General features: G+C 46.8%; 58 protein-coding genes, 1 tRNA gene and 1 pseudogene (2 of these 60 running past the window's edge). 24 read left to right on the forward strand and 36 right to left on the reverse strand.

Annotated features, from left to right (window positions below; all coding sequences use genetic code 11):
• From CRO25_RS10265 to CRO25_RS10275, 3 genes are all read left to right on the forward strand, one after another.
• On the forward strand, positions 1-73 hold the end of the coding sequence (locus tag CRO25_RS10265) for a hypothetical protein (protein ID WP_170867818.1). 116 nt of this gene lie to the left of the window's left edge; only the last 73 of its 189 coding nucleotides appear in the window; the start codon falls outside the window, past its left edge; it ends in the stop codon at positions 71-73.
• A 161-nt stretch (positions 74-234) separates the two neighbouring features.
• Positions 235-1,416 carry a putative glycoside hydrolase gene (locus tag CRO25_RS10270; protein ID WP_079694852.1) on the forward strand — a complete coding sequence of 394 codons (1,182 nt, stop codon included), beginning with the start codon at positions 235-237 and terminating at the stop codon, positions 1,414-1,416.
• Between the two features lie 207 nt (positions 1,417-1,623).
• Positions 1,624-2,985 carry an MATE family efflux transporter gene (locus CRO25_RS10275; protein ID WP_079694943.1) on the forward strand — a complete coding sequence of 454 codons (1,362 nt, stop codon included), beginning with the start codon at positions 1,624-1,626 and terminating at the stop codon, positions 2,983-2,985.
• A gap of 81 nt (positions 2,986-3,066) precedes the next feature.
• Here CRO25_RS10275 and pfkA read toward each other — a convergent pair whose 3' ends face one another.
• Both pfkA and CRO25_RS10285 read right to left on the reverse strand, forming a co-directional pair.
• On the reverse strand, positions 3,067-4,038 hold the full coding sequence (gene pfkA, locus CRO25_RS10280) for a 6-phosphofructokinase (RefSeq protein ID WP_053783630.1): 972 nt from the start codon (positions 4,036-4,038) through the stop codon (positions 3,067-3,069).
• A 54-nt stretch (positions 4,039-4,092) separates the two neighbouring features.
• Positions 4,093-5,172 carry a tetraprenyl-beta-curcumene synthase family protein gene (locus CRO25_RS10285; RefSeq protein WP_179132126.1) on the reverse strand — a complete coding sequence of 360 codons (1,080 nt, stop codon included), beginning with the start codon at positions 5,170-5,172 and terminating at the stop codon, positions 4,093-4,095.
• 179 nt (positions 5,173-5,351) lie between these two features.
• Here CRO25_RS10285 and CRO25_RS10290 point away from each other — a divergent pair, with 179 nt between their 5' ends.
• Entirely contained in the window at positions 5,352-6,692 is a 1,341-nt protein-coding gene (locus CRO25_RS10290; protein ID WP_079694853.1) for a multi antimicrobial extrusion protein MatE, read from the forward strand.
• Positions 6,693-6,728: 36 nt separating this feature from the next.
• A complete protein-coding gene (locus tag CRO25_RS10295; RefSeq protein WP_063564874.1) occupies positions 6,729-7,898 on the forward strand; it encodes an MFS transporter in 1,170 nt (389 codons plus the stop codon).
• 147 nt (positions 7,899-8,045) lie between these two features.
• Here CRO25_RS10295 and CRO25_RS10300 read toward each other — a convergent pair whose 3' ends face one another.
• Positions 8,046-8,243 carry a cold shock domain-containing protein gene (locus CRO25_RS10300; protein WP_017689394.1) on the reverse strand — a complete coding sequence of 66 codons (198 nt, stop codon included), beginning with the start codon at positions 8,241-8,243 and terminating at the stop codon, positions 8,046-8,048.
• A gap of 163 nt (positions 8,244-8,406) precedes the next feature.
• Here CRO25_RS10300 and CRO25_RS10305 point away from each other — a divergent pair, with 163 nt between their 5' ends.
• The 5 genes from CRO25_RS10305 (at position 8,407) to CRO25_RS10325 (ending at position 12,503) form a co-directional block, all read left to right on the forward strand.
• The gene (locus CRO25_RS10305; protein WP_024629225.1) at positions 8,407-8,640 is read left to right on the forward strand and encodes a hypothetical protein; all 234 of its coding nucleotides are present in this window, start codon (positions 8,407-8,409) and stop codon (positions 8,638-8,640) included.
• A gap of 3 nt (positions 8,641-8,643) precedes the next feature.
• On the forward strand, positions 8,644-8,829 hold the full coding sequence (locus CRO25_RS10310) for a hypothetical protein (RefSeq protein ID WP_024629224.1): 186 nt from the start codon (positions 8,644-8,646) through the stop codon (positions 8,827-8,829).
• A 200-nt stretch (positions 8,830-9,029) separates the two neighbouring features.
• Positions 9,030-10,820, forward strand: a complete 1,791-nt coding sequence (pepF, locus tag CRO25_RS10315; RefSeq protein WP_063564875.1) for an oligoendopeptidase F — start codon at positions 9,030-9,032, stop codon at positions 10,818-10,820.
• A gap of 135 nt (positions 10,821-10,955) precedes the next feature.
• A complete protein-coding gene (locus CRO25_RS10320) occupies positions 10,956-11,345 on the forward strand; it encodes a lipopolysaccharide assembly LapA domain-containing protein (protein WP_063564876.1) in 390 nt (129 codons plus the stop codon).
• Between the two features lie 117 nt (positions 11,346-11,462).
• A complete protein-coding gene (locus CRO25_RS10325; protein ID WP_079694854.1) occupies positions 11,463-12,503 on the forward strand; it encodes a M42 family metallopeptidase in 1,041 nt (346 codons plus the stop codon).
• A 194-nt stretch (positions 12,504-12,697) separates the two neighbouring features.
• On the opposite strand, the gene CRO25_RS10330 is transcribed toward CRO25_RS10325, so the two are convergent.
• The 9 genes from CRO25_RS10330 to CRO25_RS10370 form a co-directional block, all read right to left on the reverse strand.
• Positions 12,698-13,636, reverse strand: a complete 939-nt coding sequence (locus CRO25_RS10330; RefSeq protein ID WP_079694855.1) for a hypothetical protein — start codon at positions 13,634-13,636, stop codon at positions 12,698-12,700.
• Positions 13,637-13,802: 166 nt separating this feature from the next.
• Entirely contained in the window at positions 13,803-15,737 is a 1,935-nt protein-coding gene (locus CRO25_RS10335; protein ID WP_079694856.1) for an ABC-F family ATP-binding cassette domain-containing protein, read from the reverse strand.
• Between the two features lie 80 nt (positions 15,738-15,817).
• Positions 15,818-16,396 (reverse strand): TetR/AcrR family transcriptional regulator, encoded by a 579-nt coding sequence (locus CRO25_RS10340; protein ID WP_063564880.1) that lies wholly within the window; start codon positions 16,394-16,396, stop codon positions 15,818-15,820.
• A 13-nt stretch (positions 16,397-16,409) separates the two neighbouring features.
• Positions 16,410-17,219: a DUF92 domain-containing protein gene (locus CRO25_RS10345; protein ID WP_079694945.1), complete on the reverse strand. Its 810-nt coding sequence runs from the start codon at positions 17,217-17,219 to the stop codon at positions 16,410-16,412.
• A 237-nt stretch (positions 17,220-17,456) separates the two neighbouring features.
• Entirely contained in the window at positions 17,457-18,230 is a 774-nt protein-coding gene (locus CRO25_RS10350) for an ABC transporter permease (protein WP_064639209.1), read from the reverse strand.
• 16 nt (positions 18,231-18,246) lie between these two features.
• Positions 18,247-19,023, reverse strand: coding sequence for an ABC transporter ATP-binding protein (locus CRO25_RS10355; RefSeq protein ID WP_079694857.1), 777 nt, complete (start codon positions 19,021-19,023; stop codon positions 18,247-18,249).
• A gap of 27 nt (positions 19,024-19,050) precedes the next feature.
• Positions 19,051-20,106 (reverse strand): ABC transporter substrate-binding protein, encoded by a 1,056-nt coding sequence (locus tag CRO25_RS10360; protein WP_097115755.1) that lies wholly within the window; start codon positions 20,104-20,106, stop codon positions 19,051-19,053.
• A 21-nt stretch (positions 20,107-20,127) separates the two neighbouring features.
• Positions 20,128-21,567 carry an aryl-sulfate sulfotransferase gene (locus CRO25_RS10365; protein WP_079694858.1) on the reverse strand — a complete coding sequence of 480 codons (1,440 nt, stop codon included), beginning with the start codon at positions 21,565-21,567 and terminating at the stop codon, positions 20,128-20,130.
• Positions 21,568-21,613: 46 nt separating this feature from the next.
• Positions 21,614-22,171, reverse strand: a complete 558-nt coding sequence (locus tag CRO25_RS10370; protein ID WP_072732297.1) for a MarR family winged helix-turn-helix transcriptional regulator — start codon at positions 22,169-22,171, stop codon at positions 21,614-21,616.
• Positions 22,172-22,534: 363 nt separating this feature from the next.
• Between CRO25_RS10370 and CRO25_RS10375 the strand changes: the two genes are divergently transcribed.
• Positions 22,535-22,936 carry a hypothetical protein gene (locus CRO25_RS10375; RefSeq protein ID WP_257018559.1) on the forward strand — a complete coding sequence of 134 codons (402 nt, stop codon included), beginning with the start codon at positions 22,535-22,537 and terminating at the stop codon, positions 22,934-22,936.
• A 119-nt stretch (positions 22,937-23,055) separates the two neighbouring features.
• Here the strand turns inward: CRO25_RS10375 and CRO25_RS10380 are convergent, their stop codons facing one another.
• The 6 genes from CRO25_RS10380 to hemE all read right to left on the reverse strand — a co-directional run bounded on the left by CRO25_RS10380 (position 23,056) and on the right by hemE (position 29,600).
• Positions 23,056-23,691, reverse strand: coding sequence for a fumarylacetoacetate hydrolase family protein (locus tag CRO25_RS10380; RefSeq protein ID WP_072732295.1), 636 nt, complete (start codon positions 23,689-23,691; stop codon positions 23,056-23,058).
• Positions 23,692-23,795: 104 nt separating this feature from the next.
• Positions 23,796-24,548, reverse strand: a complete 753-nt coding sequence (locus CRO25_RS10385; RefSeq protein ID WP_079694859.1) for a glycerophosphodiester phosphodiesterase family protein — start codon at positions 24,546-24,548, stop codon at positions 23,796-23,798.
• Between the two features lie 27 nt (positions 24,549-24,575).
• Complete coding sequence (locus CRO25_RS10390) at positions 24,576-25,985, reverse strand: CapA family protein (protein WP_079694860.1); 1,410 nt, start codon at positions 25,983-25,985, stop codon at positions 24,576-24,578.
• 183 nt (positions 25,986-26,168) lie between these two features.
• Positions 26,169-27,593: a protoporphyrinogen oxidase gene (gene hemY / locus CRO25_RS10395; protein ID WP_063564889.1), complete on the reverse strand. Its 1,425-nt coding sequence runs from the start codon at positions 27,591-27,593 to the stop codon at positions 26,169-26,171.
• On the reverse strand, positions 27,593-28,543 hold the full coding sequence (hemH, locus tag CRO25_RS10400; RefSeq protein ID WP_079694861.1) for a ferrochelatase: 951 nt from the start codon (positions 28,541-28,543) through the stop codon (positions 27,593-27,595). Before hemH ends, hemY begins: the two co-directional genes overlap by 1 nt.
• Complete coding sequence (hemE, locus tag CRO25_RS10405; RefSeq protein ID WP_079694862.1) at positions 28,536-29,600, reverse strand: uroporphyrinogen decarboxylase; 1,065 nt, start codon at positions 29,598-29,600, stop codon at positions 28,536-28,538. The genes hemH and hemE overlap by 8 nt, the downstream gene beginning before the upstream one ends.
• A gap of 204 nt (positions 29,601-29,804) precedes the next feature.
• Between hemE and CRO25_RS10410 the strand changes: the two genes are divergently transcribed.
• Positions 29,805-31,016, forward strand: a complete 1,212-nt coding sequence (locus tag CRO25_RS10410) for an MFS transporter (protein ID WP_063564892.1) — start codon at positions 29,805-29,807, stop codon at positions 31,014-31,016.
• 114 nt (positions 31,017-31,130) lie between these two features.
• On the opposite strand, the gene CRO25_RS10415 is transcribed toward CRO25_RS10410, so the two are convergent.
• Positions 31,131-32,333 (reverse strand): cytochrome P450, encoded by a 1,203-nt coding sequence (locus CRO25_RS10415; RefSeq protein ID WP_079694863.1) that lies wholly within the window; start codon positions 32,331-32,333, stop codon positions 31,131-31,133.
• Between the two features lie 507 nt (positions 32,334-32,840).
• On the opposite strand from CRO25_RS10415, the gene CRO25_RS10420 reads away from it, so the two are divergent.
• Positions 32,841-34,052: an asparaginase gene (locus tag CRO25_RS10420; RefSeq protein ID WP_079694864.1), complete on the forward strand. Its 1,212-nt coding sequence runs from the start codon at positions 32,841-32,843 to the stop codon at positions 34,050-34,052.
• Between the two features lie 130 nt (positions 34,053-34,182).
• On the opposite strand, the gene CRO25_RS10425 is transcribed toward CRO25_RS10420, so the two are convergent.
• Positions 34,183-34,815 (reverse strand): O-methyltransferase, encoded by a 633-nt coding sequence (locus tag CRO25_RS10425; RefSeq protein ID WP_079694865.1) that lies wholly within the window; start codon positions 34,813-34,815, stop codon positions 34,183-34,185.
• A 241-nt stretch (positions 34,816-35,056) separates the two neighbouring features.
• On the opposite strand from CRO25_RS10425, the gene CRO25_RS10430 reads away from it, so the two are divergent.
• The 4 genes from CRO25_RS10430 to CRO25_RS10445 all read left to right on the forward strand — a co-directional run bounded on the left by CRO25_RS10430 (position 35,057) and on the right by CRO25_RS10445 (position 39,825).
• On the forward strand, positions 35,057-36,208 hold the full coding sequence (locus CRO25_RS10430) for a class I SAM-dependent RNA methyltransferase (protein ID WP_063564896.1): 1,152 nt from the start codon (positions 35,057-35,059) through the stop codon (positions 36,206-36,208).
• Between the two features lie 213 nt (positions 36,209-36,421).
• A complete protein-coding gene (locus CRO25_RS10435; protein WP_079694866.1) occupies positions 36,422-38,419 on the forward strand; it encodes an LTA synthase family protein in 1,998 nt (665 codons plus the stop codon).
• An 89-nt stretch (positions 38,420-38,508) separates the two neighbouring features.
• On the forward strand, positions 38,509-38,934 hold the full coding sequence (locus CRO25_RS10440; RefSeq protein WP_063564955.1) for a cytidine deaminase: 426 nt from the start codon (positions 38,509-38,511) through the stop codon (positions 38,932-38,934).
• Between the two features lie 156 nt (positions 38,935-39,090).
• A complete protein-coding gene (locus tag CRO25_RS10445; protein WP_079694867.1) occupies positions 39,091-39,825 on the forward strand; it encodes a DsbA family oxidoreductase in 735 nt (244 codons plus the stop codon).
• Between the two features lie 379 nt (positions 39,826-40,204).
• On the opposite strand, the gene CRO25_RS10450 is transcribed toward CRO25_RS10445, so the two are convergent.
• Positions 40,205-41,035 (reverse strand): aldo/keto reductase, encoded by an 831-nt coding sequence (locus CRO25_RS10450; protein ID WP_063564899.1) that lies wholly within the window; start codon positions 41,033-41,035, stop codon positions 40,205-40,207.
• A 175-nt stretch (positions 41,036-41,210) separates the two neighbouring features.
• Positions 41,211-41,492, reverse strand: coding sequence for a hypothetical protein (locus CRO25_RS10455; RefSeq protein WP_063564900.1), 282 nt, complete (start codon positions 41,490-41,492; stop codon positions 41,211-41,213).
• Between the two features lie 203 nt (positions 41,493-41,695).
• Between CRO25_RS10455 and CRO25_RS10460 the strand changes: the two genes are divergently transcribed.
• Positions 41,696-42,094 (forward strand): hypothetical protein, encoded by a 399-nt coding sequence (locus CRO25_RS10460; RefSeq protein WP_079694868.1) that lies wholly within the window; start codon positions 41,696-41,698, stop codon positions 42,092-42,094.
• A 92-nt stretch (positions 42,095-42,186) separates the two neighbouring features.
• On the opposite strand, the gene CRO25_RS10465 is transcribed toward CRO25_RS10460, so the two are convergent.
• The 10 genes and pseudogenes from CRO25_RS10465 to CRO25_RS10510 form a co-directional block, all read right to left on the reverse strand.
• Positions 42,187-42,408 (reverse strand): DUF1450 domain-containing protein, encoded by a 222-nt coding sequence (locus CRO25_RS10465; RefSeq protein WP_024629198.1) that lies wholly within the window; start codon positions 42,406-42,408, stop codon positions 42,187-42,189.
• A gap of 21 nt (positions 42,409-42,429) precedes the next feature.
• Positions 42,430-42,732 (reverse strand): hypothetical protein, encoded by a 303-nt coding sequence (locus CRO25_RS10470; protein WP_063564902.1) that lies wholly within the window; start codon positions 42,730-42,732, stop codon positions 42,430-42,432.
• A gap of 143 nt (positions 42,733-42,875) precedes the next feature.
• Positions 42,876-43,133, reverse strand: coding sequence for a hypothetical protein (locus CRO25_RS10475; protein ID WP_062322197.1), 258 nt, complete (start codon positions 43,131-43,133; stop codon positions 42,876-42,878).
• Between the two features lie 231 nt (positions 43,134-43,364).
• On the reverse strand, positions 43,365-44,579 hold the full coding sequence (locus tag CRO25_RS10480; protein WP_372828760.1) for a M14 family metallopeptidase: 1,215 nt from the start codon (positions 44,577-44,579) through the stop codon (positions 43,365-43,367).
• Positions 44,580-44,819: 240 nt separating this feature from the next.
• Positions 44,820-45,629, reverse strand: a complete 810-nt coding sequence (gene racE / locus CRO25_RS10485) for a glutamate racemase (protein ID WP_063564957.1) — start codon at positions 45,627-45,629, stop codon at positions 44,820-44,822.
• Between the two features lie 225 nt (positions 45,630-45,854).
• Entirely contained in the window at positions 45,855-46,241 is a 387-nt protein-coding gene (locus CRO25_RS10490; protein WP_063564903.1) for a YtxH domain-containing protein, read from the reverse strand.
• A 186-nt stretch (positions 46,242-46,427) separates the two neighbouring features.
• Complete coding sequence (locus CRO25_RS10495; protein ID WP_063564904.1) at positions 46,428-47,333, reverse strand: DUF4261 domain-containing protein; 906 nt, start codon at positions 47,331-47,333, stop codon at positions 46,428-46,430.
• Between the two features lie 11 nt (positions 47,334-47,344).
• Entirely contained in the window at positions 47,345-47,806 is a 462-nt protein-coding gene (locus tag CRO25_RS10500; protein ID WP_063564905.1) for a DUF86 domain-containing protein, read from the reverse strand.
• A gap of 173 nt (positions 47,807-47,979) precedes the next feature.
• The gene (locus CRO25_RS10505; protein WP_063564906.1) at positions 47,980-48,267 is read right to left on the reverse strand and encodes a Dabb family protein; all 288 of its coding nucleotides are present in this window, start codon (positions 48,265-48,267) and stop codon (positions 47,980-47,982) included.
• 285 nt (positions 48,268-48,552) lie between these two features.
• Positions 48,553-48,945, reverse strand: a pseudogene (locus tag CRO25_RS10510) (holin family protein); the annotation flags it as partial.
• A 438-nt stretch (positions 48,946-49,383) separates the two neighbouring features.
• On the opposite strand from CRO25_RS10510, the gene CRO25_RS10515 reads away from it, so the two are divergent.
• Complete coding sequence (locus CRO25_RS10515; RefSeq protein ID WP_024629188.1) at positions 49,384-49,980, forward strand: helix-turn-helix transcriptional regulator; 597 nt, start codon at positions 49,384-49,386, stop codon at positions 49,978-49,980.
• A gap of 674 nt (positions 49,981-50,654) precedes the next feature.
• Here the strand turns inward: CRO25_RS10515 and CRO25_RS10520 are convergent.
• Positions 50,655-51,809 carry a sn-glycerol-1-phosphate dehydrogenase gene (locus CRO25_RS10520; RefSeq protein WP_079694870.1) on the reverse strand — a complete coding sequence of 385 codons (1,155 nt, stop codon included), beginning with the start codon at positions 51,807-51,809 and terminating at the stop codon, positions 50,655-50,657.
• Positions 51,810-51,968: 159 nt separating this feature from the next.
• Here CRO25_RS10520 and CRO25_RS10525 point away from each other — a divergent pair, with 159 nt between their 5' ends.
• Entirely contained in the window at positions 51,969-52,148 is a 180-nt protein-coding gene (locus CRO25_RS10525; RefSeq protein WP_063564909.1) for a hypothetical protein, read from the forward strand.
• 59 nt (positions 52,149-52,207) lie between these two features.
• Here the strand turns inward: CRO25_RS10525 and CRO25_RS10530 are convergent.
• A tRNA-Leu gene (locus CRO25_RS10530) sits at positions 52,208-52,291 on the reverse strand.
• Between the two features lie 234 nt (positions 52,292-52,525).
• Here CRO25_RS10530 and CRO25_RS10535 point away from each other — a divergent pair.
• From CRO25_RS10535 to CRO25_RS10550, 4 genes are all read left to right on the forward strand, one after another.
• Positions 52,526-53,713, forward strand: a complete 1,188-nt coding sequence (locus tag CRO25_RS10535; RefSeq protein ID WP_079694871.1) for an adenosylhomocysteinase — start codon at positions 52,526-52,528, stop codon at positions 53,711-53,713.
• 40 nt (positions 53,714-53,753) lie between these two features.
• Positions 53,754-54,746: a Gfo/Idh/MocA family protein gene (locus CRO25_RS10540; RefSeq protein ID WP_079694872.1), complete on the forward strand. Its 993-nt coding sequence runs from the start codon at positions 53,754-53,756 to the stop codon at positions 54,744-54,746.
• A gap of 57 nt (positions 54,747-54,803) precedes the next feature.
• Complete coding sequence (locus tag CRO25_RS10545) at positions 54,804-55,199, forward strand: DoxX family protein (RefSeq protein ID WP_079694873.1); 396 nt, start codon at positions 54,804-54,806, stop codon at positions 55,197-55,199.
• A 207-nt stretch (positions 55,200-55,406) separates the two neighbouring features.
• Positions 55,407-55,766, forward strand: a complete 360-nt coding sequence (locus tag CRO25_RS10550) for a helix-turn-helix domain-containing protein (protein WP_064639235.1) — start codon at positions 55,407-55,409, stop codon at positions 55,764-55,766.
• A gap of 77 nt (positions 55,767-55,843) precedes the next feature.
• Here the strand turns inward: CRO25_RS10550 and CRO25_RS10555 are convergent, their stop codons facing one another.
• Complete coding sequence (locus tag CRO25_RS10555) at positions 55,844-57,460, reverse strand: sensor domain-containing diguanylate cyclase (protein WP_079694874.1); 1,617 nt, start codon at positions 57,458-57,460, stop codon at positions 55,844-55,846.
• Between the two features lie 180 nt (positions 57,461-57,640).
• Positions 57,641-57,671, reverse strand: partial view of a spermidine synthase gene (locus tag CRO25_RS10560; protein WP_256863615.1) — the 3' portion only. 719 nt of this gene lie beyond the right edge of the window; the window shows 31 of its 750 coding nt (coding positions 720-750); its start codon lies beyond the right edge, outside the window; it ends in the stop codon at positions 57,641-57,643.

Here is a 57,671-nt window from a genome sequence, read left to right on the forward strand (position 1 = left end):
GGAACAGGGAGACGCAATGGAAATCATTCAGTACAGTATTTGTGAGCATCAAAATGAGATCTACATTCAATAATTTTTTTAGATTGATCACGCCGCTTCTTGTGGGGGTTACCCCTCAACAGGAAGCGGTTTTCATTTTCCCCATGTGTTTCATCACTTGAATAATATGGTTAAAAGCCCAGAGGCTTTATTGTATAATTCAAACATGGAATGCACATAGGGGAGTGGAAATGAATGAACATGTTTTGGGCTTTACTGGCTATGGCCTGGGGAACCTTCAGTGGTACACCAGCTACAGCTGATCAAGGGAATCAACCCTTTCAATCATTAACAAACAGTTTCAACACCGCCATCATTCAATCTCAAAAAGATCAAGTCGTTATTGATGCGGATAACCCACCTGCCAAAATTGACCCACAACCCGATGCACCCGTTGTCAAAGGCATCTATGTGACGGCTTACAGCGCCGGTGGTGCACGGATGACATCATTACTCGATCTGATGGATAACACAGAGCTCAATTCCATGGTCATTGATATCAAGGACGATCTCGGATACATAACTTACCCTACGGAGAACAAGACGTTACAGGAAATGGGCAAATCTCAGCCTTTTATCCGTGATATTGATGCCTTGATGAAACGTCTGCAAAAACACGATGTTTACCCGATCGCACGAGTGGTAGTTTTCAAGGATACGATTCTCGCCAAGAAAAATCCGGAGCTCTCTTTCCGCAATAAGGACGGTTCTGTATGGGCCAATGGTAAAGGCGACAGCTTCGTGAATCCCTACAGCAAGGAAGTATGGGATTACAATATAGAGATTGCCAAGGAAGCTGCTAAATTGGGATTTAAGGAAATCCAGTTCGACTATGTTCGTTTTCCGGAAGGTTTTGAAACGCGTGCAGACGCATTGAAATACACCAAGTCTGACAAGTCCCGGGTCGACATTGTAGCCGAATTCGTGCAGTATGCACGCAAGGAGCTCGCACCGCTGGGTGTTCGAGTCTCGGTTGATATATTCGGTTACGCCGCCTCTGTTCCAGCAGCCGAGGGTATTGGACAGGATTTTGTGAAGATATCTGAAAACGTGGATGTCATCTCACCGATGGTTTACCCGAGTCATTACTCCACCGGCTGGTACGGTGTGAAGGACCCTGACAAAGATCCCTATACAACCATCAAAGGCTCCATGAAAGATACACATAAGAAACTGGATCCAACCAAGGAACTGAAACCCGTTATCCGCCCATGGATTCAGGACTTTACAGCAAGCTGGTTAGGCAGTGGACATTACATCAAATACGGCAAAAAACAGGTAGAGGACCAAATTCGCGCGATGAAAGACATGGATGTGGATGAGTACCTGCTCTGGAATGCCTCCAATCGATATACACCAGATGTAAACTATAAATAATGCACTCTTTTTTTGTTCACTTTACTCCAATAACCTCGTTCCATATTCTCTGGAGCGAGGTTTTTTACTATGCTCTCAACCTTACCTTCCACATAACCACGTTCCCCCTCCCTATTCAAATCGGGCAAAATCCACTACAATAAATAGCTGTCCGTACATGACAGTTTAGTGATAACTCTTAAGAATAGTGAGGCACTGCCAGTGAACATGACCACCACCAGCTTTTCTCAAAAAGTAAAGCAATTCCTGATTATATTTCTACCCATCTTCACCACACAAATTGCCCTCTCTGCCATGTCGTTTTTCGATACCAATATGTCAGGCAAGTTCTCCCCTGCTGATCTCGCGGGTGTCGCCATTGGCACAAGTCTGTGGTTGCCGGTGCAGACAGGACTAAGTGGAATTCTGATTGGCATTACACCTGTCGTTTCCCACCTGCTCGGTTCGAAGCGTAATGACAAGATTGGTCATAGCGTCATTCAAGCCTTATATCTCGGTGTGGCGGTCGGAATCGTCGTTCTTGCAGCAGGCACATTGCTGCTCAGTCCGATTCTAAACGGAATGCCTTTGGAGCCCCGAGTTGCCCAAGTCGCCTTCTATTTCCTGTGTGCTTTGGCTTTTGGGGTCATCCCCCTTTTCGGCTACACTGTGCTGCGGAGTTTTATGGATGCACTGGGACAGACACGGATCACCATGATGATTACGCTGGTTTCGCTGCCAGTAAACATCTTCCTGAACTATTTACTTATCTTCGGACGTTGGGGCTTCCCACAACTGGGAGGTGTTGGAGCAGGTGTGGCTACAGCAAGTACATACTGGCTCATTTTTCTCCTCAGCCTCTTTTTCGTACACCGGATTGAGCCATTTGCCCAATATGGTATCTTTCGGAAAATGCCCAAAATTTCATTGACCAAATGGAAAGAGCTGCTCAAGATCGGCGTTCCCATCGGTTTCGCTACTTTTTTTGAAACTTCCATCTTTGCAGCAGTCACATTATTAATGAGCCGGTTCGACACCATTACGATTGCTGCCCACCAGGCAGCCCTGAATTTCGCTTCTACGCTGTATATGCTGCCTGTGAGTATATGTATGGCCCTTACAATTCTTGTGGGCTATGAGGCGGGTGCAGGGCGTGTGAGAGACGCAAAGCAATATAGTCTCCTGGGTATCGGAGGTGCCATTGGGCTCTCTCTGTTAACAGCTGTGGTATTACTGGTATTCGGGGAACAAATTGCAGGCTTGTACTCGAATGATCACGAGGTTATTGCTTTGACACGGCATTTCCTAATTTACGCCATCTTCTTTCAAATCTCTGATGCCATTGCCACCCCAACGCAGGGAGCACTTCGGGGCTACAAGGACGTGAATCCTGCATTGATCATAACGTTTGTCGCGTACTGGATCATCGGTCTACCTGTCGGCTACATCACGGCTACGTATACTTCACTCGGTGCCTTTGGATACTGGGTTGGACTCATTGCCGGCCTCGCCGTTGGAGCAACGGCGCTTCTCTGGAGATTGTTCCTTGTGCAGAAGCAAGCCTCGGTTCGTATGGCTGAAAATAAATAATGGAAATATAACAAAAAGAGCACAGCCCGCTGTAAATCGGGACTGTGCTCTTTTTGTTTTGAACTTTTGATGATAACTGGATTATTGGGACAAACGCTGTGCAAGCTCGTAAGTCACCATATCGAAGTCTTTTTTCGTATTAACAACTTTATCAATATCGGTCAGGGTCAGTTCTCCCTTGATAATACCGCAACCTTTGTCTGTCTCACCTGCAATCAGACTGCGAACAGCGAAATCTCCCAGACGACTGGCAAGGTTACGGTCAAACGGAGTTGGCGTACCTCCACGCTGAATGTGACCCAAAACAGTTACACGTGGCTCATATGTTGGGCAGCGTTCCATCAGTTCTTTTGCTACATCCTCACCTTTGCCCACGCCTTCAGCAACGATGATGATACTGTGGCGTTTGCCATGTGCAAAGTTGGCTTTCATGCGATCTGCCACTTCGTCCATGTCAAACGGAACTTCCGGTACAAGAATGGTTTCTGCACCCGATGCGAGTCCTGCATGTAAAGCGATATCGCCACAGTGACGACCCATTACTTCAACGATGGAAGAACGTTCGTGTGAAGACATGGTATCGCGCAATTTGTTAACTGCATCTACTACTACGCTTACTGCTGTATCGAATCCGATCGTGTAATCGGTGAAAGAAACGTCATTATCAATCGTTCCCGGAAGACCCATCGTGTTGATGCCCAGCTTGCTCAGTTTGTTGGCGCCGTTGTATGAACCGTCCCCACCAATAACAACCAGCCCGTCAATGCCGCGTGCACGCAGAATGTCTGCACCTTTTTGCTGACCTTCAGCGGTATAGAATTCCTTGCAGCGTGCCGATTGCAGAACCGTTCCCCCACGCTGGATGATATCCCCTACACTCCGCAAGTCCATTGGGAAAATATCGTTATTCAAAAGACCCTGGTATCCACGTTGAACCCCGTACACTTCGAGACCGTGAAACAGTCCGCTGCGAACAACCGCACGAACAGCCGCGTTCATCCCTTGTGAATCACCACCGCTCGTTAAAACTGCGATTTTCTTTACTGCTGTCATGATGTTTCTTCCTCCTCTAGTTTCACTTCAGGCTCCCACCACAATACGCCTGACTTACATATGCTTACGAATCCAGCGGCTAAAGATAAAGAAAAATACTCTTGTCATCGGACTATTCTTCATCAAACGCTTGGAAACGACGCGAACTTCCTGTTGTTCGCTGACTTTGGGATCAGACAGGTAAATGGCAAGCAGTCCTTCGATAATCATCCGGTGGAACGAACTTCCCGGAATCTTCTGCACATCACTGCGGGCCATCTCCACAATAAAAGCAATTCGGTCCAGCATTGTCTCCACATTCTCATAATAATTGCAGAAGTTGAGATCTCCTCCGATGCGATCTTCATCCTGATCGATTAAATAATCGAGCATAATGTGCAATGCGCATACATGAGGAAAATAGGCAGTGTGGATCGAAGCCGCCTGCTCTTCTGTCAGCTGATCATCACTCGCAGCCAGAAACAGCATGAATACGCCCAGCGTAGAGCCGGTAGCGGCGGCAAATTCGTTCCAACGGAACTGAGGTGTGCGGTGACGATGTTCCGACCACCATTCCAGCAATGCCGTTTCTCTCAGTTCCGACTTGATGTGCTTATATACCTGCAGGTCCGTGTATAGGCCTGCCAGATCCTGAATTTGAGGCTTGGCGGATGCATAGCCTGGCAGCTGACGGGTCAGCTCCTGACATGAGGTCACCAGATTCCTTAGGTATCCACCATCATCCTGCTCCTCACGGAGCGCGTAATAATTGACAGGGGTTGCTTCGGGATCTACCGCATCAAGCATTGATTGATGGAGAAGCCGAAAGTCATTCGGGTCCATCGATGTACTGCGATCACACAGATTGTCCAAATAATCACTAATAGTCTGATATGAAACGATCAGTGGAATCAGAATGTGCCTGTTCGGCAAATCAGGTAAAGCATAAACGGTCCCGCCTTCACAGTGGAACTGCTTGTCCCTGAGACTGGCCAGTGCCTGATTGCGCAATTCCTCATTCGGAATTTTCTCAGCCTGGGCACGCCATCCATCCAATTCCTTCCGCGTTTCCGGAATGGTGTATTTGTACACGCCTCTCATCAATGCCAACGGTCCACGCGGATATTGATGACGATTTCGATTTGATTGGCTCAAAATAAATGTGCCTCCACTTGGTTGAATACGTATTAGAGCGATTTTTAACCAATCCTATTATAATATGATCCCCTTAATTGTACAAATGATCTCCCGCATATTCCGCACAAAAAATCGCATCCGCTTCCAAGTCTTTGTGATATACTAGGCATATTTCATCCATCAAAGGAGTCGTTGACATGACGTCAAGTGAACCACTTTCGTGGAGACGGTTATTTGCATTTTTTGTGCCGCTTGGCATATCCGCCTCTCTCGTTACCATCTCGCACGTGATCATTAACAGCACACTCGCACGTTCCGCTCATCCCGAGACGGTCATTGCCAGCTACGCTATCGCCGGTAGCCTGCTAACTCTCACCGAGCGCCCTTCAACCCTGCTGCGTCAAACCTGTTCGGCGCTGGTTCGGGACCGCCTTTCCTTTCAGGCCCTCACGTTTGTGACCAAAATATTTCTCGCTTGTGTACTTCTGATCGGATTTCTCATCGTATATTCTCCCATTGGAACAGGTGTATTCAAATATCTGTTCGGCGTAAGCCCGGAACTGTTATCCAAAGTGATCGACGTCTACGAGATTCTCATGTATGTCAGCATCTTTTCGGTCATCCGTAACATCTATCAGGGCATCATTATTACGAATAACCGTACGAAATGGCTGACAATCGGCATGTTATTCCGTCTTGCCGGCATGTATGGCCTGTCCTTGTATTTCATATATACAGACAGCATTGACAGTGGACGTGTAGGCGCTATCATTTTCGCCGCGGGTATGATGATTGAGGCTTTGGTCAGTTTTCTTGAAGGTAACAGCATCAAACGCAAGATGCCAGCCAAGTTGGAGGATCATCCCGTTGAAAACAAGGCAGACGTCTTTCGCTTTTACAAGCCGCTGTTATTATCCAGTTTCGTGGCCCTGTTTATCGGACCCGTTATTAATATCGTACTTGGCAAAACGACCGGGATAGCCTTGGCCATCTCTTCCTTTGCCGTTGCGAGTAGCCTGATGCAGCTGATGCTAAGCTTTTTTACATACATCCACCAAATCGTGCTGAATTTCTATCTTGTTGATGCCAAACTGGTGAAGAAGTTCGCACTGGTCACCGGATTTGTTCCTTTTGCCATGACCATATCGATTGCTTACACCCCGATTGGACCGTGGGTATTGGAAAATGTAATGAGCGTTCAGGGCAATCTGCTACAGCAAAGTTTGTGGACGCTGCGTGCGTTTGTACTGTTTCCGCTGATTTCACCTTTTCTCGACTTCAGCAATGGTTTGATTCTGCTGCGCGGACAGACCAAAACGATGTTCCGCTCCCAGACGGCCAATGCCATATGTACGGTGATCGTCCTGCTCATTCTGGTCAGTATATTCCCTGCGTGGAACGGCATGATCGGTGCAGTGGCTCAATCCCTCGGACTGCTTGCCGAGCTTGTCATTGTCTGGCTTGTCATCCGGCGTACACAGAAGGAACCTACCATGTCTGTACCCTCATCCGGAAAATCATCTTCCCTCAAGGGATAATAAATTTGAACTGTAATCAAGAATGGAGCTTTCATCATGAAATCAAGTCATACCGCCCGGCCAGATCAAAACTGGCTGCGGGCACTTATGTTCACCATCTTCGGTTCCACTGTACTGGTGGTATCGTATTTCCAGCTTTACTTCAGTCATCTAGGATTCAGTCGGGCCGAAATCGGTTACCTCTACGGAATCGGTCCTCTCGTCTCCGTATTCTCCAACATGTTCTGGAGTATGGCCAGTGACCGCTACAAAACTGTACGCAAAGTGATGATCATCTTGCTTGCCGGGCAACTGATCACAGGTGTCATGCTTGCCAATGCCACAACCTTTGGTCAGGTGTTTGTACTGGTGGCCCTGTTTTACTTTTTCTACTACCCGGTTTATCCACTTTCCGATACGATGGCGATTACAACCGCGAGCAAATATGGACGTAATTTCACTTCCATTCGTGTATTTGGCTCGATCGGATATGCGTTCTTTGCGTTAAGCATTGGATATTTTCTCGGATCTTTCGGACCGGGATGGACGATGTGGGTATGTATCGCCCTGGCCGCGACTACTCTTCTGATCGGTTTTCGATTAAAAGAGCAGCCTTCGGGCAGCAGCACTAAAATGGATCTTTCGGGTCTGTGGTCCATCTTGAAACGAAGGGATGTCCTCACCTTTTTCGGTTGCGTTTTCCTGCTCGCTCTGGGTCACCGGATGAATGAAGCCTTTCTTACCATTACGCTGAAAGATCTAGGTGCCAGTGAAGGGCTGATCGGCTGGTCCCTGTTGATCTCTTCGGTCAGTGAGATTCCAGTGTTTTTGCTGCTAAGCAGATACGGCAATCGCTACAAAGAACTTCCTTTGCTCACGATCGCTGCACTGATGTATACGATTCGCTTATTTCTGATGTCCATCTCAGATACACCCGCGGCAGTCGTTGCTATTCAGACGATGCATAGCGTGACCTTTGGCATCTTCTACGTGACTGCAGTCCGTTATATTACCCGCCTTGTTCCGGATGGCTATCGCGCCACTGGTATGGCCCTGTTCACCATTGTGTGGTCCAGCGCTTCCGGTCTGCTCAGCGGAACACTGGGAGGATTGCTGCTCGAGCATACCAACAGAAACACCTTCTATCTCACTGCGATGGCGTTTTCCCTGGCCGCACTTGTTGGATTTTCCATGAAGCTTTGGTCAAGCATGACTAGCCGCACATAAGCATCCAACAAGGATTTCCCTTATGGATCTCAACATATCAAAACATATCAAAAAAAGCACAGCCTCCCATGGGGGGACTGCGCTTGGGTTCATATATTCAGCTAGAAGCCAATCATTTATAAGAAATCCGTTTAACCGGAAATATTCTTACAATTTGTTTACGTTAGCTGCTTGAGGACCACGGTTTCCATCAGTAATTTCGAATTCTACCGCTTGACCTTCTTCCAATGTTTTAAAGCCGTCGCCTTGGATTGCGGAGAAATGTACGAATACGTCCTCGCCGCCTTCAACTGAAATAAAGCCATAGCCTTTTTCTGCGTTAAACCATTTAACTGTACCTTTCAAATGAAAAACCTCCTAAAAATATCGCCATCTATGGCGAATACCCTTATTATACTGTATGACCTTCTACATTGCAATTTATCTTTTCCATAAAAGTCGAAAAAATTTGCTTTGAATCCAAGGGTACGGTATCATTTTACCAAAACCGTTAGTTTGGAGACTACCTATGATAAAAAAACATGAAATATACAAAACAGACAAGTGGAATATGATGACCGTAGAAGTTCAAGGCAAATATCTGGTGCTTCGTGAAATCTCGGAAGAATGGGGAGAAGAATGCCATACATTCCTCAGCCGTCCTGCGTTGATGCACTGGGCTGAACGTCGCTTCCCAAAAGAAGATTTTGAGAACCGCGAGGACGAATGGCGTCAACTGATGGCTGCCTTCAAAGGGGTCTAGCCCATGCAGCTTGACTCAAGCAATGTTGTCATCTTTATTATTCTTGCTTTTTCCCTAGGAATCGTGCTGATTCTGGGACGCAACTCCATCCCGGATCGTTTAAGACGGGGCATGGCTCTGATTGCCACCCTGCTGATTTGTTTCGCATTTTTCCTGATCGTTTACTTTTTGGTCAATATGGGAGCCTAGCTTCTTCAAATATTTCAATGCCCCTCAGGTCATACTATACGGGATTATTCGTATAGTGAGGAGGAAGGCCGTTGAAATACCGCAAATCGCTGTTCATTCTGCTGGTACTTAGTCTGATTCCTTCGTCTCTCTCCGCACAAGCGAGTGGGACGAAGGCAGCTTCGTCTATATATTCTTCACTTCATCAAAGGAGGATTCCCATGAGTCAACTATTGAAACGTTCCGAGGTACCTACTGAACAAACATGGAAACTGGAAGATCTATTTGCCGATCAGAAAGCTTGGGATCAGGAATATGAAGAAGTATCGTCTTTGACCAAGAAAGCCTCCGAATTCAAGGGCAAACTGAACAAACCTGAGACACTCAAAAGCTGTTTTGAACTCGAAGATGAGATCAGTCTCAAAACCGAACGCCTCTTTGTGTATGCACGGATGCATCAAGATGAAGACACAGCTAACCCTACATATCAAAACCTGTCCCAAAAAGCACAAAAGTTAAGCGTGCAGGTTGGTGAAGCACTATCTTATGTTACACCCGAAATCTTGTCCCTTCCGGATGATCAGTTGGATGCCCTCATCTCCAACGAGAAACTCTCTGCCTATAAGTTCACATTGGAAGAGATGAAACGTGAAAAGGCTCATGTACTGAGCCAAGCCGAGGAAGCATTGCTCGCACAGGTGGGTAACCTGTCCCAGGCACCACAGACCATCTTTAGCATGTTGAACAACGCAGATCTCAAGTTCCCGAAAATCAAGGATGAGCATGGAAACGAAGTGGAACTGACTCATGGCAGCTATATTCAGTTCTTGGAAAATCCGAATCGGGAAGTTCGCGAACGTGCCTTCAAAGCGGTGTATGAAACCTATGCTAAGCAAAAGAACACCATTGCTGCAGCTCTGAACGCTAACGTAACTAAAAACATGTTTTATGCCGATGTTCGGAAATACCCTTCCGTCATGGAAATGTCCCTTTACGGCGACAACATTCCGAAGGATGTCTATACCAATCTTGTGGATACGATTCATGAGAGCCTTCCGCTGTTACACCGTTATATGGACCTTCGCAAAAAATTGCTCGGCGTAGATAAGTTGCATATGTATGACCTTTTCGCCCCATTGGTGGATGAATACAAAATGGACATTACCTACGAGGAAGCAAAACAAACGGTTAAAGATGGCTTGAAGCCGCTTGGCAAGGATTATGCAGACGCATTACAGGCCGGCTATGATGATCGCTGGATTGATGTATACGAAAATGAGAATAAACGTTCAGGCGCATACAGTTGGGGAGCCTACGGCACCCACCCTTACGTCTTGTTGAATCACAAAGATAACCTGAATAGCATGTTTACATTGGCACATGAAATGGGCCACGCACTGCATTCCCACTATTCAGACACTACACTTCCGTATCGTGATGCACAGTACACCATTTTCCTGGCTGAGGTTGCATCCACAACGAATGAAGCCTTGTTGATGGATTATCTGCTCAATAAATCGACGGATCCGAAGGAAAAGCTGTACTTGCTGACGTATTATGCAGATCAGTTCCGTACCACCGTATTCCGTCAAACCATGTTTGCAGAATTCGAAAAAATTATTCACGAGCGTGCTGAACAGGGTGAAGCTCTTACACCTCAGTTGCTTTCGGAAATTTATTATGACCTTAACGTCAAATACCATGGAAACAGCATGGTTGTGGACAAAGATATTGAGATGGAATGGGCTCGAATTCCCCACTTCTATAACAGCTTCTACGTGTACAAATATGCGACCGGCTTCTCAGCAGCGACCAGTTTCTCCAAGCAAATTCTGGAAGAAGGCCAACCTGCCGTGGACCGTTATCTTGGATTCCTCAAGAGCGGTGGCAGTGACTATTCCATCAACATCCTGAAAAAAGCAGGAGTGGATATGTCTACGCCAGAGCCGATTCGCGAAGCTATGAGTGTGTTCAAGGAACTGATTGAGCAAATGGAACAACTAACGAAATAAGGTTGCTTTCTCGTCCATGTGACCTGATCCCTTGCCCAAATGGGCAAGGGATTTTATAATCAAGCAAGATGCAAGCTCCATGAATTAGGGTAATTGCTTACATAGTTCTGAATTGTTCAACAAGGAGGCACCACCATGAAAATGCAATGGGCACTCATCGCAGGTCTCGTTTTTGCATTACTTACCGGAATTTTTGCGGTCATTAATGTGGATTCCGTTCAAGTCAACCTGCTATTTAACACGGTTCAAATCCCGCTGATTCTGCTCATTCTTGGATGCACCCTAATCGGTGGAATCATTGTAGGGTCTTATGGCATCTTCCGCCAATATCGACTGCAACGCGAGAACAAGCAATTGAAGCTGCGTGTATCCGAATTGGAAAGCTCCGCAGCAAGCAGCTCTTCCTCCTCTCTGGATTCGTTTAAATCGATGGATACATTCGGAACGACCGATTCGGACAACGCTTCTGTGGAGTCCGATTCCATTCAGAGTCAACGAAAAGGAAATCCTTCGGGTACGCTGTAACACATCAGAGGCAGCCTGCTGGCTATCGAGAATGGAATTGTACATTCTGCCAGACAGGCTGTATTCTCTTTTTAGAACAACTTTCTGCATATTTATTAACGAGGAGGAAATTTCTATATGAGTTTTACCATTGACGAATCCTATGTCCTATCTTTTCTGAAAAAGTTACTCGATACTCCCAGCCCTAGTGGCTATACCCACGATATTATTGAGATGATCCGCAAGGAAGCTGAATCACTTAATATCGTTTTTGAATTGAACAACAAAGGCGGAGCTGTGCTCACATTGCCTGGGCAGGATTCTTCCAGAACGATCGGACTGAGCGCACATGTGGATACATTGGGAGCCATGGTGCGTTCCATCACTTCCTACGGCACACTGAAGCTCACTTCTGTCGGTGGGTTTACCATGAACAGTATCGAGAATGAGTATTGCACCATCCACACACGTGATGGAAAGACCTATACAGGCACCATCCTCTCCCTGCACCCATCTGTACACGTCTATCCAGATGCACGCACGTTTGAGCGAAGCGAGAGCCATATGGAAGTGCGTATTGATGAAGTGGTCTCTTCCAAGGAAGATGTTCTAGCATTGGGTATCTCTGTAGGGGACTTTATTTCCTTCGATGCCCGTGCGGTCATTACGCCCAGCGGATATATCAAATCGCGTCACCTTGATGATAAAGCCAGCGTAGCTGCCTTGTTCGGTATACTGGAATCTGCACATCGAGAAAACTGGAAACCAATACATAACGTTTCGCTACTTATCTCGAACTACGAAGAAGTTGGACACGGAGCTTCTTATATTCCTGCCGAAATCAGCGAATTGATTGCTGTAGACATGGGCGCAATGGGTGACGACCTTAGCTGCAAAGAGACGGATGTATCCATCTGTGCCAAGGATTCGTCCGGACCATATGACTACGATATGACCACTCGGCTGATTGAACTGGCCAAACAAGCAAGTCTTGATTATGTCGTTGATATTTATCCACAATACGGCTCCGATGGCAGTGCAGCATTACGTGGAGGAAATAACATTCGCGCTGCATTGATTGGGCCGGGCGTTCACGCTTCTCACTCCATGGAACGCACGCATAAAGACGCTGTCCTGAATACAGCGAGACTGCTCGCTGCATATATTACAACCAAGTAAATTGTGAACACACACATGGACAAGTAGAATGGCAATACAGCATTTGAATAAATGATCAGAGTTGTGATCTCGATCTTGTTGGGCATACCGACTTGAATATCTATGATTCACTTTTAACTTTTATTATGTAAAAAAGGATACTTCAGCTGCGCCATTAGGGGCAAGCTGGAAGTGTCCTTCTTCTTTGAGATGGCTTAATTCGCTCGTTCAATATGTTCGCAATACCTACGTTCCAGAAGTTCCAACATCACCTTGTGCTCCCGAATCTGATTCTTCAGTACACGCATCGTGCTTCGCACTGCACTCAGTCCATCCTTCACCTGTGTTTCTGCTTTGCGAATTTTGTCTTGAACCATCCAGTCTACAAAGAGATTATCGAAGAAATAGTCTGCGAATGAAAGCAGGCCTCCAAGGTGTAATTCCGTGTTTACAGCCATCTTCACATCCTCTAGCTCCTTCTGAAATCGGCGAAGACGTCTTCCGGCATCCATAATGGCAACATGAGCATCATCCATTCTGCTGCGCTTAATATGAGTCGAGATCATACCCCCACCCATCATGTCGTATACTCCCCAATTTCCCGCAGAGGACAAAGCCTTTTCAGCGCGTTCAAGTGCATCGAGCAGATACTGCCCCTCTCGATCCGCCTCATTCAGCTCCTGAAGCTCTCCTGAGAGATGTTCCCGATCCTCAGCCATTTGCTGCAATTCTGCATCTTTCTCCAGCAGATCGTTTTCCTTTTTGCCCCATAACACCTTGTAATCACTTTGCCAGAATTGATATTGCCGCTGTCCGTCCAGCTCCTGTTGCACACGCGAACGCTGCTCCTGGATATCCGTTAACATCTGGCTTGCTGTATCGTACTCTGCCTTACTTTCCATCAACTCCAGTTCTTCTTTCTCCAGTCGATCCTCTTTTTTGCCGATTAAATGATAAAAGAATGCTGATAAAGTCATGCTGTTGAGTCGATCAACATCGTTTTGTTCCTTCTGTAGGTGCTCCAGACGCTGCTGTACTTTCGTTTTCCATTCCGCTTCCTCCTGATTCAGCGTCTCCAGCCGATCATTCCATTTCTCGTACATTCTTCCCTTTTCCTTGATCACTGCCAATTGTTCATTCAGTTCTCTGTACATGGATGTGGAGTTCTCCCCCTTCTATGGAATTCTTTATTTAATAAACGGTTTGAATATGGTTAACGTTTCATATAAATTCATTTACATCAATTCAAAAAAAATCGCCCTCCCCCAAAAGACAACTGCAAGTCGCTTTTGAAGAGAGGACGATTCATTAAAATATACTTTAAGACTTGCTGTTTTCAATCTGTTCCGCAAGTTCATTCAGAACTGTCCAGCGTTCCATCAGTTCATCCAAATGACGCTCCGCCTCCGCCTGCTCTGCCATTAACTCCTGCAGACGAGCTGAATCGCTGAAAGATTCTTCCATCTCTTTATTAATGCGGGCGAGATTGGCTTCAGCCTTCTCGATATTCTCATCAATCTGGTCATATTCACGCTGTTCCTTGAAGCTGAACTTCAGCTTAGGTTTCGCCGCCGAGGCAGCAGGTTTATTTTCCTCCGTTGCCGGTTTCACTTTAGCTGCTGTTCCCGTCGCACTTTCCTGAGAAGATCCAGGGGCATTTTTCAGCATCCATTCTGCATATTCACTATAGTCCCCGACATGTACACGCACAGCACCGCCACCTTCAAAAGACAGTACTTTATCCACCGTCCGATCCAGGAAGTACCGGTCATGGGATACGACAAATACAACACCCGGGAAATCATCCAGGTAATCTTCGAGTACAGCGAGTGTCTGAATGTCCAGGTCGTTCGTCGGCTCATCCAGTAGCAGAACATTAGGTGCAGCCATCAGTACACGCAGCAGGTATAGACGGCGCTTTTCTCCGCCAGACAGACGGGAGATTGGTGTCCACTGTGACGCAGGGGTGAAGAGGAAACGTTCCAGCATCTGAGCTGCAGTAATGAGAGATCCATCAGCCGTTTTCACATTCTCGGCGACTTCCTTGATGTACTCAATAACCCGCAGAGATTCATTCATCTCCTGATGCTCCTGAGTGAAGTAGCCCAGATTAACCGTCGGGCCCACAACAACCTCCCCGGCATCAGGTTCAAGCTTGCCTGAAATCATTTGCAGCAAGGTTGACTTTCCACTTCCGTTCGGGCCGACAATGCCCACCCGGTCACCAGGTACCGCAATATAACTCAGATCGTCAATCAATTTGCGGCCATCTGCCGATTTGCACAGATGCTCGATCTCCAGTATTTTTTTACCCAAACGAGTGGAACCCACCGATACCTCCAAAGAGCCTGACCGATTTGGTCCTTGTTGATCCTTTAACTCTTCGAAACGATCAATTCTCGCTTTTTGTTTCGTGGTCCGTGCTTTTGCACCGCGACGAATCCAGGCGAGCTCCGTACGCAGCAGATTTTGCCGCTTTTGTTCAGATGCGGATTCACGCTCTTCACGCTCAGCCTTCAGTTCCAGGTAGCGAGTATAGTTGGCCTCATATCGGAATAAACGTCCATGATCCAGCTCCAGCATCACATTTGCTACACGATCCAGGAAATACCGATCATGCGTGATCATGAGCAGGGCGCCACGCCGTTTTTGCAAATACTGTTCCAGCCAAACTACGGAATCATTATCAATATGGTTCGTAGGCTCATCCAGAATGAGCAGTTCGCAGGGATGAATCAGTGCAGAGGCAAGCGCTACCCGTTTGCGCTGTCCACCAGACAACGTACCCATCAGCGCATCGAATTGACGAATGCCCAGTTTGGACAGAATGCTCTTCGCTTCACTTTCCATCTGCCAGACCTGAAGCTGCTCCATCTCCTGGTTCAAGCGCAGCAAACGCTCTTGCAGCGCCGGATCGGAAGGATTAAGTTCCAGTAGCTCCATTGTTTCTGTATACTCACGTACCGTTTTCATCTCCGGGCTGTCGCCCTCGAATACTTGTTGCAAGACCGTATTATCCGGGTTAAACTGCGGATTCTGTGCCAGGAACTGTATACGCACGTCATTACCAATCGAGATCTGTCCCTCATCCGCTGGCTCCATACCTGCAATGACACGCAAGAATGTGGACTTCCCGGTTCCATTGACACCAACGACACCAATCTTGTCCTGATCGCCCATACCGAATGAGGCGTCTTTAAACAATATTTTCTCACCATAGCTTTTCGCAACTTGCTCTACCGTCATTATGTTCATTTGGTCGTAACCTACTTCTCTGTAAAATAAATTCAATATGAAGCTGCACTTAAGATGCAATGCAACTACGCTCACTCACGCTATACTTGCAAAAAGGAACGACACCCGTCCAGAAACAGAGCTGCTGCAAAGGCAATTCGTTTGTTCAGATGTTCCTCGTTAAACTCTGGATTCAGCATAATATCCATCTTTAGCCGATCGAGAATCCCGATATAAGCTTCTGCAAGCAGCACAGGCTCAGGTACGCCAGCATTCTCTAACACCTCACGCACCATGCTCATATATTCATTCATAAATGCCTTCATGAATTTCATCAGATCCGGATCATTATTGGGTGCCATGAAAAACATCTTGGTATGATTGCGACGCTCATAATAATACGTCAGGTGAGTCTTGGCGATCGCACCGAGCTTATCCCCCGTACTCTGATGTGAGTTTAACGCATAAACCAGGCGACTGATAAAATTGTCGCAGTCACGCTTGGATACAGCAACAAATAATTGTTCCTTATTTTTAAAATATAAATAAATGGTGCCTTTCGCGATGCCCGCTTCGTCCGCAATATCGGACATTTTCGTCTCATAGAATCCTTTTGAACCGAAAATACCGTAAGCTGCATCCAGAATAGCCTCCGATTTGTCTCCTTGCACAGTGCTCAAATGCACTCCCTCCCTACGACGCCAAAATGATACCCAAACCGATCGCCAAACATCCGCCGATCAACGAACTGAGCACGTTTACCAGATCATTACTCATCCAAGACCAACCACGCGATCGAACGGTTTTGTGTCCACAATGCTCACTTACCTCGACCTCACGGCCGCACACAGTACAACGATACATATACTGAACCGTTGCGCCCAGATAAGAATCGGCAAAAGCTCCTGCCAATCCGCCTACAAGGCCGACACACGTCCAGCTGAGCAGACTCAAGCTTCCAATCCCGGCAATCCAGGAAAATAAAAACGCACCCACGCCGATTAAAGCTCCACCTATGGCAGCAGCCAGTGTCCCAAGTAATGAAACACCTCCAGAGGTACCTGGAGTCAGCACCTTCCACGTCACGACAGAGCGTGGTGGCTTACGGCTGAGACTTCCCCACTCGGTTGCCCATGTATCTGAAGTAACGGTAGCCATGACACCGATAAAAGCATACATCCAAGCTGGGTGTGGGAGGACCCAGTTCCCCAGAACAAGAAACATGCCGATTCCACCGTTAGCCATAACCTGTCCAGCATCACGATTACCCGTCTTGGCATACGATTTCTCAAGCTCCTGCTTGCGATCCTTGCGAAATTTGGAGAACAGCGTTGAGGTAATGAAAAACAACAGCAGTGTTCCAAACCAGAACAGGTTGCCCGCTCCGTAATATATCGTACCCATGATCACAGCCGCCAGGCAGCCGGACAGGGTTAGCGACTTCTTCGCGTAGGCAGCACCCGCCACAATAAAAGCGCATACGGCGCCAATAATCCAGTCCATAAGTTCTCCTGCATGTGGCAGCATCCATGGCCCACATGACGTTTTATATTTTTGAAATTCAATTATACCACGGTTTGATCCCAATGCCGAAACTCCCTAGCCCCGCATACAAAAAACCTGATTCAGCAGCTTTGAAAGCTACCAAATCAGGTCTATGATATTGCGATAAAACTGAGATGAGTGATCCTTCTTCCGTTTGACCAAGTATTCGAGGATTACATCACCTCAAGTTCCAGTTCAGACCCGCTTCGTTCCACCAATTACACCATAACGGTAGAGCACGCTGCGACCAAACCAATTGAACAACCGATCGGTGAGGAAGCCCATAAAGCCCAGAGAAATCAGGCCGACAAAGATCCAATCTGTGCGAAAGAATAATCGGGAATTCCAGATCAGATAACCCACGCCTTCATTCGCAGCAATCATCTCTGCGCCGATAATAGCCATATAGGAAGTGCCCATTGCCAGTCGTACCCCCGTGAAGATATACGGAGTCGTCGCCGGAACAACGACATGCAGCAAAATTTGCCATTCGTTGGCTCCCATACTGCGGGCTGACCGGATCTTGTCTTCTTCAATGGAGAGTACACCTGTCAGCGTGTTTAACACAACGATGAAGAACGTTGCATACATGATGAGTGCAATCTTCGATTGCTCCCCGATTCCGAACCAGACCAGGAATAGAGTAATGAATGCAATCGGCGGAATAAAGCGGATAAAATTAAGGAAAGGTTCGGCAAACAGCCGGATCATATGAACCTTGCCGATAATCAGCCCTACCGGGATCGCTATCACACTGCCAAGTACCCAACCCGCAAGCACACGTGTAAAGCTAATTCCGATATACTGCATCAGTGTACCGTCAGCAATCAGTTCGCGAGCACCAAGAATCGTATCCCAAGGACCGGGAATCACGTCGGGTCCATAGAGCATGGCTCCAAGCTGCCAAATCAGAATAACCGTCACCCACAATAGAGGGATAGACACCCACTTCTTCTCCAACCATCTCATCTTGCTATCACCTCAATTATTCTTCAAAATGGCTTTGAATCTGATCATATAGCGTGTTGAACTCAGATGAGGCAATGTTCCTTGGATAAGACAGAATATTGTCGTAAATATCCGTTATCTTGGAAGAAGGCCCTACTGACATAATTCCTATCCGCTGACCCAGCAAGAGCGCCTCCTGAATATCATGAGTGACAAAAATAACGGTCTTGTGGGTTTCCTGCCAAATATTGACCAGCTCTTTCTGCATCGTACGCCGAGTCATTGCATCCAACGCTCCAAAGGGTTCATCCATCAACAGGATGGCCGAATCGTTGGCTAGCACCCGGGCCAATTGCACCCGCTGCTTCATGCCACCTGACAGCTCCTTCGGAAATTTGGCTTCATGACTACCCAGTCCAACAAGCTCGATGTATCGGTCTGATATCGTACGCCGCTGAGATTTTGGCACCTTGGACATCCGAAGTCCAAACTCCACATTCTCCCTTACGGTAAGCCACGGGAAAAGAGAAGAATCCGCCTGCTGGAATACCATGGCCCGATCTTTGCCTGGCCTATCAATCTCCTTATTATCCACCTTGAGCTGACCGCCCGACTTAGAGATAAAGCCTGCAATCATATTTAGAAGCGTGGACTTGCCACATCCGCTGGGACCGAGCAGGACAAAGAATTCCCCTCCCTTGATGACCAGATCGACATCCTTGATAATATAGTGTACATCCCCATGGGGGGGGGCATTGTATGTTTTACGAAGCTGCTCAATACGAATCGTATGCTGATCTGCAGGTAAGGACATGAGAACACCTCCAATGCAATTTGCGAGTTATTTGCTATAAGTCACTTTATCTGGCAATGCCTGCTTCAGGAGCTCCAGGTTCAGTTTGTTATCGAGATCGAAATCGTGTTCGATGATCCCGTTATCCACCATATATTGCTTCTGCCCTGCCAGACTGTCATAAGCTGCCTGGGTAAATCCAACTTCCCATGGATTGATTGGCAGATCCTTCAATGTGGCCTCCTTAGGCTGCTTGGTTTCCTTATACATCAGGTCTGCAACCTCTTCAGGATGTGCCTGGGCATACACGGAGGCTTCATTCAGCGCCGCGAGAAAACCACTCACCGTTTCAGGGCTCGCCTGAATGAACTCATTGCTTGCTACGAGCCCCATTCCAAGACGTACAGGGGTTTGGGACATATCGGTGAGCTGATGCACGCCTTCAAGCGCATCGAATTTATCAGTCAAGGCGGAACCAATGACCCAGGTTGCATCTAGATCGCCCTGCTTTAGTGCAATGTAGGCTTCGTCAAATGCTCCCTGACCCACCTGGGTTACATCAGTTAGTTCCAGTCCCTGGTCCTTCAAATATTCATCCCACAGATAAGAAATAAACGTACCGCGGATGAAACTTACTTTTTTACCTTTCAGATCGGCTCCACTCTGTATATCATTCTTGGCATACAACTTCCACGCAGCTGCCGCTTCATTCGTAGCCTGACCTGCGGAAGCAATGACAGAGTAATCCCCTTTTGCCAAAGCATTCAATACAGGAAAGTCAGCTCCGTACGCAATATCCACCTGCTTGATAAACAGTGCATTTACACCTTCCGCTGGCGAACCAAACGTAATGCTCTCTGCATCAATGCCGTGGTTTGCAAAGAAACCTTTGGCAATGGCTACCCTGAATGTTGGGTTCGTACTTGTATCTGCGATCCGGACTTTCACTTTTTGGGCCTCTGTGCCGGAGGCACCCTTTGCTTCGGATACCGATTCGTTTGCAGAACATCCCGATAATATCAATAACATGGATAAGAGCATTAATAACGCACCAGTTAAGGTGGATGGTTTTCTCACAATATGCACCCCATTCGTTCTAATCATTGTTCATCGCTCTTCGCCACCTTACTTGCCTTCATCTGACGTTGCCACACAGGCTGCACCTTCAACAAACGGCAGTGTTACTTCAACACTTACAACGGATGAAGAACCTTTGGGCGCTGCTCCCGGCACTCTGTAGGCGGAAACATCAATGGCTTCAATAGCAACCTCTTGGGGCTTCTCCAGCTGTGGTACCCAGTGATAAGGCACGCGATACGAACGATAGACCATATTGGTGTTCCGTCCATCCTTATAAGGGGATACATATTCCCACACTAGCTCATACTCGGATGTAACCTCGAACAGTCTGCCATTGGAACCTTCCGTAATTAGCATGTTTCCATTAGGCAAGCGCTGAGCGGAGCTGATATACGGACTATAAAATTTATAGGAATCTGTCGGAACGGAAAATCCGGCTTCTGCGGATGTATATTGCCAAACGATCTCCAGGGTCACCGGATTGATCTCCAGTACGCGTGAATGATCGCGAACGGCGTGTTTCAAGCCGTATGGAGAAGCCGGATTGGGCAGGCCATAACCGGCCCAGCCGCCATTGTCGAATACCAGCAGATTCCCCTCTCCAGGCAAACCTTTGGGAATGATATGTGCATGGTGCTGTCCAATAATGGTGCCAATATGCTTCACTTCAGGCAAAGAGTAATCCGGCCCTAGTCTCCATACGATCTTTCCACTCTGTCTGTCGGTTATTGCGATAATATTTGCTTCTCTGGCATCCCAGATAATATTGTCGGGATGGAACCGCTCGTCTCCATGTTCATAGAAATGGTTTGGACCAACATAAGAAGCTGAATTAATATGTAGCCAATCCCCCACCCCACCACCGAGATGTCCAAATGAGCGTGTGTTCGGGTCACGGAACAGAACATTACGGGCGGCCTCATCGAATCCAAGTTCCTCAAAGTGCTCGTTCGGCAGCCATTCCCATAATACATTGCCCTCCCAATCCACTTCTATAATCGCATCATCGAGCAAAGGCTTATCCGAAATGGACGGGTTGTTCACATTTTTATGAGCAAGAATCAAAGTCTTCCCGCTCTGTGTCTTTGGTGCAAGCCCGGGGGCGTAATATCCGACAGGATTGCCTTCACGTTGGAAATCATGGTGCTGACGTGCGTACCACAATGGTTCATATCCTGGATCTTCAATGTGTTCGTAGCTGTTGTATTTCCATACAATATTGCCTTCCCAATCCACCTGAACCAAATCGACGTTGTCCTGGATACCAAACTTCGGATCTCTTCGCCCCGTGCTGCCCAATACGAAGCCACCAGGGAAAACTTTGGCCGGAAAGCCCAGCAGCCCCTTCCACAGGTGAACCTCCTTACCATTCATATCAATCAGTACAACACCTTCCTCGCCTGCCTGATAGACGGTATAACCGCCCCAAGCCTTATCAGGGTTATATACGGTTGCCCCGGTTGGATAAATTGTTGAATGCCCCATTGATCATCTCTCCCTTGGTTTGTTTGTTTTCACATCGGATCAAACGTTAATAACTGAGATAATTGCTCTTTCCGGTATTCTCCCTCTGCTTCTGTTCAGGGTCACTTTTGATGGACGGATCGTGTTCCTGCTTCCCGTTGTTCTCTGCCAATTCCAGCAGCGTATCCGAGAACCCCTCCAGATTCGCTATCACCCGCTCATAAAATTGGCTTTGCTGCTCCAGTTCCTCCGTCGTAAAGCCCTCAAACAGAAGCGTGATACATCGGGCACCGATATTGCTGTTCCGTGCAAACATCTCCCGCCCACTGGAAGTAATATCGAGCAATACCGTCCGACGGTCATCTTCCTTGCGCCTGCGGATCGTAAGTCCCTTTTTCTCCAACTTGTCTGTTAAAGCTGTAATGGCACCTGAAGTGAAGTCCAGTTGTTCAGCCAAATCCCCTAACCGCTGTTCCCCTTCACGAATGATTTTGTGCAGGATGAGCATGCCCGGTAAACTGACCCCCTCTACCGATATACGATCTCGTTCTTTCACGAATCGTCTGACCATTTTACGAAACAACCAATCTGTCTTCTCCAACGCTTCCCAGTCGTTATTGCTCATTTCATCCTCCTGTCTAACTGAAACGACAGCAAATACGAAAAAAGGCTCCCGCGGACATTCCATAGTGGAGTAGTCCCGGGAGCCTTTGGTGGTCCAATCAGCTCGCTTCAGTTCAAATTATTTCACTGTTCATTTAATTAGTGTTAAAATAATTGAGTTCATCATATAACCCACTAACCCAACCTGTCAAGTATGAATTTAAATTTGTTTTTTCGTAGCCAGATGTCCCTCATATTTAGATAACTTATCCGGTTTTAAGTTTCACTTCAGCTTTCCCGGTTACACTATCCTCAGAGCGTTACATCAAACCAGCTACGATTCAGTTCGTACTTAACCATAGAAATGAGGATAACACATATGAATATGAAGCGCGTAATCATTGTCGGAACAATGATTGTTACCATGTCCTTCGCCGGAACAGCCTGGGGCAGATCAGCGATATCCCCAATACCTTTGACGAAATGGTCCATCGTTAACATCGATACCAAAGACGAGAGCGGAGATGAGTTGCTGAGTGCTCTGAATCAACAGTCGGAAGATGACTTGGTTCAGGATCTGTGCGCGGGTAAATCGCTGAGGATGATTGCAGATGAAAATGATGCTGATTTCACCGAGGTTGTCGCATTGCAAATAAGGCAGCTCAAGGAGCAATTAGATCAACGACTTGCAAGTGGAAGTATTAGCGCGGAGCAACACGCAGTGCAAAGCAGTGAACTGGAGGAGTTGGTCACGGAGAGTGCCAATACAGCCTACAACTTGGCGTAAATGAAAAGTCTCCCATGTGCTATGGCAGAGAATGAGGGCATGGCAAAAAGGAGCGTCGAAGCGCCCCTTTTATCTGTTTCATATTTACTCTAAGTAAGCAGATTGATGATGCATGATACTTACTGAACTGCTGCTGCAATCGTGCATTTACCCAAGGATTCGCCGTCCCAGGCCAGTTCAAGCACATCTCCTGCTGCCGTTGGTCCAACCCCTTCTGGTGTACCTGTAAAGATGACATCTCCAGGTCCCAGGCCGTAATGATGACCTACATAATCCACAATGTCCTGTAGACTGAAGATCATGTTACGAATATTGCCACGTTGGACCTCGGCACCGTTCTTGGTGAGTGTAAAGTCTTTCTCAAGAAGAGCCTGGGCCCCCGGAAATGGCTGGAATGCAGTAACCGGAGCCGAGTTCTTGAACCCTTTGGCCGCTGTCCACGGATGGCCCTTTTTTTTAATAACCGTCTGTACGTCACGTAATGTAAAATCAATGCCAAACGCATACGAGTCAACCAATTCATCCACTGCCATACCCGGCTCATAACTCCGCCCGATTTGGATTACTAGTTCAGCCTCATAATGAACTTCGCCCTTTGTCGCAGGCAATTGCAGCGTTTCACTATTCAAGGCCACAACCGCATGGGAAGGCTTCATAAAGATCATCGGTTCATCCGGAACCGCGTTACCCAATTCTTCTGCATGAAGTTTATAATTTCGTCCTACACAGTATACATTTCGAATGTTTGTCAGCATGGGTTTACGACCACCTTTATCGGATTCATTAGCGTATATGGATCATGTTCATCTTTTTATTATATAAGTACATATCATATTTTCGCTATTCAAAAAATTGGAGTTTATGGTCTGAAAAATCGGCTGCTCGTTTCCTGAAAAGCCTGTTCCCACACATCAGGCCGGTTTGTACATAACATCAGCTCCGGATCAATCGCCGCAAGCCGCTTCATGATGATTTTGTCGTCCACTGTCCAAGCCATTACCTGAATGCCTTCAATACGCATCTCACGCATCAGCGATTTGTCCACATTGGTGTACCCGATGGAAAGAAAACTGCAATTCATCTGCCGCAGCACTGCTGCCAGATCCCCTGGCCGTGCATCAATAATCAAACCTGTTTTGAACTCAGGGGCCAGTTTCTTCACTTCAACCAGAGCCGCAGGTTCAAACGAAGTGATGACCACATCATGCTGCATATGTCTCTTCCTCACCTCATGAATAACCGCTGCCGGCAGACCGGGATACATATTACCTTGCGTTTTCAGTTCGATATTCAATCTCACTTTGCCACAGGTGCGGTCCAACACTTCACTAAGCGCAGGAACACGTTCCCCTTTATAGGCTTTTCCTTTCCACGATCCCGCATCCAGCTGCTGTATATCTGCCCAGCCCGTCTCTCGTACGAAGCCTTCACCGTTCGTGGTCCGGTTTAACGTAAAATCATGAATAACAACCGGCACACCATCACGTGATAACTGTACATCCAGCTCCATCCACTGAACTTCAGGCTGTTCCATGGCAAGCAGAAATGCAGCCATCGTATTTTCTGGTGCAATGGACGAAAATCCACGGTGCGCTACACAAAGGTTGTTCATTCCATCCCCTCCTCAAAAAAATGCATCTTAATTTGGCGATGCGAATCCGTTCGCATCAAAACGAATACCTGGCGAGAGCTGGGCCATCTGCTCCAGTAGCAATTTGTTGGCTTGATCCACCATCGGAATGGCCTGACCCAACCCCGCTTCATAAGGGATAACCTTCATGCTGCATTTGGCATCCTTACTACAACTCGCCTGAAAAACCGCTGTTTTCCACGTTTCCTCTGTCGTTGATTTCGAGAAAATAAAGTTGCCTGTACTATATGCAATCCATTTGCCTTTGTAGTACTCTACCCCTTGCAAGACATGGGGATGCCCACCTATGACCAGATCGGCTCCGGCATCTACAAATTCATGAGACAGTCGAGTCTGATCATTATTTGGAGTGCTGACCCTTTCCTCTCCCCAATGTGCAACAACGATAACCAGATCAGCTTTTTCACGGGCTTCCTGAATCGCCTTTACTGCACCTGTAGAATCGTAAGCTTCGGCAACACCGGCCCGATTCCCTTCCGCTTTCCAGCTTGTTTCAGGTACAACCCGGCTGAATCCAAGCAGTGCAATCTTCATGCCTTTGCGTTCCAGATATGCAGGTGCATAAGCCTCATCCCTGTTCATACCGGCTCCTGTGTGCGCTATACCATATTGCTCAAGGTAAGTTAACGTATCGACCAAACCTTCTACACCTTGATCCAAAATATGATTATTGGCCAGATTTACAGCATCAAATCCTGCTGAAGCCATTGCTTCGAGCGCCTTTGGCGAAGACTTGTATACATAGGTTTTGTCTGCAGCACCAGTTCCACCAAGGGTTACGGGAGTTTCAAGGTTTCCAATGGTCAGATCATCTTCCTTGAACAAGTTGCCAAGCTTTGCAAAGGGGTAGTCATAACCGTTCTTCTCCAACAATTCAGCCACTTTGCCGGAAAACTGAATATCCCCAACAAAGTTAATGGTTACATCCTTCGCCGAATGAGATGGCTGTGTCGCCCCAGTTCCGGCACCTTCGCTTCCCTTTGAGCCGGAAGAAGCGGGAGTATCCGTCGGTTTTTTCGTTCCCGTATCTGTCTTTCCATTTACCTTGGAGTCTGTAGCATCAGGCTTTTTCTCACCCGACGTACCGCCGGAATTTTCAGTTACCTGTTTATCAGAATCCTCCGATTCTTCATCCGGGGTATTACTTGCCTCCGAATCCGTGTCAGGTGAATTCACCTGATCACCGCCCTGAGGGCCCTCTTCATTCACAGGTTCCTGATTCACAGCCGTTTCTGTCACCGCCGGGTCTATTTGCTGCTCCTGCATGCCTACTGCGTAATAGATGCCGACGAGTCCAATTGCAGCAATCAATACCAGATTAATGATCCAAATCCGGCGTTTTCGGGCACGTTTCACTTTTTTCTTTTGTACACTTCGTTTTGATCTTGGGGGATACATAGGCAGCTCCTCTTCTTTACAGCAATCCTTATCATATTATATCAGGCATATTCTGGATTTCCATCATTCCTTGGAACTGCAAATATTGAAAGAGTTCAGACCTCTCCCCTTTTCGCTTTATGGTGCAAAAAAGGCCGTCTCCCTGTAGAAAAAATCTACGTTCGAGACAGCCAAATACGTTAATTACTTTGCAGCAATCAATTGCGTAGCTTGAACTGACATTTCCTTCGCCTGTTTGATACAGTCAGGCAAGCCTACCCCTTCATAACCAGCGCCGGCAATGTATACCCCCGGCAATTTGCTGCCAAGTTGTTCGCGCAGTGCTGCAATCTGCTGCAGATGACCTACCGGATACTGTGGCATGGATTTGCGGAGCCGAGTAATTTCCGAGAAGATCGGAACGGCCTCAACGCCCATTGTTTCACGCAAGTCCTTGAGTACCAGATCTGTTAGTGCATCATCCGGGAGCTCCACATTCTGTTCGTCTCCGGAACGGCCAACATAACAGCGAAGCAGTACTTTGTCATCTGGGCTGGTGTGCAGCCACTTGGTTGATGTCCAAGTACATGCTGTAATATTTCGACCTTCCTTACGCGGAACGAGGAAACCAGACCCATCAAATACATGTTCGATATCCTTTTTCTCAAAAGCCAGCACCACATTCGCTACCGATACGTAATTGATTGCATCCAGAGCCGCTGTATCCACATGTGGTTGCAGCAGTTCAGATGCAACATACGTAGGCACGGTAATGACTACATCATCTGCTTCAAGACGTTCTCCGTTATCCAGTTGAATGCTATACTTGGCCGCATCTCCAGTCTGAACCTCCAGAGATTTCACGGAAGTGTTCAGCCGTTGATCCACGTCCTGCAACTCATGTACAAGCGCATGAACCAGGCTCTGCAAGCCCTGACGGAAGTTCAGAAAAGCACTTTTCTTCGTTCCCGTATGGGTCTCTGTCGGTTTGCGGCCCGTCATCATTCCTCGGATCAAACTACCATAATCCCGCTCCACTTCACCGAATTGCGGAAAGGTTGCCTGAAGACTCAATCGCCGCATATCACCTGCATAGATGCCTGCGAGCAACGGTTCAGTCAGGTTTTCCAGCACTTCCGCTCCAAGGCGGCGCTCAATCATATAACCAAGCGATTCATCCTCCGTTGTACGACGGGGAGGAATGACAAAATCCATTAATGCGCGCAGCTTGCCTGCCGGAGATACAAGACCACTTCTCAGAAAAGGTCTCAACTCCGTCGGAATACCGAGAATGAGTCCTGCCGGCATAGGATGCAGCTTGCCACGCTGCATGATGTACGTTTTTTTGGATTCCGGATTTTGGCTGACCAGTTCATGGTCAATTTCCAGCTCTTTAGCCAAATCAATCATCGCGGTTTTGCGGGCAAGGAAAGAATCTGGTCCCTTCTCAATGACGAACCCATCCCGGTGCAGCGTTTCAATCATGCCACCCATGGAAGAACTCTTCTCAACCAAGGTGATGACAGGTTCAACCCCTGCTTCCCGGTAATGCTTCCGAATATAAAATGCCGCGCTTAGGCCGGTCAGACCTCCGCCGACAACAACGACACGACGTTTATGGTCTTCCATTACTCATCCGTTCCTTGCTGCCACTGGCTAATAATGACATCACTTAACGTTTCCATGTAAAGTGGGTCACTATTGAGAGAATCAATACGCATAAGGCGCATGTCGATCTCTTTGGCAATCGCTTTGGCCTCAATATCAAGATCATAGAGCACTTCCAGATGATCCGATACGAATCCAATCGGTGCTACAAGCACATCCTCAACCTGTTCACGAGCAAGATCCTGAAGTGTGTCCAGAATATCAGGGCCCAGCCATGGCTCTGCTGTCCGCCCCGCACTCTGCCACGTGAACTGCCAGTTGGTAATTCCTAAACGGGAAGCAATAACTTCCGAAGTCTCCAGCAGTTGCTGCGGATATGGATCACCGATATCTACAATTCGCGCAGGCAGACTGTGTGCACTGAACAGCACTCGTACATCCCCGCGCTTGGCCCCCGCTTCCTCGAAAGCATCCAATTTGGCGCTAACACGTGTGGAGAGAGCCTGAATCAATTTCGGATGCAGATGATAACTCTCAATGAATGACATCTGGATACCCAGTTCTTCCGCTTTCTCACGAGCACGCTTGATGTAGCTCCCTACACTCATCGTGGAGAAATGTGGTGCCAGTACGATGCCTATTGCAGTCTGAATTCCATCCCTAGCCATCTGTTCCACGCCATCCTCAATGAACGGATACGCATGCTTCAACCCTTGATAACAACGGAATTCAACCTCATTGGAACGGTCATCCTTGTTTAACGTCTCCTGGAGGGCCTTCACCTGATTATCCGTGTTTTCTCGAAGAGGGAATACACCCCCAACGATCGCTTCATAACGGTCGGTTAATTCCTTCAGTTGTTCCGGTTCAGGCGGACGTCCTCTCCGGATATGTGTGTAGTACGCTTCGATACTTTCCATATTCTCAGGTGTGCCATACGACATCACCAGTACACCTACCGTATTAGTCATTAGTAACCGTCACCCCAGTCTTCAATGCTTCAGCGGAATATTCATGAATATACGCCGTGAGTTCTCTTAATTTATCCAAAGACGCTTCAGGAAATAGTCCGTGCCCCAGATTGAAAATATACCCTGGCTCCTTGATACCTTCGTCAATAATCAATTTGGCATGCTGCTTGATCAGATCCATCGGTGCAGTCAGCACATAAGGGTCCAAGTTACCTTGCACAGCAAATTTTCCGCCCAGTCGTTTACGTCCCTCGGAGATCGATACTCTCCAATCCAGCCCAATCACATCAGCTTGCAGATCATGCAGGGTTGGCAGCAATTCACCAGAAGCCACACCCGGGAAATAAATTTTCGGTACATTCAAATCCGATAATTCGGTAAAGATACGAGTAATCGTCGGCAACACATACGTTCTAAAGTCGTTTGGCGAAAGTGCGCCCAGCCAGCTGTCGAACAGTTGGAATGCCTTGCCGCCGTTCGCAATGTGAGCACGGACATATGTAATCACCATATCGCCCAGTTTTTGCATCAATTTATGCCACACTTCCGGTTCACTGTACATCATCGTTTTGGTCCGTATGTACCCTTTGGAAGGTCGGCCTTCAATCAAATAGCTGGCAATGGTAAACGGTGCACCCGCAAACGTAATCAGGGGTACATCCAGTTCCTTGTCCAGAATTCGAATCGTCTCCAGAATATGAGACAGATCTCCTTCAACATCAATGGGACGCAAACGATCCACATCTGCCGCCGTGCGGATTGGATTGTCTATAACAGGTCCAATATTTTTAACAATATCAAAATCTATACCGAGGGAAGCAACCGGATTCATAATATCGGAATACAAAATAGCCGCATCCACACCGAGTTTACGTACCGGCATGAGTGTAACTTCAGCTGCTAGCTCAGGTTGACGGCAAATTTCGAGCAAAGAATACTTTTCCTTAATCTTGCGATATTCGGGATCATAACGCCCAGCCTGACGCATGTACCACACGGGAACACGGTCCACCTGCTGTTTGAAACTGGCCTGAATCAGACGATCATTATAGCTCATGTAAGAAGCCTCCAATAGTTTTTGGACTCATAAATAACATTATGCCCTTTTTAAAGAGCGGTAACAACCACGTGTCGATCTGTTCCGATGACAATACTATGACATTCCTTACATCCCCTCATCTATATGCAAATTATGTTATAATGAAAGAATCGTGTTTTTTTGAAACGTTGCAGAAACGATCGGAAAGGAAGTGAAAGCACTTTGAAAACGTGGAAAGTAAACCTCATTGTGCTTTGGTTTGGACAATTTCTGGTCAACTCGGGCATGACCATGATTACCCCGTTTTTGTCCCTTTATCTCGCCAGGGATCTTGGCGTGGTTGGTGAGCATGAAATTGGCATATGGGCGGGATTTATATTTGCTGCCAACTTCCTCACCTCATTTTTGTTCCAGCCCTTGTGGGGCAAATTGTCTGACAAGTACGGACGGAAAATTATGTTGCTGCGTTCCGGATTCGGGATGGCGATTGTTATTGCCTTGATGGGTTTTGCACAGAACCCATGGCAGCTCCTTTTATTACGACTGCTCAACGGTACGATCTCCGGATTCAACCCGGCAGCAGTTGCATTGATCTCGGGTACAACGCCGAAGGATCGCATGGGTTTTGCCATGGGCATCAGCCAATCCGGCCAAGTGGCCGGTACGATTCTAGGTCCGCTGATCGGCGGTTTGCTTGCTGATGCAGTGGGCTTCCGCCCTATCTTCTATATTACTGGCGGACTGATCTTTGCGGCTTCCATGCTCGCCATGTTCCTGGTCAGAGAGAAGTTTGACCGCAAGGAAGCGGCCAAACTGCCGGAACAATCCGTATTGTCCGGTCTGAAGGAACTGAACAAGTCTCCCCAGTTACCTGCGCTATTCGCTGTAACATTCCTATTGCAATTTGCCATGATCAGCCCGATGTCACTCTTGCCGCTGTATGTACAGAAGTTACACGGTTCGGATGTCAACGTCGCCTTCTGGGCAGGGCTTGTCGGTGCAGTCACGGGACTATCTAACATGGCCATGTCCCCGATACTCGGGAAACTCAGTGACAGGGTAGGTTCACACAAGGTACTTACCTTCTCTCTCATAGGAACAGGGCTCATGCTTATACCTCAAGCTTTCGTGCAGACGGTATGGCAGCTCATCATCGTCCGTTTCATGATGGGTGTGTTCATGGGCGGCCTGCTTCCGAGTGTCAACGCGCTCATTCGCTCCTATACGCCAGATAGCATGATTAGTCGGGCCTTCAGCTTTAATACGAGTACACTCGCGCTCGGTAACATGCTTGGAGCCGTAATCGGTGGCTTTATGGCCGGGTTCATTGGCATCGAAGGACTGTTCATCGTCTCTGGTGGGCTGCTGCTGCTCAACATGGTGTGGGTAAGACTCAAGCTGTACAAAAAGCCCCCTCTGATCAGAGAATCCTGACGCTTGGATTCAATGTTATTTGTTCTTATAAAAAGCCGCTTTCAGCGCCTATTAGGCATGAAAGCGGCTTTTGGCATTCATTTGTTCAAACCTTAAAATTGATTCATTGAGTCATTAAGTCAGATGGCTTGTGAATTGAATCGGGTATTCTTTAACTCCAAATACAAAAGCACTTTGAATCGGCTGCAGAACGGTTTCCGGCACAAGCTGAATGTCTTCCATTTGCCGAAGCATCGTCTGAAGTACAACCCTCGCCTCAAGTCGTGCAAGCGGCGCACCGAGACAGAAATGAATACCAAAACCAAAACCCATATGTCTGTTCGGCTTGCGGTCGGGCACGAACTTCTCTGCCTGATCGAATTGAGCGCTATCCCGGTTGGCCGATCCTACCCAGGATATCACCTGTTCCCCCGCCTGAATCGTTTGTCCGTTCAATTCTACGTTTTCTTTGGCAATACGCCCTATAGCCACAATTGGCGGATAATAACGCAACGTTTCCTCTACCGCAGTGGGGATAAGTTCAGGATGTTCTCGCAGCTGCTGTTGAAGCTCAGGCTGCTCTAACAGAATACGAACGGCATTGGTAATCAGATTGGTTGTGGTTTCATTACCGGCAGCAAGTAACAAGATGCAAAATCCGACCACTTCCTCTGCCGTTAGCTTCTCCCCTTCAATCTCTGCAGCAAGCAGTATAGAGATCAGATCATCCTCTGGTCGCTGACGTCTTTCTTCCATTATGGCCGTGAAGTAGCTCGCCAACTCCTGCTGGTTCCGTTTCTTTTCTTCCATCAATTCCTGGAAAGCTTCGTCACTGTCATCCCGCGCCCCCTTCACGAGTGCATCAGACCAGTCTTTGAACTTCTGGCGATCCGTTGCAGGGACTCCAATCAATTCAGCGATCACGATAACTGGAAGTGGAGTAGCAAGATCATCGATAAGACGCATACGACCTTCTGAAAAATGCGGAGTCAATAATTCATCAGCGATTTCCTGAATACGCGGAGCTAACGCTTCGATCGCTCTAGGTGTGAACGCCTGATTAACCAGATCCCGTAGTTGTTTGTGCTTCGGCGGATCTGTAGTAAGCATGCTGGCGTTTGCGCGATCACGTTCAGAAGAGAACAGTTTAGGATTTTTTAACACATATTGCACATCTTCATAACGGAAAACATCCCAGCATTCTCGATGGTTGTCATAGCGGACTGGAGTATTGTCACGAAGTTCAGCGTACACCTGGAAGGGAAATAATTGCTGCTCCACCGCCTCCAGCTCCCGGATCGGAATGTAATTGGCATACTTTTTGGGTGCTCGGTTCATCGTTTCTCCTCCAATCATTAATATATATTTATTTACATATTGAAATCACCATATATTATAGACTCAACACTGCGGGCATACAAATATTTGGCAATAATTGAGCCTCTTTTCCTAGAACGTATTACAAAAATCGTCAAGACTTGCTAACTTATACCCCCGCTATTCGTTTTGGATAAGATCACTTCAGCTATGGACGATACTGCAACACTTTCCCCAAAGTTTCCTTCTAAATCTATCAGGTCAAAAGACTCAAATGTAATAAAATATGACACAAAAAATTATTTATTATGATTTCATATTCCTCATTCTCTTTTTTACCTTCTCATATTTATCCATAAATCCTCATAAATACGCTATATACTCTACATTTCTATAAATGTAACCGATTACTCTATCTATATCTACAATTGTCATATTATTTAACATGAAATACAATCAATTTGAATTCATATACATATCATCCTCAACAAACATCACACGAAACTAACCTGAAGGAGAGTGCTATTCATGAAAAAAACTTCAAATCTTCGTCCTTGGGCTGTATGGAGCACAGCCGCTTTGACAGCTCTGACCATTTCCTTGTCCCCCATCGGGACCTATGCAGCTCACGCGGCTACGGTAGAAGTGAGCGGTACAACTAGTGCGGTTCAGACTGCATCATCCACTCCGGCTCGCAATACGACCATCCCTGCTCTATCAGATTCGTCCAAACAATCCGCACTGCCTAATGTTCTGGTCATTGGAACGGGTGGTACGATTGCAGGTCAATCCGAGGATGCAACCAGCTTCCAGAACTATAAAGCTGGTACACTCCCGATTGGAGAAATGGTCGACGCCTTACCGGACAAACAGAAGATTGCAGATGTTAGCACTCTCCAATTTGGAAATTCAGGTTCAGGTTCTTATACCATGGCTGATCTCTATGACTTATCTCAGACGGTAGATAAGGCTCTGGCTCAGTATGACAGCGTTGTAGTTACCACCGGTACAGATACCATGGAGGAAATCGCCTACTTCCTTGACATGACCGTACAAAGTGACAAACCCGTCGTCATTACAGGGTCCATGCGCCCTTGGACAGTTATCGGCTCAGATGCACAAGCGAATCTGTACAACGCCATTAAGCTCGCAGGCAGCGGGCGCACCACTTCATTTGGGACCGTGCTAATGTTGAACGATACCATTCAATTGGCACGCGGCGTGACCAAAACGAATGATTATCGAACAGACACGTTCGAAACTCCGATGCTTGGTGCAGTAGGTTATATTGATGAAGAAAACATTCGAATTTACCGTGCTCCTGCACGTGCCTTGAAGCCTGAAGGTACATTGAAACCGGCATTCGACCTGAGCAAAATCACGAAGGCAGATCTCGCCAAGGTGGAAATTGCGATTTCCTATCAGGAAGCTGGCGGCGAAGCTATTGAAGGATTTGTGAAGGGCGGCGCCAAGGGAATCGTAACGTCCGGTACCGGAGCAGGCGGTATCTCCAAAGCGATGGGACAAGCACGTACCAAAGCGGTCGAGGATGGCGTAATCTTCGTAACGACCACTCGGACAGGTTCAGGCAGTGTATATGGCGGTGGGAAAGGCGTTATAGCCGGTGACAACCTCAGTCCTCAGCAAGCACGCATTTTGTTGATGCTCGGCCTGTCCTTTAGCGACGATTTTGACACGATCCAAAAATGGTTCGAGACTTACGGAACGCCTGAAGTTTAATAAGGCTCTCATCACTTCACTCCAATAAGCAGAAAGAGACGATAATACCCTGAGATTCAGGAGTGTTATCGTCTCTTTCTTTTCGAATTGAATACGCATTCCATCCGTTTTAACGGATCTGCATCTTTTCTTACTTCACCCAGGCCAGAGCCAGACCATCATAATCCGGCAGCATCGTCGTTACGAGGCGCGGGTCACTGGCCATCTGCTCGTTGAAGCGTCGAACCGCGAGGACAGCCGGACCCTGCTTGTCTGAATTCAGCGTACGGCCGCGCAGGAAACAGTTATCTCCCACAATGACCGCCCCGGGCCGCGCGAGCTTAATGGCGTAATCGAGGTATACGGGATAATTCTCCTTGTCTGCATCAATGAAGAAGAAATCGAAGGTACGTCCTTCCTGTGCCAGCTGCTCCAGACTGTCAGCTGCGGGGCCAATTCGATATTCGACTTTATCCCCAAAGCCTGCTTCCTCCAGATGACCGCGAGCCATCGCTGCGTATTGCTCTTTTAGTTCAAGCGAAGTCAGGGTCCCCCCGTCACTTAAACCGCGAGCAAGACAAATTCCGCTGTATCCGCCCAGCACGCCGATTTCGAGTACAGCCTCGGCTTTCGATGTATTCGCGAGAAAAGTGAGCAAACGGCCATAGGCCGCTGCAACCGAAACTTCCGGCATGCCGTTCGATCGGATGGCTTCTTTTACCTTTAACAAGAGATCATCCTCTTGAAATAATTGATTTACATATTCGTCAGGGGTCAGATTCACCGCTAAAATCCTCCTTGGACACTTGGACTGCTTTCCATATGGATGCCAATGTTCTATAATAAATGTTTGTTGTCAAACACAGGCGGTTGAACTGCTGCATCGGCTCGAAAGATGAATGCATTAGCTCACCGCATTTCTCATTGTAAGTTTTTTCACGGAAAGCGGCAAGGCCGCACCGTCACTATACAGCTGAGAGAAGGATATTCCTTCCCCAGCTTGAAATGGAGTTGAAATGAATCACATGGCTCAATTGCAATTGATTGCGACCTCGGCGATGGGACTCGAGGCTGTTGTCGCCCGGGAACTGAAGCAACTGGGGTATGAGGATGTTACGATCGACAATGGCCGGGTTTTCTTCACTGGAGATTATATTGATATTTGCCGGTGTAATCTGTGGCTGAGAAGTTCCGACCGGGTGTTGGTCAAAATGGGTGAATTCCCGGCGACAACTTTCGATGAATTATTTGAAGGTACCAAAGCATTACCTTGGGAGGAATGGATTCCAGCCGATGGCGAATTTCCGGTTGAAGGTCGCTCCCAAAAATCTCAGTTGAGCAGTGTGCCTGCATCACAAGGGATCGTGAAGAAAGCAATCGTAGAGAAACTGAAGCTGACTTATGACACGGAGTGGTTCCCAGAGGATGGGTCTCGTTATGTGATTGAGGTCATTCTGCTGAACGATCGCGCCCTGCTTACTTTAGATACGACGGGACCAGGTCTGCATAAACGGGGTTATCGTAAACTCGTAACCGAAGCACCACTCAAAGAAACGCTTGCTGCGGCACTTATTCAGCTCAGCCGCTGGAATGTTTCCCGTCCATTCTATGATCCATGTTGCGGTTCAGGCACCATGCTGATTGAAGCCGCCATGATCGGCTGGAACATTGCACCAGGACTTCGTCGGACCTTCAACTCCGAGAACTGGGCTGTCATTCCTGAAGAATTGTGGGAACAGGCGCGCGAAGAAGCATTTGACGCGGTTCGCGACGATATTCCATTGCAAATTTCGGGCAGCGACATCGATCCGGAAGCTATTGAAGTAGCACAGGCAGCAATCAAGAGTGCCGGCTTCGCCAAAGATATTGAAGTCAGCGTCCTGCCCGCTCATCGTGCAAGACCACAGGGCGAATATGGTGTCATTATTACCAACCCTCCATATGGTGAACGTTTGAGTGAAGAGAAAGAAGTGCAGAAGCTGCTGCGTTCTTTAGGGCGCAGTTACCTCGATTTACCGACATGGTCCTTTTTTGCCATCACGTCGACCAAATCTTTCGAGGAAGACTTTGGACACAAGGCAGACAAGCGCCGTAAGTTGTTCAATGGACGCATTGAAACCCAATATTATCAGTATTTGGGCCCACTGCCTCCACGTAATAAAACACCACAACAATAATAATATTGGAATGATCAAGCGCTCCTGCCGTTCACGGCTGGGGCGTTTTTTTGTATGTATTTCGGGAGACTTATGGATGATCTTGTTAACATTGCTTCCGCATGAAGATTTTCTCCCCTGGGCATAGTTGAAAAGCCATGACACCACGCTATAATGGATAAAGTCCTATTTTACATTCCGTTAACAAAACCATTCATCAGGGAGGAGACATATATGTTTGTCACTAAGCCAACACGCAGCCTTACGCCGCGTGGGCTTCTGAATCATCCATTTACGTTATATCTTATTTTTCTTGTACTCATGCTGCTCAAATTAATGTGGCTCCACCACAATCTGCACGCTTACAACATTACGATGGGTCTTCTGGACAAAGTGATTGCCATCGGTTCGCTGCTGCTTCTGTCCTTCTGGACCTGGTGGCTGCCTCGCCGGGGCATGATTATATCACTCGTTATACTCAATCTGCTGCTCACTGCACTGATCTATGCGGATATGGTTTATTATCGCTACTTTCAGGATTTCCTAACAATCCCTGTGCTGATGCAAGCCAGACAGGTTGACGCTTTGGGAGACAGTATTGCTACGCTTATTTACGCCAGTGATCTGTGGTTCTTCGTCGATTGGCTGGTGATTATCCCATACGCAGCGATCCTGCTGTTCAGCAAACGTAACCGTCGTGGACGTTCCAGCGCATATTCGAACGGGTTGAACTCCTACTCGTCAAATTCAGGCAAATCAAGTGTGCGTCGTCGACTCACCGCAGGCAGCATTGCTCTGGTATTGGGTCTGGGGCTCGCGGTTGGTCCGATATATTTTTATAGTAAAACCTGGGCAAAAGGGTTGTTCGATAACAACTGGTGGAACGTATCCATGTACAATGTTACCGGACTTCTTGCTTTTCATGGCTATGATCTGTACAACTATGCCAAAGACCAGCTCGGCTCTGGACCGGAGGTCGATCCTGCCGATCTCGAACAGGCGGAAGCTTATTTCGCCAGCAGACAGCAGGCTGATCCACTGAAGGATGCGATGTTTGGCAAGTATAAAGACAGCAATGTGATCATTGTCCAAGGTGAAGCCTTCATGAATTTCATGATTGGACAAAGCATTGGCGGACAGGAAATCACGCCTCATTTTAACGAGCTGATGAAGGAAAGTCAGTACTACAGTCACTTTTATCACCAGACAGGTCAGGGGCGAACATCGGATGCTGACTTTGGGGCCAATATTTCATTGCATCCACTGTCGGTTGGATCCGCGTTTGTCCGTTACGCAGACCACAGTTATGATTCTCTGCCTTCTATCTTGAAGGATCATGGTTATAGTACGAATGTATTTCATGCCTATGAGAGCGGATTTTGGAATCGTTATACGATGTATCAGAATATGAAGTATGACAAGTTTTACAGTAAAAATGATTTTGAACAGGATGACCCGCTTGGCTGGTCGCTGTCGGATGAGTCCTTTTTCCGCCAATCGGTTGAAAAAATGAGCAGTGAGGTTACAGAGCCCTTCTACTCATTCCTCATTACGCTCAGCAGTCATCATCCATACGCGTTACCCCAAGATAAACAGCAGCTGGATGTGGGTGAATTCAAAGGAACGATGTTTGGCAACTATCTGCAATCCGTTCATTACGTGGATTCTGCGCTCGGCAACATGGTGGAAGACCTGAAAAATCGGGGATTATGGGACAAAACGATCTTCATGTTCTATGGGGATCACGATAATTCCATCAAAGAACAGCCACAATACGAGAAATTTCTCGGACGTTCACTAACTGATCTGGATATGGAGCAGATTATGAACGAAGTGCCTTTGCTGGTGCATCTGCCTGACGGAGCCGCAGCGGGAACGATTGACGAGCCTGCCGGACAACTGGACGTTACACCTTCAGTACTGCATCTGCTGGGTATTTCAGATCAATCCTACTACCACATGGGCAACGATGTGTACGACGGTTCCTCCCGTATGGTGGTATTGCGCAGTGGTGCATTTACAGATGGCTCCTTGTTCTATATTCCTTCGGATGATTACATCTATGACAGCGGCTCCTGTTACGATCTGTCTACTGGTACCAAAACGGATATTAATGCTTGCCGATCTAGCCATGATGAAGCAACAAAGCGACTGCATGTGTCAGATACGGTTAATACGTTTGACCTGATCTCGCGTTTTCGCGAGGAGCAAGCGCCTGCGTCCGAATCCTAACAGATATGGAACGGTAGCTGACGGAACTGTATAATTCATTTTTTTAAAGTTAACCCGATACTACAATGAAATGGAGCTAGTGCATGACCATGACGTCACATCCTGACCAATTCAATATCGAACAAAAGCTGTTCGAAGAAGCTGCAAACTTTGTCAAACATCGCTACCCTCAAGGGTGGGGCGGCGCAGCTGCTGTTTATACCGAAGCTGGATCGCTGTTAATCAGCGTAGCTCCAGAAGTGATTAACGACGCCACGCACTTATGTATGGAAACAGGAGCCTATCTAGAAGCACACAAATTAAACGAGCGGGTCACCCACTCGATCTGTGTAGCACGGGACGATGAGCACTCAGAATTCAAGGTCCTCACCCCTTGTGGTGTGTGCCAGGAACGATTGTTTTTCTGGGGAGAAGACGTGAAGGCTGCCGTGTACGATCCGGATGGAGCTTTAATTTACAAACGATTGGACGAAATTCAGCCTTATCATTGGACCAAGGCATACCGGGATAAGTAAGAAGTTAAATTATAAGTGTTGAGGCTGCAATCCGTTGCATGCTTCGGCACTTCTTTTTTCGAGGCTGGTAATAACCACAACCTTGCGAATGATGGAAAGTCGCTATATAATTGTAACTGTATTGGTTTCATTTATAGATGATGGAGGTTTTAATGAATGAATATTGAAATATGGTCCGACTTTATGTGTCCTTTCTGTTATATTGGCAAACGTCGTCTGGAGAATGTACTCGCACAATTCCCCCACCGCGATGAAGTGCAATTACAGTTCAAAAGTTTTGAGCTTGATCCAAATGCTGAATTGAATAGTGGCAAAACCAACGCAGAATATCTGGCTGCCAAATACAATATGAGTGTGGAGCAGGCACGCGGCATGAATGCCCAAATGAATGCCAATGCTCGTACGGCTGGACTGGAATACAACATTGATGAGATGATCCCTACCAACTCCTTCTCTGCTCACCGTCTGACGCATTGGGCAGAAACACAAGGAAAAATGCTTGAGTTGAGCGAACGACTATTTCAAGCGATCTTCATCGAAGGTAAACATGTCGGCAATTCCGATGTACTGATCGAGTTGGCTGAAGAAGTAGGTCTAGATCGCAATGCAGCAGCAGAAGTGTTGTCCAGTAATCAATTCGCAGAACAGGTTCGTGCCGATCAAGCCGAAGGCGAACAGTTAGGCATCCGAGGTGTACCGTTCTTCGTATTTGATCGCAAGTTCGCTGTATCTGGTGCTCAACCGGATGAGGTGTTCCTTGACGCTATCCAGAAAGCATGGGACGAGCGTTCCCCCTTCACAATGGTAGAGTCCAACACCACTGACGCAGATGGCAGTGGAGTATGCACCGAAGACGGCTGCGAGGTTCCGCAACCGGACCAATCCAAATAACACAAAAGCAGCAGGATCAAGGGTTATCCCCTGAACCTGCTGCTTTTCACTTTTCCCTTTTAAATCCATCCACTTAAGATGAACTCATAATTTACACTATAACGGAGAGGGCAGAACAAATCTGGAGAAGCGGCGCTAAAAGCTTTCTGAAAGAAAGCTGCAACGGAAGCATATACTTCGCATTTATCACTGGATTTTACCCTTTGAAGATAGGGAATTCCAAAAAAACCGGGGATAACGGCGATCGAAAGATTGTTCTGCACACGTAGTGGCCTACTGTAAAGGATTATGCTTTCATTTTATATCACGAAGAACGATCCGTCACCGGAACATCCACAAGCAGATCATTAAACACTCATTTTGGAATTGAGCTACACGCTCAATCCCAAAACAGCTGATCCGGATGTGGTCCCGTCCGTTTATCCGAATCCAGCGCATCAATCAGTTTCAGCTCATCGGGAGTCAGTTCAAAATCAAAGATGTCCGCATTCTCGCGAATTCGCTCCGGGGTAACCGACTTCGGAATCGTCACGATCTGGTTCTGAATATCCCAACGCAGAATAACTTGCGCTGGTGTTTTTCCGTATTTCTGGGCCAGACTTTTCAAAGCCGATTCCTTGTTCAGTTTACCTCTCATAATGGGGCTCCATGCCTCCAGTTGAATGCCCTGCTCCCCGCAGAAATCCTGCAACTCCTGTTGAATCAGACCTGGATGCAGTTCCACCTGATTCACCGCAGGTACCGTTCCACCTTCATCTATGATATCGCGCAGATGGTGTACTTCGAAATTACTTACACCAATGGCACGTACACTTCCTTCGCTATATAGACGTTCGAAAGCTCTCCACGTCTCCTTATACTGGTCTCTACCAGGCCAGTGAATTAAGTATAGATCAATGACATTTAATCCAAGCGCCTTCTGACTGGCCTCAAATGCTCTCAAGGTCGAATCAAAGCCTTGATCCTCGTTCCACAGCTTGGTTGTCACAAACAGCTCATTCCGAGCAACACCACTGCTCGCAATAGCTTGTCCCACTTCTTCTTCATTTCCATAAACGGACGCCGTATCAATACTCCGATATCCGACTTCCAATGCAGTCTCCACTGCTTGCTGTACTTCCTTGCCTTTTGCTCGATAAGTCCCAAATCCCAGCCATGGCATCGTCACTCCGTTGTTCAGAATCGTACAATCTGTAATATGTTTTGTCATTCTGTACCTCCTGTGTGAAATTTGCCTGCTCTTGGTCTATTAACCTTCTCACCAAATTTTAAGCGGCACGTTACACACAGTTTGACTGAGATCCACTTCTTGGGGTCATTCAAAAGAGACATGAATAACCCGCAAAGCACTGCTGCTCTGCGGGTTTCTGGTGTGACAGGAACGCCTATAGATCCCCTTGCCCATTCTGACTCTGGATCGAGTTCAATCTTCTCTTCTCCTCAATGAACATCTCTTCTGCCAGCTCAACGCCCTGACCTCCAAGCGAACGTTCAGCTTGAAGCATAGCCTGCTCGGTATGCGCCAAACGGCGTTCTGCTTGTTCAATGGTCTGTTCTGTTGGATGTGACATTGCCTGTGAAACGGCATAATGAAGTTTGTTCACTGCATTCTGCGCCTGGGATACGGTCGTATCGGCTTGCAAACTGGAATCATAACGCTTCGGCATGAGTATTCCTCCTTGGGATCATGTTCCTGTTACCCCATTAGGATGGTTGACATCGGCCTTCCTTATTCTTCTTTTGCTAAAACAATGACGGATCGCTTCACTGTTCCCATTAAACGATTAGTGATAAATATCATGATGTGTATAACCTTTTCCGGTCTGACTGCGTTTATTTGATAAGTACCTTTTCACAAGGAGGCGTGTGTTTGAAGAACTTTGGGATTATGTTCATACTGCTATCTTTATTGCTACTCATCAGCGGCTGTACACCTTCGACGTATGAAATAACGGGATATACAGGCTCCTCTATTAATAACGAGATCCCGGTTCCCGTGAATGCAAAGCAGCTGAGTATAACGACATATTCAGACAATCCAAACATTAAAACAGGCATTAAATATGAATTGAAACATATCGGGGGAGAACAGGGATTATATGTACCCTCCGATTATTTTGAGAAATTATTCGAAGCCGGATGGGTTGAAGTGGAAGAAGAGCGTATGGGGAATGTTCATTATTTGAAAAAAAGCGATACTATCATCGCCATTGAGATTCAAGAGGATACCTTTAAGATTTTTGAAATGATGCAGGGCTTTACGTTCTAACCCTGTACCGTTCCTAATCACAACTAAAAAAGAGAGGCCGCGGCCTCTCTTTTCCGTTCGTGGACAAGTTTGCCCAATGTAAATTCATACAATTACTTTACGAATTTCGCTACTTTTGCAAGCACTTCTTCTTCTGACGGAGCACTGATGTACCTACCGTTGATGAAGACAAAAGCACGCTTCGCGCAGGGACCGCAATACGATTTGCAACCAATTTTGATCTCCGTATCCGGAGCCATTTTCTCCAACTTGGCTACAATCGATTTTAGTCTGATATGATTACATTTTTCGCATACGCGGATATCGTTAGCCATGAGTTCCCCTTCTTCGCTCCCTTAGTGGTCGCCGTGGTTGCCTTGGGATGGATTCGTAATAACGAAGCCTTCTTCAGGGAAGTAAAGGTAATCAATTTTAACGCCATCCAGCAAAGGCTGATCATTCTCAAGAATAACGTCGATCTCTTTATCGGTAGATACAACCGTATCATTTTCTTTTGGCGTATCGATATCGAGTCCGTAGTGGGCATGATCTCCATGTGCATGTGTGATCACAACGCGCAGCAATTTACCTTCGTTCTCAGGCTTGTCCAGTTCAAGTTTCAATACTTTCGCGGCATTACGTGTAATTTTGCAGTTCATTTCATTCATCTCCTATATCGTAATTGCTGGTTCCAACAATTTTCAGTATTTCTAAACTCCAGCATCTATTGTAAAGAAAATTACTGCGCTTCGCAATAACATTGATGCAAAATCGATGTTAAAACCACCCATTTTGTGTCGGATTAAGACGACGCACCCGCTGTAAGTACCGGATATTTGCGCTCCGCACGACTTACAAACCAGTTCATCAGCAACAACGTAACCCCGATATCATCTATAGGCATAAACGGCATCACGTCAGGAAGCACCCAGTAGAGCAGCGCCGGGATGATGAACAGCAGCTTCTCACCCAAAGGGATCTGAGGAGCCCGCAACAGACGCGGCAGCCGTTTGAATACTTGTGTCCATCGTTTGAATGACAGCAGTCTTCTCCACTTCATATGAACCCCTCCGTATGATTATTGCACTGAAATAAAACAGAACACGTTATAGTCACACCCATCATTACCCGTTCCAGAGCGTTCCGGAACGAATGATGCAATATGCAGATTAAAAAAACGAACGCCGGTAACAGCGCCCGTTCCTGTTATACGAGTGGACAACCTTTAAGTTTCATGTCTTCCCATCCAAATTATGTGAAGTCAGATTTCATGGATTCCCGGTCTTCCCTGTTAGTGCTCTCGATCTGTTAATAATTCAGCCAACAGCATGCCAACCTCTACGCAGATGTCATCGAACTGATCCATGGGCAGCGGGTTGACCCCAAGTCCCACTTCTACCGTGAAGCCGGGCTTTCGAAACTTCTGAATGAACCAGTCTTTGTACCCTGCATCACTTCCACCCAGCTTAACTGCCTTGTACCCCGAAGCCCTTGCCAGTCTGCGTGACAGCGGGGCACTCTCCTTTGGCTCCAAATCTCGGTAGTTCCAATAAATTTCTTGTCCCTGACTGTGCAGCGAAACGACAGCATCGAAATGATGTTGCTCGGTCCACTGTGCAAGTGCCCATGCCTCCGGTTCCGATAAGGGAGCGGTTCCTGCATAATCTCTGGGCCCTGGTGTCGTTATCCCTCTTCTAGCTGCTTCTTCCTCCCAATAAGCCGGGAATTGATCGTTAAGGTCTACTCCCCTGATATTAGACTTCCAATGCGTAAAATGGGAGCGTCCAGCATTCCATGCCAGCAATTCTTCTGCATGGGGATGATCATTGACCACGCCCTCTTGCACCAATTCAACTCCATCCGGGTTGACCATGGGCACCGTCCACAGCGTGGTTTCTTGCATCCAACGTTCCGTCTGGAATTGATGCCATGGCGTATGTGTACTGTAGGCCTTCGCATATTCTTCAATAAACCGCATTAGAACCGCCGTTGTCAGCCACTCATTCGCATGAACAGATGCGTTAACATGAATATGTCTGGGGCCATCACCCAAACGTAGATAAGGCAAAGTCTTGCCCATAACACTGCTGCCTATCGAGCCAATCTCGATAAATGGATACTTCTTTTCCAGCAAACCGATATCACGGCTCATTTCACGATAACCATACTCTCCCTGCAACTTGACGATAGTTTTTCCATTTGAATCCGGAATATGAATACATCGCCCGCACCAGTCCGGAATGTTCGCTATTTCTGGATTGGCCTCACGCAATTCTTCTTCATTCAGTCCAAAACGTAATCCAATCACAGCCACTTTCTCCCCTGGTTGCACTGCATATCTGCGTCCCGTTCCCGGCGTAATGCGCAGCATCTGTCCTGTTAGCAAATAAGGCTGGGACGCTGCTTCAGGGTTGAGAGCAGCCAGTAACTCCTTCGTCATATGGTTCGCTGCCGCAATACGCGACAAGGTATCTCCCTGCTGAACAATAATCCATTGCAGCTCCATGTCGATCTCCTTTCCCTTAGGAAATTGTGTAATCTCCCGTCCTTTTCTCGCCAGTGTCCTTACTGTATGTAATATGTATGCGGGTCTGGTTGTCCGTCATGTGACATGAATCGCGTAAATCCCTCCAACATAAGAAAACGTGATGATACATCTGAGCTTCTTATACTTTCGGATATAAACAAAAGAATCCCGGAACACTAAGTATTCCGGGATTCTTATAAGCATTGAAATCAAAAAAAGTTATGGTAATTGGGTAACCTGCCACACAACTGGCGTTTTGGAGATCTGCTCTCCGAGCCATTGGCGGGTAATATTCTGGAACATGCGGGGGTCCCCTGTGCAAAAAAACTGATGGACCGGCGTCTCATCCCCACTGGCCAGCTTTCGTTTATCATACAAAATCGTACTGATTTCCCTTGCCGTTTCATCTGCCGAACTAATCAGCTTCACTTCCTGCCCCATAACCTCCTGAATGGTATCCATGAGAAAAGGATAGTGCGTACAACCCAGAATAAGACAATCAATCGGCTGTTGTTTAATCTGGCCTAGAGATTGCTCCACCGTACTTGTCGTTTGCTCGGAACGGAATTCGCCTTGCTCCACCAGTGGCACAAGTGCCGGACAAGCCTGACTGACCACATCAATATAGGGAGACAACTGTTTGAGTGCAGACGTATATGCACCACTTCCAATGGTCCCCACGGTGCCAATGACACCAATGCGTCCTGTGCGTGTCGCTGTGATGGCTGCTCGTGCTCCAGGATGAATGACACCAATGACAGGCACATTCACCTTGGCTCGAATATAGTCGAGCGCTGCTGCCGTAGCCGTATTACAGGCGATAACGATAACCTTCGGATCGAACTGGATCAAGAAATCAACGATTTGTTCCGTGAATTGTTTAACTTGTTCGGACGAACGGGGTCCGTACGGTGTCCGGGCAGTATCTCCAAAATATATGATCTTTTCCCGTGGGAGCTGACGCATCACTTCCTTGGCGACCGTCAATCCCCCTACACCGGAGTCTAATATAGCGATTGCTTGCTGCACGAACACACCGCTTCCTTCTTCATTGAATTGGTTCTGTTAACATATTGGTTCCCAGAGCTTTCTTCCTACCGTATGAATTTTCAGGCAAAAAGGTACCTACATCTTACCCGATTTCATCGCAGGGTTCAAACAAAATGCCGTATCGTACAACTCCTGCACGACCACGCACAACAAAGCAGGCTCCCCTCCAGATGGAGGAAAGCCTGCTTGCGTTCAAGCTTAACTTTAGATGTTATCTTTGGAGTCGTCGGCAGGAAGCTTCGCAATGACTTCAATGCCAGACTCATTTGCTGCATCTGCATCGATGGAAGAATCGGAATCAGTAATGACGGCGGATACGCGCACTTCTTTACCTTCAGCGCAATTGCGCCACGATTGGATATCCTGGATAACGACATCTGCCGTCTCTTTTACTTTGGATACGATCTGTGCGCTTTGTTCTCCTACCTTGCTAGCCAGTTCCTGACCCTTCTCACTCACCTGACGTGCACCTTCCGAAATATCTTGACGAAGTTCGCGTCCGGATTTTGGCGCCAGCAGCAAAGCTGTCACTGAACCTACAACCGAGCCGATTAATGCTCCCCACAACAAACTTTTGTTAGAATCCTTCACGTCTCATCTCTCCCTTTACCTTAAATGAAGTACCGAATAACTAAGCAACGACCTGTTGCTCGTCAATCCGGGCGAATGCCTACTCTGTTGATGCAGTATAAGCAGCAAGGGCTTGACCTGACACTCGGATACCAAAAAAAATTCTGGATGTCGTCTTCGCACCTTCTGACGTTATCGAGATATGTCTCAGGTCTGCCGCGCCGGCTCAAGCGGAGCAGCAGCATGTTCATCACCCGGGTCCAGATCAATTACATATCGTCCTGGTGCAATCAACGCCGCCTGATGCTCACAACGCCAGCGTCGTCCGCCGGAAGATCCCAGCGTCTGTCCATCCTGTAGAACATCTCCCTGATCAAATATGTAATAGGCGGCACCCAGTAATGTCTGGGCTACCGTATCCGGATCGAGTCCAATAAAATGACACTGTACATCAGGCACACCAAGTGCTGACAAACCTACCGTGTCCATAACCAGCTGACGCTGTTCCTCCGTGCCCCCAGCCTGATACATGCGCACATTCATCGCAGCGTAGAGATGCTCCTCACGCTCCTGTGACAGCACATAGGCTTCTGGTTCAACTAATTTGTCACTTCCGTACCAGTATAACGCCTCACAAGGCAACACTTCCATGACAGCCTGAATCGTCTTTTGGAACAATTCGAGTCGTTGTTTGCGCGGCATGGCAGCAGTGAACATATCATGAAGTCGGATAGAATATTGGATCGTTTCCATAGCTTGTCCTGCTTCTGGCCAATGCCAGGCTTGCTGTAAAGCCCCTCCAAAGCGGGCACGATCTACAATTTCAGTAATGGGGAGCATGCAAGTCTGTGCTGGAATATTACCTTCCTGAAAAGAAACCTTATAATCCAGGTGGTAGAAAACCAGCATCTCAGGATTATGCTCCTCATTACCCTGCTTCACGTCAAGCCGGACTTGTCCGGTATGACGGCTCAGTGCATCATGCAAACGCCCCTGATCTATAACGGGACGTTCTTGAAATAACAGCTCAATCATATATACCGGATGAAACCCGGAAGGTATGTCATTCGTTTCATTATTTACTTCTCGAGCTTCTTTCCGTTCGTTCGTCATGCTGTTTCCCCTCATTCCTTGCTCTGTCCCTCGGCCTGTGCAGTCTGGAAAGGTCCGAGTTCTTTTTCCACATAGGTATTGACCTGATGGGAAAAATGTTCAAGCACGCCCGGCAAGTCACTGCTCAGCGGATGCAGTTCAGACCGCTCCCAGCTGTAATAGTCCTGAACGAGCGGCTTGCGCAACGATACGAGGCGACTAAGCACCTCATAGGTTGCATGATCAAAAACTTTCTCTTCGTGGTTAATTTCAATAATATCGTCATAACTGCTCGCATCACGCATGATGAAGCCATCAATGAGATAACTCCCAACATCCGTAACGATTTCAATCGCCAGATGAAGACAGCGTTCCTGTACCAGACCCAGCATGAGACTGCCATCCCAAGCTTGTGACGCGCGACGAAGACCTTCGGCCACCTCCGGTACGGCAGCAAGCCGGCGGGCAATCTGTTCTCTGTTTACGTAATACAATGTGTTCACTTCCCGTTCAGTGAATTATCGGTTCCTTTTTCCTCTTCGCTTCAGCCAAAATAACATCACAGGACAAGCGATCAGAAACACGACAAAAATATATAAAAATTCCATAACGTCTCTTAAATCGCTCATGCAGAGTCCCCTTTATCCAAAGTAGAATGAATAACAGATTAGATTTCGTAGTCCACTGCAATCGACTGCTCTCTGACCTCGTTCATATACTTGATGACTTCTTGATGCAGCGGATGCACCTGATATGCCTGAAGATCTTCCAGTGATGCAAATTCTGCCGTAAGTGAGATGTCAAAAGATCTGTCCGAACGAAGCACGTCGATACCCACTTCAAGCGAGACCAGAACATCAATTTTCCCTTGCAGATTGCGAAGAACATTCGCAGCCGCTTCGATACTTTCAGGAGAACGATCTTTCATTTTAAACAGAACAATATGTTTAATCATCAGACAAGCACCTCATTTTAAGTATAATAATTGGTATGATTGAATTTTCTTGTATCCAAAATATATCATAACGTCCTCTATTACGAAAGGATACTTGGAAACGTTCTCTTCAAAGACTATCTAATCGGGGCTGCTTTCATTCGCCTTGGATTTCTCCTGAGACATATTATCCGTCTGTTCACTTTGGTTTGTCTGTTTTTCCGGTACGACTTCTGCTGCTTGTTCTTTTGTCTCCTTATTCTCCACGTTTGGCTGTGGTTGAGGCCACTCCCTGTCAGACAATCCCTCCTGTTTTTTCAGCACCGCTATAGCCTGTCTGAGCTTGTCAGGCAATGGAAGCCCAATGCGGGCATAATTTTCGGTAATGGATATCAGCTCATTCACCAGATAAAAGTAGATGGCTCCCCCTTTAATGATGTCAGTTCCCATGAGCATGTCAATTCGGTGGGCAAGCAGAATAACCGTTAGCATGAGACCTTTGCGCGCGAGCCCCCAGAATCCAACATTACTATTCAATCCTTTTCCCGTTCTTACTGCCGCAGCGAGACCCGTAATATAATCCACAGCCATTGCAACCGCCAGCAAGCTAAGCAACTGATCCCATCCACCAAAAGCAAACGTCATGAACGCCCCTGAAATGGCAGCAAAGGTACTTACGGATGGACTCACGTTTCTCACCTCTCCCTCTCATTGATCTCCATACAAGATATGTAAGAATAAGAGATTTTGACAGTCCACATGCCTTGCTGAACACGCGGATTTCTAATTTCAGATTTGTGCACATTGGAAATGGGTTCCTTTAACGGGAATCGAATATTTATGGGTAAATCAGGGAAATAAACCGCATCATATCAACAAAAAATAGATAAAAGTACTAAAGTCTCACTAATAGGTAATTAGACTCATTTTATTTTTATTCATTATCTATTTGATCCCTTAAATTTAGTGAAACATTGTAATCTAGGAATATACTAGGATGTGAATTGCGTCTGGTCTAGTTCATAATTCCTCCTTTGTAGCGGATTCGCGCATCCACTCTTTTGAAACAGGTGCACCCGGCACTTGAAAGTACCCCCGTACTTATTGTAGTATTTGGTTAAAAAAATCGGAGGAAATATGCCTAATCAACCAGAACAACATTCCATCCAGGCGTGGTCTCTGATCAACCGTAAATATTTGGGAAAAGGCGTCCGTGTTAAACGATTCCGAAAACCGACACGCTGTCAAATCCGCAACCGTGTTCTTCTTGCCGTGCTGATGGCCAATGATATCAAGTTGTCTCAGCTCGCCGAAGATCTATCCATCTCTTCACGCAGCGTCAGCGCGTGGGTGTATGAAGGACGGATACCCGGCAGTACCAATTTGGACAAGGCATGCCAATTGCTCGGCTACCCGCGCCACATTCTTTTTAATGAAGAAGTGGTACGCAAAAGCCCTGTCATTTGTCAGCCCGAGCCTTCCCGCTTCATGAAGCGTACGGTGACCCGTTCTCCGGTTAGCAACCGTATTCTAACAGGCTTGTGTATGGTCCATGATTTGTCGGTGACAGATGTCAGCCACTGGATCGGGGTTCACCCCGGCACTTTCCGCAAATGGCTGCATCAGGGAACGCTGCCTTCTGCTGCGTTTCAGGAACAAGCGGAACAATTTTTCCGCATCCCGAAAACTATTTTGTTCGCAGATGTCATCTTGAAAGATCGCCACAATAACTAAATTAGCGAACAACCAAAAGGCTCTGTCCTCTCCCCATTGGGAAAGACAGAGCCTTTTTAAAATACACTTTCATCGTACAAATTTTATTAGGTTACCATTTCTCCAGTCGGGTGTACTCAGCATCGTCTCTCAGGGGCGATAAGCCGCCCTCTTGCCCTCCAAACAGCTTTGGATGCATCATTCCCTTCATTCCCAGTCACTCCTTAACCTGGGCCGGTACAGCGTGCTCTCTGAACGAGGCGAAAATCCCATTGTCGAAAGGCGCGGCGACTTATACCCATATATACCTCATCAATGCTAACCAACCAGTCCATTAAATCATGGATTATTTAAAGAAATAAAACTTCATCGTTAGCTTCATTTTCACATTATATTTGTACGAACAATTAAACCAACACTTTATATTAAGTACAAAAAAAGCCTTTCCCTTAAGGAAGTAGGCTTTAATTCAAACTCTAATTCAGCTCATATAACGTTTGGTTCAATCTATCCTTACCCCTTGTATGACCGTGTTTTTCAAAAATTCATGTGATTTTTTGCTATCGAATCAAGCACAAGCACCTCTAGCGTAAACAACAACACTTCCTTGTCTCGTACATTACAGGATTCACTCTTAATTTGTACGTACAACTAAATGCATAAGATAACACTTGTTCATATTATTTTTCCCATCCTTATTTCGAACCCACGTTTAGAGTCTCGTTGATATATTTCAGTCCCGTATAACGATCACGAAGCAAATGAGCTGTGTTGAAAGCATGTTCCACCATCTCCATGGATACACCTAGTTGTTCAGTCGTTGTAGGTCCCCCAACTTGATCAAGCCAAGCTATAAGCTGAGATGCATCCGGCAGATTATTGTATACATGGAATACCGGCTCGTCGGATTTTTGTGCAAGATCTTTGTATTTTACGGTAAGCAGTGCACAGGCCACTCCCACTTTGGCACCATGCAAAACAGGCTTGTGCCCTGACTCCATCAAATCCATCTCCCACCGATGAGACAGATGATGTTCTCCACCGGATGCCGGACGAGAATGATCAATGATTAGCATGGAAATGCCGGAAGCAATCAGCGCATCCATCAATACACTCACACCATCGGCCCGTCCTTCAGCGATACCTTGTACATGCTCCACACAGGTCGTTAGTGCTTCTTCTGTCATGCGATAAGCTACGGGGCAGAACGGTTCTCCACCCAGATCCCTGGAAACCACCCAGTCCGCCAGTGATGTATATTTACCAAGCATATCTCCGAATCCGGCTGCATTCATCTCTTGGGGGGCTTGCTCTAAAATATCGATGTCCGCAAAAATAGCTTTAGGCGGTACCGCCTGGAAAGTCTGTTTGACGCCGCTTACAATAAGAGGTGCACCCGCTGAGGTAAATCCGTCAACCGAAGCTGCTGTAGGCACTGACAGAAAGGGCTTGTTCATTTTGGAGCAAACAAATCGCACCAGATCATGAATGGTCCCTGAACCAGCAGCAATGATCGCCTGACTTTCTTGTTTCACACCGAGCAGTACCTGCACAATCCCGCCCTCATCGGCGATCACGTCCCCTGCTTTGTTCTCTGGCATGCATATCTCATCCACATGAACGCCTGCTTCTCGAATGTTCTTTACCACCTCGTATCCTGCTGCCGGACCTGTAAATCGATCATATACCACTGTTACATGTCTGTACCCTTGCTCGGACAAATAGCCAGGTAACCGCTGAACAGCTCCATGCTCCAGATAGACCTGCATTTGCACCAACCGATGATCATGCCCACAAGTACAATTTTGCGCTTCTTCGTTCCATACGGCAATTCGCTTGTTCATATTCATCCGCTTTTAACCTCCCTTAAGAAATATCATGCATAATTACATGGTTAAAACCACAAAATGAAAAAAGGAAATAAAATGTGAGTATTTTCCTGATCACACTTTACTTCCTGTATTAAAAATTTGCAAACCCCAAACTCACATTCCCAAGCAGGTGAACCTATGAAATTAACCAAAGAAATAGGAATTTCTCTCGGATTTCTCGCAGGAACGACATTTGGCAGCGGCATCGCCTTTTTGTTTCGCTTCCAGGCATATGAGGTGATGGCCAGCGTTGCGCTCTTTGGTATTGCTGGAGCGATTGCAGGCCTATGTGTGCAACAATTCATATTCAATAAATAAAAAACAAAAAAAGCTCGCGAATTGCCTTTAGAGCAATTTCGCGAGCTTTTTTTCTTCGATGCGGTCGAGAGGACTCGAACCTCCACGGGGGTTAGCCCACACGGACCTGAACCGTGCGCGTCTGCCAATTCCGCCACGACCGCATAATATGTATCTTCTCATCATGGATGAAAAGTACTCCGGTCAAGCAATCGCTTGTTTTACCGTAATTAAGAGTATACATGCTCTGAAATAAGTTTGCAATACCTTTTTTCCAAGCTGCAATGAATAGGACATATGTCCTTTTTTAACCCCATCAAACTCCCTATCGTAGACATTAAGCAGATCAAGTGTCCTGTTGGACACGCTATACCTTGCATAGAAAAGGGGAGTTTTGCATGACGATCAAGAACACAACACATGAACGTATTGAAGAAGGAAAACGCAACATTCACTGGACGGAGTTGCATATGCCCATGCTCGGCGAATTGAAATCTCAGTTTGCCAAAGAGCTGCCTTTTGCTGGTTTAACCATCGGTATATGTATTCATGTGGAGCCTAAAACAGCTGTATTATGCCGCACACTCCAAGCAGGTGGTGCCAACGTTGTATTGACTGGCAGCCCGGGTACAACCAAAGACGCCGTCGCAGCAGCTCTGCAAGAAGAAGGCATCACGGTATATGGTCAACGTGCAGACAGGCGCAATGAGCACCTGCAAAATATCCACAGTGTACTTCGTCACCAACCCCATCTCCTCATGGATAACGGAGCTGATCTGGCGCGTACGTTCATTCAACAGTATGATACTCATTCTCTGATTGGTGGTACGGAGGAGACAACGACCGGGGCCAATCTGCTGCGTGAAGAGACGGGTGAGAACATTCCTTTCCCGATCATTGTTATTAATGATAGTCCACTCAAACGAATCATGGAAAATGAACATGGTGTTGGACAGACCATTATTGAAGGTTTCATGCGTACTACAAACCTGATTCTGCCTACACGTCGTTTCGTCATCGTAGGTTATGGAACCTGCGGACGAGGCATTGCCAGATATTTGCGGAATCTGGGCAGCCAGGTCGTCGTTGTTGAAACCGATCCGATTGCTGGCCTGGAAGCGGCGCTGGATGGATTTAGAGTGGCACGATTGGAGGATACATTTACATTTGCCCAAGTGTACATTACTGTCACTGGCCGTTCTAACGCCATTCTGAAGGAACATTTTAATCAAATGAATGATGGAACGATCCTCGCCAATGCCGGACATTTTTCTTGGGAGATGGATCTGGAAAGTCTTCGTCAAGAGGCGGAGCATACAGAACAACTGACATCGGATATCGAACAATTTACATTAGCCAACGGACGTCGACTCATGTTACTTACTCAAGGCGAGATGCTGAACCTGGCTGGTGGCAGCGGCAACCCTGCCGAAACGATGGATCTGGGCTTGTCCCTGCAAGCCGCCTCCCTCCTATATCTTGTACAGCAACGCCAACATCTCACCCTCGGACCACAGCCGGTTCCTCATAGCGTTAACAACACTATCGCCGGACAGATGTTGAAGCATTTAAGTTACAAGATCTAGTCATTAAGAATGGTGATATGAATTTAAAGGAGAGGTCCATATGAGAAAAGCCAAACTTTGTTTTATCGGTGCAGGATTCCATGCATCCACGAATATATATCCATCTGCTGTTGAAGCAGGAGCAGACATTCAGGCCATCGCCACTCGCAGTATTGAACGGTCCGAGGCGGCTCTCCTTCGTTTTGGGAGCAGCGGGAAAGCCTATGACAATACTCAGCTGATGCTGCAGAATGAAGACTGTGACGGCGTCGTTGTTGTGGCGCAACCAGAGGATCAGACAGCACTTGCCCTTGAATGCATCTGGGCTGGCAAAAATGTATACGTGGATAAACCCCTCGGATGGAATGCTGCCGAAGCTGCTGCTGTGGCTGAAGCTGCCCAAAAGGCAGGTGTGGTTGTCATGGTTGGATTCATGAAACGATATGCGCCGGTCTACATTAAACTCAAGGAATTGATTGATAGTGGAACAATGGGCAAAGCACGTTCTTTCCAAATGAAATTCGCTGTAGACAGCACACCATTCTGCAAGGATGAAGAACAATTCATGAAGCTCGCCGCCATTCATATGGTCGATTTGATGCGTTTTCTGTTCGGGGAAGCCGCACAGGTCACAGGCACAACGGTTAAGGACGGAGAACATATTAACCAGAGCATTTCCCTGAAATTTGATCATGGTGTGGTGGGCAGTGCCTACTTTGTTGGCATGAGTGCATGGTCACGCGAAAGCGAAAGTGTACTAGTTACCTTTGACGACGGATTTGCGTTAGCAGATGAGATTAACACACTTACGGTTCATCAATCTCGTACAGGGGATAACCTCCCCTGGAAATCCCTTGAGGAGCAGGATACTGTTTTCACGCCTTCCGGCTCTCCCATGTCAGGGGCTTATCGTGATCTCTACTTACGAGGATTTGTTGGTGAGATGGCTCATTTTATGGAATGCTGCCAGAACAAATCTGATCCACATTCCAGTGGTAAGGATAATATTGAAACCATGGCGCTATGTGATACCATTCTGGCGTCGCTGATCTGACGTTCATACGATATAAGACCAATCATTTTATACAACTAGAGAAGAGGAAAGAAGCACATGTTAGACGCCGGATTACTTATCATTCGACTTGTTATTGGTTTCATTATGATGGGTCATGCATGCAAGAAACTGTTTGGCTGGTTTGGAGGAGAAGGCATATCAGGAACAGCCGAATTTTTCGGGGCGATTGGTCTGAGGCCCGCAAGAGTTATGGCTGTCTGTGGAGGCCTTATTGAGTTGATCGGCGGATTCCTGTTTGGGGCAGGTCTGTGGACTGGTTTTGCTGTCATTTTGCTCATCATCCCTATGGTTGTTGCCATAGCAAAAGTCCATGCAGGTAAAGGACTTTGGAATCTGAACGGAGGATTCGAGTACAATCTGGTTCTGCTTGGATCACTGATCGGTGTTGCACTTGCGGGTGCTGGAGCTTACTCCCTGGACACTTTATTCTAATCAAGCCTTTCATTCTTGAGAACCTCGATGTTTCGTGATACGAAACCGGGGTTCTTTGTTGTTTTATCTTCATGTAGATGTATGGGATGGGGTTTATAATCCAAGGGAGAAGTGATATGCTCATAGATGAATGATATGTACATTTATGTGCTGTAGTACTAAAATTGATACTATAAATAACCACCACGAACTGGAGGTGCAATTATAATGAGAAAAAACCCGGCCGATGGGTGCCCCTCGCCTTATGGCTGTTCCGTCGAAGTCACGCTGAGCGTCATTGGAGGCAAATGGAAAGGTGCGATTCTATATCACCTATTCTCCGGCTCGTTAAGATTCAACGAGATCAGAAAGTTATTCCCTGATATTACTCAGCGGATGTTAACTCTCCAATTAAGAGAGCTGGAAAGCAGCGGAATTGTTCACAGAGAAATCTATCCTCAGGTTCCACCCAAAGTGGAATATTCGCTTACACCGTTTGGAGAAACGCTACAGCCGATTATTTACAGCATGCGAGACTGGGGAGAACAGTATACAAATGAAGTCCAGGCCAGATCACAAGAGGTCTAAACAAAAGACAAAAGAAGCTATCCCTTTCTTCGATGGGATTAGCTTCTTTTGATTTCGAAATGAAAGATGAGTAAACCTTATTTTATGACCGTTTGAATGGTAATGGTACGATTACGCCCCTCTTCCTTGGCTTGATATAACGCATTATCCGCCAAATGGAACAACTCTGTCGCCGTTGTGGAATGCAGTGGATATTCGGCAATGCCTGCCGAAATCGTCACAGAACGATCAATGGGCAATATACTTTGTTCCACCGATACACGGATATGCTCGGCAATCTGATACGCTGTTTTGGACTCCGTATGTCGCAATAACACAACAAACTCCTCCCCGCCAAACCGGGAGCATACATCCTGCGTCCGAACCGACAGTTTAATGATATTGGCGATATGCTTCAGAACCTGATCCCCCGCATGATGCCCATACGTATCATTTATGGATTTGAAGCGATCAATATCCAATACCACAATGGAGAACGGTACTTCTTCATCAATCCACTGCTGAATGACTTCTTCAAATGTTCTACGATTGGTCATTCCGGTTAATACATCCGTTCTGGCATCATAGGTAAGCTGATCCTTCTGCTTTCGAAAATTCGCCAATGCAGTCAGCACGGTGCGTGTTAACAAGTCCGCTTCCCTGTTCCAATGCGGCTTCATTACAGGCAGATCTATTTTGCCCTGATCCACCTGGTTAACCAGGTCCGCAAGATAAACAAATGGACTAGCCAACTTGCGCGCTACACGAATAACGATAAGTGTCAGAATGATAAACGGGATTGAAGTGTACAGCAGCAACATGCGAATATGTTGATTCAGCTGATCGTATACCATCTGGGTTGGAGATACAACGACAACTCCCCAATCTGTTGCCGGGACCTTATAATAACCTGCGAGTGAATCCACACCCGCCAGATTCTTGTATTGTTCTTTGCCTGTCTGGTCGTTAAGCAATTTCTTCACAACTTGATTTTCGCTTAGATTTTCACCGATTCTTTCCGTATCCGGGTGAAACAACAACGTCCCTTTGGCATCAACAATAAAAAAATAAGAGCCATTACTGGTCTTCAGCTGACTGCCAAATGACAGGTTCAAGATGTTGTTTTCCTGTAGATAGATGCTCCCACTAATCAAACCTTCGAATTCACCTGATGGACTGAAGATCGGTTCACTCACAAAAACGATTCTTCGTTCCGAATACGGCGCACGATACGCTTCGGATATATAGGAAGACCTCGATTTAAACGCATTTTTCGCTGCATTAGAAGTTATAGGCTGTCCGAGGCTTTTTTTCAAATAAGGAGATGAACTCCGGATTATACCCGATGCATCGATCAGAGAAACCGAATTAAAATAATTACTGCTGTTTCGAATTAAATCCAGTGTGGAATCCAGTTTTTTGGTGTCATCATAGTCTATTTCCGGAAAATAGTTGGCTGAATACTTCAAACTGGTCTGCATGGATTGAAACAACGAGTCCAGTGTTTGGCTCATCTGCACGGCACTTGAAAAATTAAGTGAGAGCGTATTATCAATCAGCGATTGCTTCTGGGATGTATAAGACGAAATAAACATAATGGTCAATGTCATCAAAACAGCAATGGTGACCAATCCACTCAACAGAGCGGTAAGGCTGATTTTTTTGATCTCCCTTACTTTTCTTCTTAATCTGGATGTTTTATTATCTGCGATCATTATTGCTTCCCCCGGTTTTTCATGAAAAGGCATATTCCTTCTATCTTATACGAAAGTTGTTAAGAAGAAATAAATAGTTTGTGAAGTTCGAATAATTACATAGGAACATTGACGAATTAATGACAATTGATTACATGAAATGACAATTTTTTTCGGAATCTTCTGGATCTGTATTCGAGATTAAAATACATTTGAATCCAAAATAACATAT

The organism is Paenibacillus sp. RU5M, from assembly GCF_900221055.1.
GTDB lineage: Bacteria > Bacillota > Bacilli > Paenibacillales > Paenibacillaceae > Paenibacillus > Paenibacillus marchantiae.

Coding starts and splice junctions, on each gene's coding strand:
- CRO25_RS10325 (WP_079694854.1), top strand. CDS start 11,463: ATGAGTTTTACCATTGACGAATCCTATGTCCTATCTTTTCTGAAAAAG.
- CRO25_RS10475 (WP_062322197.1), bottom strand. CDS start 43,133: ATGAAGTGGAGAAGACTGCTGTCATTCAAACGATGGACACAAGTATTC.
- CRO25_RS10555 (WP_079694874.1), bottom strand. CDS start 57,460: ATGATCGCAGATAATAAAACATCCAGATTAAGAAGAAAAGTAAGGGAG.
- CRO25_RS10385 (WP_079694859.1), bottom strand. CDS start 24,548: ATGAACAACCTTTGTGTAGCGCACCGTGGATTTTCGTCCATTGCACCA.
- CRO25_RS10480 (WP_372828760.1), bottom strand. CDS start 44,579: ATGGAGCTGCAATGGATTATTGTTCAGCAGGGAGATACCTTGTCGCGT.
- CRO25_RS10370 (WP_072732297.1), bottom strand. CDS start 22,171: ATGAGCAATAACGACTGGGAAGCGTTGGAGAAGACAGATTGGTTGTTT.
- hemE (WP_079694862.1), bottom strand. CDS start 29,600: ATGAGCTATAATGATCGTCTGATTCAGGCCAGTTTCAAACAGCAGGTG.
- CRO25_RS10375 (WP_257018559.1), top strand. CDS start 22,535: ATGAAGCGCGTAATCATTGTCGGAACAATGATTGTTACCATGTCCTTC.
- CRO25_RS10275 (WP_079694943.1), top strand. CDS start 1,624: ATGACCACCACCAGCTTTTCTCAAAAAGTAAAGCAATTCCTGATTATA.
- hemH (WP_079694861.1), bottom strand. CDS start 28,543: ATGACTAATACGGTAGGTGTACTGGTGATGTCGTATGGCACACCTGAG.
- CRO25_RS10495 (WP_063564904.1), bottom strand. CDS start 47,333: ATGACGAACGAACGGAAAGAAGCTCGAGAAGTAAATAATGAAACGAAT.
- CRO25_RS10430 (WP_063564896.1), top strand. CDS start 35,057: ATGGCTCAATTGCAATTGATTGCGACCTCGGCGATGGGACTCGAGGCT.
- CRO25_RS10545 (WP_079694873.1), top strand. CDS start 54,804: ATGTTAGACGCCGGATTACTTATCATTCGACTTGTTATTGGTTTCATT.
- CRO25_RS10320 (WP_063564876.1), top strand. CDS start 10,956: ATGAAAATGCAATGGGCACTCATCGCAGGTCTCGTTTTTGCATTACTT.
- CRO25_RS10525 (WP_063564909.1), top strand. CDS start 51,969: ATGAAATTAACCAAAGAAATAGGAATTTCTCTCGGATTTCTCGCAGGA.
- CRO25_RS10270 (WP_079694852.1), top strand. CDS start 235: ATGAACATGTTTTGGGCTTTACTGGCTATGGCCTGGGGAACCTTCAGT.
- CRO25_RS10540 (WP_079694872.1), top strand. CDS start 53,754: ATGAGAAAAGCCAAACTTTGTTTTATCGGTGCAGGATTCCATGCATCC.
- CRO25_RS10310 (WP_024629224.1), top strand. CDS start 8,644: ATGCAGCTTGACTCAAGCAATGTTGTCATCTTTATTATTCTTGCTTTT.
- CRO25_RS10420 (WP_079694864.1), top strand. CDS start 32,841: ATGAAAAAAACTTCAAATCTTCGTCCTTGGGCTGTATGGAGCACAGCC.
- CRO25_RS10390 (WP_079694860.1), bottom strand. CDS start 25,985: ATGTATCCCCCAAGATCAAAACGAAGTGTACAAAAGAAAAAAGTGAAA.
- CRO25_RS10335 (WP_079694856.1), bottom strand. CDS start 15,737: ATGAACATAATGACGGTAGAGCAAGTTGCGAAAAGCTATGGTGAGAAA.
- hemY (WP_063564889.1), bottom strand. CDS start 27,593: ATGGAAGACCATAAACGTCGTGTCGTTGTTGTCGGCGGAGGTCTGACC.
- CRO25_RS10365 (WP_079694858.1), bottom strand. CDS start 21,567: ATGGGGCATTCAACAATTTATCCAACCGGGGCAACCGTATATAACCCT.
- CRO25_RS10440 (WP_063564955.1), top strand. CDS start 38,509: ATGACGTCACATCCTGACCAATTCAATATCGAACAAAAGCTGTTCGAA.
- CRO25_RS10435 (WP_079694866.1), top strand. CDS start 36,422: ATGTTTGTCACTAAGCCAACACGCAGCCTTACGCCGCGTGGGCTTCTG.
- CRO25_RS10380 (WP_072732295.1), bottom strand. CDS start 23,691: ATGCTGACAAACATTCGAAATGTATACTGTGTAGGACGAAATTATAAA.
- CRO25_RS10515 (WP_024629188.1), top strand. CDS start 49,384: ATGCCTAATCAACCAGAACAACATTCCATCCAGGCGTGGTCTCTGATC.
- CRO25_RS10355 (WP_079694857.1), bottom strand. CDS start 19,023: ATGTCCTTACCTGCAGATCAGCATACGATTCGTATTGAGCAGCTTCGT.
- CRO25_RS10445 (WP_079694867.1), top strand. CDS start 39,091: ATGAATATTGAAATATGGTCCGACTTTATGTGTCCTTTCTGTTATATT.
- CRO25_RS10350 (WP_064639209.1), bottom strand. CDS start 18,230: ATGAGATGGTTGGAGAAGAAGTGGGTGTCTATCCCTCTATTGTGGGTG.
- CRO25_RS10295 (WP_063564874.1), top strand. CDS start 6,729: ATGAAATCAAGTCATACCGCCCGGCCAGATCAAAACTGGCTGCGGGCA.
- CRO25_RS10535 (WP_079694871.1), top strand. CDS start 52,526: ATGACGATCAAGAACACAACACATGAACGTATTGAAGAAGGAAAACGC.
- CRO25_RS10290 (WP_079694853.1), top strand. CDS start 5,352: ATGACGTCAAGTGAACCACTTTCGTGGAGACGGTTATTTGCATTTTTT.
- CRO25_RS10465 (WP_024629198.1), bottom strand. CDS start 42,408: ATGGCTAACGATATCCGCGTATGCGAAAAATGTAATCATATCAGACTA.
- CRO25_RS10450 (WP_063564899.1), bottom strand. CDS start 41,035: ATGACAAAACATATTACAGATTGTACGATTCTGAACAACGGAGTGACG.
- CRO25_RS10505 (WP_063564906.1), bottom strand. CDS start 48,267: ATGATTAAACATATTGTTCTGTTTAAAATGAAAGATCGTTCTCCTGAA.
- CRO25_RS10520 (WP_079694870.1), bottom strand. CDS start 51,809: ATGAATATGAACAAGCGAATTGCCGTATGGAACGAAGAAGCGCAAAAT.
- CRO25_RS10415 (WP_079694863.1), bottom strand. CDS start 32,333: ATGAACCGAGCACCCAAAAAGTATGCCAATTACATTCCGATCCGGGAG.
- CRO25_RS10330 (WP_079694855.1), bottom strand. CDS start 13,636: ATGTACAGAGAACTGAATGAACAATTGGCAGTGATCAAGGAAAAGGGA.
- CRO25_RS10305 (WP_024629225.1), top strand. CDS start 8,407: ATGATAAAAAAACATGAAATATACAAAACAGACAAGTGGAATATGATG.
- CRO25_RS10550 (WP_064639235.1), top strand. CDS start 55,407: ATGAGAAAAAACCCGGCCGATGGGTGCCCCTCGCCTTATGGCTGTTCC.
- pepF (WP_063564875.1), top strand. CDS start 9,030: ATGAGTCAACTATTGAAACGTTCCGAGGTACCTACTGAACAAACATGG.
- CRO25_RS10455 (WP_063564900.1), bottom strand. CDS start 41,492: ATGCCGAAGCGTTATGATTCCAGTTTGCAAGCCGATACGACCGTATCC.
- CRO25_RS10360 (WP_097115755.1), bottom strand. CDS start 20,106: ATGATTAGAACGAATGGGGTGCATATTGTGAGAAAACCATCCACCTTA.
- CRO25_RS10470 (WP_063564902.1), bottom strand. CDS start 42,732: ATGAACTGCAAAATTACACGTAATGCCGCGAAAGTATTGAAACTTGAA.
- CRO25_RS10345 (WP_079694945.1), bottom strand. CDS start 17,219: ATGGACTGGATTATTGGCGCCGTATGCGCTTTTATTGTGGCGGGTGCT.
- pfkA (WP_053783630.1), bottom strand. CDS start 4,038: ATGACAGCAGTAAAGAAAATCGCAGTTTTAACGAGCGGTGGTGATTCA.